The organism is Nonomuraea sp. bgisy101, assembly GCF_057708945.1.
The window spans coordinates 167,236-223,301 of sequence record NZ_JBYITD010000001.1; the positions used below are offsets into that span (position 1 = coordinate 167,236).

The 56,066-nt window shown below is 71.0% G+C and carries 52 protein-coding genes (2 of these 52 only partly in view); 22 read left to right on the plus strand and 30 right to left on the minus strand.

Annotation, left to right across the window (positions count from 1 at the left end):
- Together AC3EO4_RS00790 and AC3EO4_RS00795 are read right to left on the minus strand one after the other, a co-directional pair.
- Positions 1 to 1,450 carry the 5' portion of a sensor histidine kinase gene (locus AC3EO4_RS00790; RefSeq protein WP_431892902.1) on the minus strand. 542 nt of this gene lie to the left of the window's left edge, so the window shows 1,450 of its 1,992 coding nt (coding positions 1-1,450); it begins with the start codon at positions 1,448 to 1,450; its stop codon lies beyond the left edge, outside the window.
- A 34-nt stretch (positions 1,451 to 1,484) separates the two neighbouring features.
- Entirely contained in the window at positions 1,485 to 2,696 is a 1,212-nt protein-coding gene (locus tag AC3EO4_RS00795) for an MDR family MFS transporter (RefSeq protein WP_431892904.1), read from the minus strand.
- A gap of 59 nt (positions 2,697 to 2,755) precedes the next feature.
- Between AC3EO4_RS00795 and AC3EO4_RS00800 the strand changes: the two genes are divergently transcribed.
- The gene (locus AC3EO4_RS00800; RefSeq protein ID WP_379579765.1) at positions 2,756 to 3,724 is read left to right on the plus strand and encodes a DUF5937 family protein; all 969 of its coding nucleotides are present in this window, start codon (positions 2,756 to 2,758) and stop codon (positions 3,722 to 3,724) included.
- On the opposite strand, the gene AC3EO4_RS00805 is transcribed toward AC3EO4_RS00800, so the two are convergent.
- The 3 genes from AC3EO4_RS00805 to AC3EO4_RS00815 are packed head-to-tail and all read right to left on the minus strand — an operon-like array spanning position 3,721 to position 5,985.
- The gene (locus AC3EO4_RS00805) at positions 3,721 to 4,515 is read right to left on the minus strand and encodes an expansin EXLX1 family cellulose-binding protein (protein ID WP_379579763.1); all 795 of its coding nucleotides are present in this window, start codon (positions 4,513 to 4,515) and stop codon (positions 3,721 to 3,723) included. The two genes, AC3EO4_RS00800 and AC3EO4_RS00805, sit on opposite strands and share 4 nt — an antisense overlap.
- A gap of 31 nt (positions 4,516 to 4,546) precedes the next feature.
- Positions 4,547 to 5,431: a terpene synthase family protein gene (locus AC3EO4_RS00810; RefSeq protein ID WP_379579760.1), complete on the minus strand. Its 885-nt coding sequence runs from the start codon at positions 5,429 to 5,431 to the stop codon at positions 4,547 to 4,549.
- 8 nt (positions 5,432 to 5,439) lie between these two features.
- Positions 5,440 to 5,985: an EF-hand domain-containing protein gene (locus AC3EO4_RS00815; RefSeq protein ID WP_431892907.1), complete on the minus strand. Its 546-nt coding sequence runs from the start codon at positions 5,983 to 5,985 to the stop codon at positions 5,440 to 5,442.
- A gap of 250 nt (positions 5,986 to 6,235) precedes the next feature.
- Between AC3EO4_RS00815 and glnA (AC3EO4_RS00820) the strand changes: the two genes are divergently transcribed.
- Positions 6,236 to 7,600: a type I glutamate--ammonia ligase gene (gene glnA / locus AC3EO4_RS00820; RefSeq protein WP_379579756.1), complete on the plus strand. Its 1,365-nt coding sequence runs from the start codon at positions 6,236 to 6,238 to the stop codon at positions 7,598 to 7,600.
- Between the two features lie 444 nt (positions 7,601 to 8,044).
- On the opposite strand, the gene AC3EO4_RS00825 is transcribed toward glnA (AC3EO4_RS00820), so the two are convergent.
- The 4 genes from AC3EO4_RS00825 to AC3EO4_RS00840 all read right to left on the minus strand — a co-directional run bounded on the left by AC3EO4_RS00825 (position 8,045) and on the right by AC3EO4_RS00840 (position 10,468).
- Positions 8,045 to 8,863: a CPBP family glutamic-type intramembrane protease gene (locus AC3EO4_RS00825; RefSeq protein WP_431892909.1), complete on the minus strand. Its 819-nt coding sequence runs from the start codon at positions 8,861 to 8,863 to the stop codon at positions 8,045 to 8,047.
- Positions 8,860 to 9,222 (minus strand): serine hydrolase, encoded by a 363-nt coding sequence (locus AC3EO4_RS00830; protein ID WP_431892911.1) that lies wholly within the window; start codon positions 9,220 to 9,222, stop codon positions 8,860 to 8,862. The genes AC3EO4_RS00825 and AC3EO4_RS00830 overlap by 4 nt, the downstream gene beginning before the upstream one ends.
- 72 nt (positions 9,223 to 9,294) lie before the next feature.
- Positions 9,295 to 9,438 carry a helix-turn-helix domain-containing protein gene (locus AC3EO4_RS00835; protein WP_379579750.1) on the minus strand — a complete coding sequence of 48 codons (144 nt, stop codon included), beginning with the start codon at positions 9,436 to 9,438 and terminating at the stop codon, positions 9,295 to 9,297.
- Between the two features lie 91 nt (positions 9,439 to 9,529).
- Positions 9,530 to 10,468: a CPBP family intramembrane glutamic endopeptidase gene (locus tag AC3EO4_RS00840; RefSeq protein WP_431892913.1), complete on the minus strand. Its 939-nt coding sequence runs from the start codon at positions 10,466 to 10,468 to the stop codon at positions 9,530 to 9,532.
- Between the two features lie 70 nt (positions 10,469 to 10,538).
- Here AC3EO4_RS00840 and AC3EO4_RS00845 point away from each other — a divergent pair, with 70 nt between their 5' ends.
- On the plus strand, positions 10,539 to 11,171 hold the full coding sequence (locus tag AC3EO4_RS00845; protein WP_379579747.1) for a LysE family translocator: 633 nt from the start codon (positions 10,539 to 10,541) through the stop codon (positions 11,169 to 11,171).
- A 31-nt stretch (positions 11,172 to 11,202) separates the two neighbouring features.
- On the opposite strand, the gene AC3EO4_RS00850 is transcribed toward AC3EO4_RS00845, so the two are convergent.
- A complete protein-coding gene (locus AC3EO4_RS00850; protein ID WP_431892916.1) occupies positions 11,203 to 12,441 on the minus strand; it encodes a serine hydrolase domain-containing protein in 1,239 nt (412 codons plus the stop codon).
- Between the two features lie 216 nt (positions 12,442 to 12,657).
- Between AC3EO4_RS00850 and AC3EO4_RS00855 the strand changes: the two genes are divergently transcribed.
- A complete protein-coding gene (locus AC3EO4_RS00855; RefSeq protein ID WP_379579743.1) occupies positions 12,658 to 13,374 on the plus strand; it encodes a hypothetical protein in 717 nt (238 codons plus the stop codon).
- A 47-nt stretch (positions 13,375 to 13,421) separates the two neighbouring features.
- Here the strand turns inward: AC3EO4_RS00855 and AC3EO4_RS00860 are convergent, their stop codons facing one another.
- Complete coding sequence (locus AC3EO4_RS00860) at positions 13,422 to 14,270, minus strand: alpha/beta fold hydrolase (protein ID WP_431892918.1); 849 nt, start codon at positions 14,268 to 14,270, stop codon at positions 13,422 to 13,424.
- Positions 14,271 to 14,280: 10 nt separating this feature from the next.
- Complete coding sequence (locus AC3EO4_RS00865; protein WP_431892920.1) at positions 14,281 to 17,682, minus strand: serine/threonine-protein kinase; 3,402 nt, start codon at positions 17,680 to 17,682, stop codon at positions 14,281 to 14,283.
- Between the two features lie 120 nt (positions 17,683 to 17,802).
- Between AC3EO4_RS00865 and AC3EO4_RS00870 the strand changes: the two genes are divergently transcribed.
- Both AC3EO4_RS00870 and AC3EO4_RS00875 read left to right on the plus strand, forming a co-directional pair.
- Positions 17,803 to 18,024: a hypothetical protein gene (locus AC3EO4_RS00870; protein ID WP_379579737.1), complete on the plus strand. Its 222-nt coding sequence runs from the start codon at positions 17,803 to 17,805 to the stop codon at positions 18,022 to 18,024.
- 23 nt (positions 18,025 to 18,047) lie between these two features.
- Complete coding sequence (locus AC3EO4_RS00875; protein WP_379579735.1) at positions 18,048 to 18,719, plus strand: type 1 glutamine amidotransferase; 672 nt, start codon at positions 18,048 to 18,050, stop codon at positions 18,717 to 18,719.
- Here AC3EO4_RS00875 and AC3EO4_RS00880 read toward each other — a convergent pair.
- The gene (locus AC3EO4_RS00880) at positions 18,691 to 19,338 is read right to left on the minus strand and encodes an HXXEE domain-containing protein (protein ID WP_431892923.1); all 648 of its coding nucleotides are present in this window, start codon (positions 19,336 to 19,338) and stop codon (positions 18,691 to 18,693) included. The genes AC3EO4_RS00875 and AC3EO4_RS00880 overlap by 29 nt on opposite strands.
- A 74-nt stretch (positions 19,339 to 19,412) precedes the next feature.
- On the opposite strand from AC3EO4_RS00880, the gene AC3EO4_RS00885 reads away from it, so the two are divergent.
- The 3 genes from AC3EO4_RS00885 to AC3EO4_RS00895 all read left to right on the plus strand — a co-directional run bounded on the left by AC3EO4_RS00885 (position 19,413) and on the right by AC3EO4_RS00895 (position 24,512).
- Entirely contained in the window at positions 19,413 to 22,856 is a 3,444-nt protein-coding gene (locus tag AC3EO4_RS00885) for a bifunctional [glutamine synthetase] adenylyltransferase/[glutamine synthetase]-adenylyl-L-tyrosine phosphorylase (RefSeq protein WP_431892925.1), read from the plus strand.
- A 61-nt stretch (positions 22,857 to 22,917) separates the two neighbouring features.
- On the plus strand, positions 22,918 to 23,964 hold the full coding sequence (locus tag AC3EO4_RS00890) for a hypothetical protein (protein WP_379579729.1): 1,047 nt from the start codon (positions 22,918 to 22,920) through the stop codon (positions 23,962 to 23,964).
- Between the two features lie 47 nt (positions 23,965 to 24,011).
- The gene (locus AC3EO4_RS00895) at positions 24,012 to 24,512 is read left to right on the plus strand and encodes a hypothetical protein (RefSeq protein WP_431892928.1); all 501 of its coding nucleotides are present in this window, start codon (positions 24,012 to 24,014) and stop codon (positions 24,510 to 24,512) included.
- Between the two features lie 365 nt (positions 24,513 to 24,877).
- Here the strand turns inward: AC3EO4_RS00895 and glnA (AC3EO4_RS00900) are convergent, their stop codons facing one another.
- Entirely contained in the window at positions 24,878 to 26,302 is a 1,425-nt protein-coding gene (gene glnA, locus AC3EO4_RS00900; RefSeq protein WP_379579725.1) for a type I glutamate--ammonia ligase, read from the minus strand.
- A gap of 95 nt (positions 26,303 to 26,397) precedes the next feature.
- Positions 26,398 to 27,321: a hypothetical protein gene (locus AC3EO4_RS00905; protein WP_431892932.1), complete on the minus strand. Its 924-nt coding sequence runs from the start codon at positions 27,319 to 27,321 to the stop codon at positions 26,398 to 26,400.
- A gap of 72 nt (positions 27,322 to 27,393) precedes the next feature.
- Here AC3EO4_RS00905 and AC3EO4_RS00910 point away from each other — a divergent pair, with 72 nt between their 5' ends.
- From AC3EO4_RS00910 to AC3EO4_RS00925, 4 genes are all read left to right on the plus strand, one after another.
- Positions 27,394 to 27,861 (plus strand): RDD family protein, encoded by a 468-nt coding sequence (locus AC3EO4_RS00910; protein WP_379579721.1) that lies wholly within the window; start codon positions 27,394 to 27,396, stop codon positions 27,859 to 27,861.
- A gap of 129 nt (positions 27,862 to 27,990) precedes the next feature.
- Positions 27,991 to 32,238: a GH92 family glycosyl hydrolase gene (locus AC3EO4_RS00915; protein WP_431892934.1), complete on the plus strand. Its 4,248-nt coding sequence runs from the start codon at positions 27,991 to 27,993 to the stop codon at positions 32,236 to 32,238.
- Positions 32,239 to 32,273: 35 nt separating this feature from the next.
- Positions 32,274 to 32,822, plus strand: a complete 549-nt coding sequence (locus AC3EO4_RS00920; protein ID WP_431892936.1) for a TetR family transcriptional regulator — start codon at positions 32,274 to 32,276, stop codon at positions 32,820 to 32,822.
- Between the two features lie 2 nt (positions 32,823 to 32,824).
- Entirely contained in the window at positions 32,825 to 32,956 is a 132-nt protein-coding gene (locus tag AC3EO4_RS00925) for a hypothetical protein (protein WP_431892939.1), read from the plus strand.
- Here AC3EO4_RS00925 and AC3EO4_RS00930 read toward each other — a convergent pair.
- The 3 genes from AC3EO4_RS00930 to AC3EO4_RS00940 form a co-directional block, all read right to left on the minus strand.
- Positions 32,917 to 33,678, minus strand: a complete 762-nt coding sequence (locus AC3EO4_RS00930; protein ID WP_431892942.1) for a class I SAM-dependent methyltransferase — start codon at positions 33,676 to 33,678, stop codon at positions 32,917 to 32,919. The genes AC3EO4_RS00925 and AC3EO4_RS00930 overlap by 40 nt on opposite strands.
- Complete coding sequence (locus AC3EO4_RS00935) at positions 33,678 to 34,358, minus strand: DUF4191 domain-containing protein (protein WP_379579710.1); 681 nt, start codon at positions 34,356 to 34,358, stop codon at positions 33,678 to 33,680. The genes AC3EO4_RS00930 and AC3EO4_RS00935 overlap by 1 nt, the downstream gene beginning before the upstream one ends.
- A 333-nt stretch (positions 34,359 to 34,691) precedes the next feature.
- Positions 34,692 to 37,058, minus strand: coding sequence for a beta-glucosidase (locus AC3EO4_RS00940; RefSeq protein WP_431892945.1), 2,367 nt, complete (start codon positions 37,056 to 37,058; stop codon positions 34,692 to 34,694).
- A 248-nt stretch (positions 37,059 to 37,306) separates the two neighbouring features.
- Between AC3EO4_RS00940 and AC3EO4_RS00945 the strand changes: the two genes are divergently transcribed.
- Complete coding sequence (locus AC3EO4_RS00945; protein ID WP_431892947.1) at positions 37,307 to 37,867, plus strand: RNA polymerase sigma factor; 561 nt, start codon at positions 37,307 to 37,309, stop codon at positions 37,865 to 37,867.
- Positions 37,860 to 38,120, plus strand: coding sequence for a hypothetical protein (locus AC3EO4_RS00950; protein ID WP_379579703.1), 261 nt, complete (start codon positions 37,860 to 37,862; stop codon positions 38,118 to 38,120). Before AC3EO4_RS00945 ends, AC3EO4_RS00950 begins: the two co-directional genes overlap by 8 nt.
- Positions 38,121 to 38,224: 104 nt before the next feature.
- Here AC3EO4_RS00950 and lipA read toward each other — a convergent pair whose 3' ends face one another.
- The 8 genes from lipA to AC3EO4_RS00990 all read right to left on the minus strand — a co-directional run bounded on the left by lipA (position 38,225) and on the right by AC3EO4_RS00990 (position 47,319).
- Positions 38,225 to 39,154, minus strand: a complete 930-nt coding sequence (lipA, locus tag AC3EO4_RS00955; RefSeq protein WP_379579701.1) for a lipoyl synthase — start codon at positions 39,152 to 39,154, stop codon at positions 38,225 to 38,227.
- Positions 39,155 to 39,172: 18 nt separating this feature from the next.
- Positions 39,173 to 40,150: a M48 family metalloprotease gene (locus AC3EO4_RS00960; protein ID WP_431892952.1), complete on the minus strand. Its 978-nt coding sequence runs from the start codon at positions 40,148 to 40,150 to the stop codon at positions 39,173 to 39,175.
- Positions 40,151 to 40,182: 32 nt separating this feature from the next.
- Positions 40,183 to 40,857, minus strand: coding sequence for a lipoyl(octanoyl) transferase LipB (lipB, locus tag AC3EO4_RS00965; RefSeq protein ID WP_431892955.1), 675 nt, complete (start codon positions 40,855 to 40,857; stop codon positions 40,183 to 40,185).
- A 109-nt stretch (positions 40,858 to 40,966) separates the two neighbouring features.
- Complete coding sequence (locus AC3EO4_RS00970) at positions 40,967 to 41,704, minus strand: Type 1 glutamine amidotransferase-like domain-containing protein (RefSeq protein WP_431892957.1); 738 nt, start codon at positions 41,702 to 41,704, stop codon at positions 40,967 to 40,969.
- 37 nt (positions 41,705 to 41,741) lie between these two features.
- Complete coding sequence (locus AC3EO4_RS00975; protein WP_431892960.1) at positions 41,742 to 42,635, minus strand: TIGR01777 family oxidoreductase; 894 nt, start codon at positions 42,633 to 42,635, stop codon at positions 41,742 to 41,744.
- Positions 42,636 to 42,943: 308 nt separating this feature from the next.
- Positions 42,944 to 44,425: a 2-oxoglutarate dehydrogenase, E2 component, dihydrolipoamide succinyltransferase gene (sucB, locus tag AC3EO4_RS00980; protein ID WP_431892962.1), complete on the minus strand. Its 1,482-nt coding sequence runs from the start codon at positions 44,423 to 44,425 to the stop codon at positions 42,944 to 42,946.
- A gap of 21 nt (positions 44,426 to 44,446) precedes the next feature.
- On the minus strand, positions 44,447 to 45,811 hold the full coding sequence (gene lpdA / locus AC3EO4_RS00985) for a dihydrolipoyl dehydrogenase (protein ID WP_431892964.1): 1,365 nt from the start codon (positions 45,809 to 45,811) through the stop codon (positions 44,447 to 44,449).
- Positions 45,812 to 45,849: 38 nt separating this feature from the next.
- Positions 45,850 to 47,319 (minus strand): leucyl aminopeptidase, encoded by a 1,470-nt coding sequence (locus AC3EO4_RS00990; protein ID WP_379579687.1) that lies wholly within the window; start codon positions 47,317 to 47,319, stop codon positions 45,850 to 45,852.
- Between the two features lie 96 nt (positions 47,320 to 47,415).
- On the opposite strand from AC3EO4_RS00990, the gene AC3EO4_RS00995 reads away from it, so the two are divergent.
- The 3 genes from AC3EO4_RS00995 to AC3EO4_RS01005 are packed head-to-tail and all read left to right on the plus strand — an operon-like array spanning position 47,416 to position 49,597.
- Positions 47,416 to 47,763 carry a GntR family transcriptional regulator gene (locus tag AC3EO4_RS00995; protein ID WP_379579685.1) on the plus strand — a complete coding sequence of 116 codons (348 nt, stop codon included), beginning with the start codon at positions 47,416 to 47,418 and terminating at the stop codon, positions 47,761 to 47,763.
- Positions 47,760 to 48,737, plus strand: a complete 978-nt coding sequence (locus AC3EO4_RS01000) for a hypothetical protein (protein WP_431892968.1) — start codon at positions 47,760 to 47,762, stop codon at positions 48,735 to 48,737. Before AC3EO4_RS00995 ends, AC3EO4_RS01000 begins: the two co-directional genes overlap by 4 nt.
- The gene (locus AC3EO4_RS01005; RefSeq protein WP_379579681.1) at positions 48,737 to 49,597 is read left to right on the plus strand and encodes a CPBP family intramembrane glutamic endopeptidase; all 861 of its coding nucleotides are present in this window, start codon (positions 48,737 to 48,739) and stop codon (positions 49,595 to 49,597) included. The genes AC3EO4_RS01000 and AC3EO4_RS01005 overlap by 1 nt, the downstream gene beginning before the upstream one ends.
- On the opposite strand, the gene AC3EO4_RS01010 is transcribed toward AC3EO4_RS01005, so the two are convergent.
- Positions 49,590 to 50,342, minus strand: a complete 753-nt coding sequence (locus AC3EO4_RS01010) for an adenosylcobinamide-GDP ribazoletransferase (RefSeq protein WP_431892970.1) — start codon at positions 50,340 to 50,342, stop codon at positions 49,590 to 49,592. The genes AC3EO4_RS01005 and AC3EO4_RS01010 overlap by 8 nt on opposite strands.
- A gap of 186 nt (positions 50,343 to 50,528) precedes the next feature.
- On the opposite strand from AC3EO4_RS01010, the gene AC3EO4_RS01015 reads away from it, so the two are divergent.
- On the plus strand, positions 50,529 to 51,335 hold the full coding sequence (locus AC3EO4_RS01015) for an ABC transporter ATP-binding protein (protein ID WP_431892973.1): 807 nt from the start codon (positions 50,529 to 50,531) through the stop codon (positions 51,333 to 51,335).
- Positions 51,336 to 51,604: 269 nt separating this feature from the next.
- Here the strand turns inward: AC3EO4_RS01015 and AC3EO4_RS01020 are convergent, their stop codons facing one another.
- Together AC3EO4_RS01020 and AC3EO4_RS01025 are read right to left on the minus strand one after the other, a co-directional pair.
- Entirely contained in the window at positions 51,605 to 53,014 is a 1,410-nt protein-coding gene (locus tag AC3EO4_RS01020; protein ID WP_431892975.1) for a bifunctional adenosylcobinamide kinase/adenosylcobinamide-phosphate guanylyltransferase, read from the minus strand.
- Positions 53,015 to 53,017: 3 nt separating this feature from the next.
- Positions 53,018 to 53,650 (minus strand): SCO2322 family protein, encoded by a 633-nt coding sequence (locus AC3EO4_RS01025; protein WP_431892978.1) that lies wholly within the window; start codon positions 53,648 to 53,650, stop codon positions 53,018 to 53,020.
- An 80-nt stretch (positions 53,651 to 53,730) separates the two neighbouring features.
- Between AC3EO4_RS01025 and AC3EO4_RS01030 the strand changes: the two genes are divergently transcribed.
- Positions 53,731 to 53,937, plus strand: coding sequence for a hypothetical protein (locus AC3EO4_RS01030; RefSeq protein ID WP_379579671.1), 207 nt, complete (start codon positions 53,731 to 53,733; stop codon positions 53,935 to 53,937).
- Positions 53,938 to 53,987: 50 nt separating this feature from the next.
- Here AC3EO4_RS01030 and AC3EO4_RS01035 read toward each other — a convergent pair whose 3' ends face one another.
- Positions 53,988 to 54,986, minus strand: coding sequence for an aldo/keto reductase family protein (locus tag AC3EO4_RS01035; RefSeq protein WP_379579669.1), 999 nt, complete (start codon positions 54,984 to 54,986; stop codon positions 53,988 to 53,990).
- A gap of 37 nt (positions 54,987 to 55,023) precedes the next feature.
- Here AC3EO4_RS01035 and AC3EO4_RS01040 point away from each other — a divergent pair, with 37 nt between their 5' ends.
- A complete protein-coding gene (locus tag AC3EO4_RS01040) occupies positions 55,024 to 55,164 on the plus strand; it encodes a hypothetical protein (protein WP_379579667.1) in 141 nt (46 codons plus the stop codon).
- Between the two features lie 68 nt (positions 55,165 to 55,232).
- Positions 55,233 to 56,066 carry the 5' portion of an SMI1/KNR4 family protein gene (locus AC3EO4_RS01045; RefSeq protein ID WP_431892982.1) on the plus strand. Its footprint extends 210 nt past the window's final position, so the window shows 834 of its 1,044 coding nt (coding positions 1-834); its start codon is at positions 55,233 to 55,235; the stop codon falls past the right edge of the window.

Sequence of the window (56,066 nt, forward strand, 5' to 3'; positions counted from 1 at the left end):
CCGCGTCCATCCCTGCGCGCACCTCGGCCAGCAGCAGCTCGGCCCGGTCGGGCGCGGCGCGCATGCTGAGCATCGCGGCGTTGACGGCCATAGCCATGCCGCCGAGCGACTGCCCGAGCCCGTCGTGCAGGTCGCGGCGGAGCCTGCGCCGCTCCTCCTCCCGCGCACCGAGGATGCGCTCGCGCGAGGCCTGCAGCGCGGCCGTGAGGTGGACGGCGTGCGCGGCCTCCGCGACGTACGGCGTGAGCGTCGCGATCACCCGCTCGTCGTGCGCGGCGGGGAAGCCGCGCCGCTCCGGTGGCCCGATGAGCAGGGTGCCGACCGTCGCGCCGTGCCAGACCAGCGCCATCTCGCGGCCGACCGAACCCGGCAGCCCGGAGGAGACGACCGTGTCGCCTGCCGTCACCGACACGCCCGTCACCGCGAGGCCCTCGCGCAGCACGTCCAGCGCGGCCTGCAGCCCGTGTCCTGGATCCGCCTCGCGCAGCCGGCGCCTCAGCCTGGCCGCCAGCGTGGCGGGGTCGCCCGTGCTGCCGTACAGCAACCGGTCCACGCCGCGCTGCACCCACCGCCTGGCCGGGAAGAAGAACAGCCCGGCCAGCAGCGCCGTGAGCAGGCCCGCGAACCTGTCGACCGCCGACAGGAAGACGCTGGACGCCGCCGTCACGGCGACGTAGACCCCCCCGACCGCGATGGCGAGCCCGATGCCGACCAGTGCCCTGCTGATCAGGGTCTCGATGCCGAACAGCCGGTGGCGCAGCACCGACACCGCGATCGCGGCCGGGATCAACGGGATCGTGAACGAGGCCAGCCACCAGACGGGGTCGCCTACCACCCACGGCACGATCAGCCCAGGGAGCGTGACCAGCAGCCACCGCAGCTGCCGCCGCTCGACCGGCCCCGACCGGGCGAAGCGCACGGCGAGCGAGACGAGAGCCGCCGTCATCGCGGCCGAACCCGCCGCCTGCGCCCACTCGCGGATCGCCTGGTCGCCCATGAGCCTGCCCGTCCAGTCGGCCGCGACGGAGGCCGGCGCGAGCACGACGACCCAGGCCCACCGCCGCGAGGGCAGCGTGCCTGTCGGGTACAGCAAGGGCAGAAGGACCCCGAGGGCGAGCGTGCAGGCGTTCCATGACGCGCCGACGACGGGCCAGGCGCCCGGATGGTCGCCGAGCAGCCGAGCGGTGTTGGCCGACAGGATGTTGACCGCCGCGGCCAGCCCTCCCGCGCACAGCAGCCACCCGATGACCAGCCGCGGCCTGCTGAACACGAGGATCGCGCCGAACACGGGGAACGCGGTCCCCGCGACGTCCTCTGGCGCGAAGGGCAGCGGCGTGTACGGCGAAGGCGGCAGCCTGGCCGTCACCCAGATGTCGGCCAGCTCCAGCACGACCGCGACGGTGGCCGTACCGATGGCGAGGGACACCAGTCCGCGCGAGGTCGAGGGCACGCGGGGACACTATCCACGCCGTGCCAACGTCGGATCAACGCTCGTTCAACGCCGCCCTACGCTTGATGGCGGGGGAGAGCGCCGCGCCGGCGGCCGCGGTGACCAGGCCGATGACGCCGACCGTGAACCACAGCGCGGACGCGCTGATCTTCAGCAGCGGGGTCATCAGCGGAGCGGCCATGCCCGCCGCCGCCCACGCGAGGCCGAACAGGCCCGCGTACCTGCCGCGCAGGTGCGCGGGGGCCAGCGACGCCACGATCGCGCCCGCGATGCCGGCGGTGACGATCTCGCCGAGCGTCCACACCACGATGGTTACCACGAGGGCCGTTGTGGAGGTGACGAAGGCGGTCATCGCGAAGCCGACACCCATGACGGCGATGCCGAGCGCGAAGGTCCTGGCGGGGTCCCAGCGGCCGAGCCAGTCGGACACGAGCGGCTGCAGCACCACGATGAGCACGCCGTTGGCGGCCATCGCCAGGCCGAACTCGGCGGTGCTCAGCCCGACGAGCTTCATGGCGACGGGCAAGGTGGTGAAGGTCTGGCTGTAGACGAGGGCGTCGCCGAGCACGACGGCGGTGAAGGCGAGCATCAGCCGGTCGCGCAGCACCTCCCGCATCTCACCTCCGCGCGCGCCGTCCCCCGGCTCCGGCCTGGTCTCGGGGATGGCCCGCCACACCAGCACCGCGAAGATCACGCTGCTGACGGCGTCGAACCAGAACAGCCACATGAACCCCGACTGGGCCAGCCAGCCGCCTGCCGTCATGCCGACCGCGTAGCCGAGGTTGATGGCCCAGAACAGCAGGCCGTACGCCCTGGGCCGCTCGGCCGGCGCGATCAGGTCGGCCACCAGGGCGCTGGAGGCGGGCCGGTAGGCGTCGATCACCAGGCCGAGCACGAACATCGAGACCAGGATCGCCGGCAGCGTGGTGCTGTAGCCGAGCGCCAGCATCGCCACCGCCGTGGCCAGCATGCCGCCCGCCAACGTCGCCCTGCGCCCGATCCGGTCGGCGAGCGATCCCGCGATCAGCTGCGAGACCAGCTGGCCCGCGCCGAAGATCGCCATCACCATGCCCGCGGCGGCCAAGGACAGCCCGCGGGACTGGGTCAGGTACACGCCGGTGAACGGCATCACCATGGTGCCCAGCCTGTTGACCAGGGTGCCGCTCCACAGCGCCCAGAACGGGCGTGGAAGCCCGCCGATCTTCGACTTCAGGAATGACGGCTTTTCAACGGTTGCGGTAGTCACGCGGACAGATTGTCCGGGTTTGCCCCGCGTCGCGAACCATTTAGGGCAGACTAAAAGGTATGTCCGTCGTGTGGACCCTCAAGCCCGAGGACGTGGCCCGCATCAGGTTCGCCTTCTCTCCCGTCTGGGAGCTGGTGGCCAGCCTGCGGACGCTGCGCGACCCCGCTCGCCAGTCCGTCCACCTGCCGTGGATCAAGGCGGTGCGCCCGCGCCTCGCCGCGCTCGACATGGGCGAGCTGCTCGCGCTGGTGCCGCCCAGCGGATACATCGCCGACTTCATCACCCCTCCGCCCGACACGCCGCTGCCCGAGTTCGCCACCGAGATCAGGCGGATCAGGATGACGCCGCCCGAGCGCGCGGCCGAGGAGGCGGGCATCGTGACCGGCTCCGACCCCGCGATCATCGAACGGTTCAGGTCCGACCCCGCCGCGGGGATCGCCCGCGTGGCCGACGCGCTGGAGGCCTACTGGGACACGTGCTTCGCCGAGTACTGGCCGCGCGTGTACGGCCTGCTCGAAAGGGACGTCATGCGCCGCTCCCGCGAGCTGGCCTCGGGCGGGGCGCGCCAGCTGTTCGCCGGGCTCGACCCGTCCATCGTGTGGACGGGCGAGCGGCTGCTCATCGACCGGCCGTGGTGCACGGACGGAGGGTTGCACGGCGACGGGCTCGTGCTGTTGCCTTCGGCCTTCTACTGGCCGAGCGTGGCCGTGATGACCGACCCCTACCAGTCGATGCTCATCTATCCCGTGCAGGGGGTGGGCACGCTGTGGGAGCAGGGGCCGCCGCCCGCGCCAGGGGCGCTGGCCGCCCTCATCGGCCGCAGCAGGGCGCAGATCCTCACCGCGCTGGCCGAACCCGCCACCACATCGGCGCTGGCCAGGCGGATGTCGCTGAGCGCAGGCGCGGTCAGCCAGCACCTCGGCGTGCTGTCGGCGGGCGGGCTCACGGTGGGCAACCGGCTGGGCAAGGAGGTCGTCTACCGCCGCACGCCCACGGGAGACGTCCTGGCCGCCGGCGCCGCCTGCTAGCAACGTCCTCTGACATGCTCGGCGGCCGGCGGGGCGGGGGAGCCGCTCGGTGCAGGCGCTACGCCCGCGGGCGCCGCGCCGTACAGCCTGGCGGTGGTCCGCTGGATCTCCTCAGGGGCGAGATCGACGCCCCTGACGGTCGCGTGCTGCCCGTGCACGTCGGTCACCTGCAGGTCGAACGGGCCCGCGCCCGCGCCGCCCTCGGCCACCCAGTAGCTGTCGGAGCCGCGTTCCAGGGCGCGCCACCGGTCCTTCTCCCTGACCTCGACCTTGCGCAGCGGATTGCCGTGGTCGAGCACCTGGAGCGCCAGCCAGGCGGTCGTCGATCCCTTCCGCACCCTGACAGCCAGCCCGTGGCCGAGCTCGGGGTCGCGCACGGAGTGGTAGGCCACCCGGGCCACGCCGGAGCGAGGGTCGGCGATCCTGGAGAAGGCCGCCATGCTCAGGTCCAGCTCGCCCGGCCTGCAGGTGGCGCAGCTGTCGACGACCTGCACGCGGACCGTGCCGCGCGGCCCCTTCACGTCGAGGTAGCCGCCGCACGCCTCGGATCCCGCGTACTCCTCGGCCGACACCGAGGCGTACATCTCGCCACCCGTGATCGAGCAGTTGCCGGCCGAGCCCTGGTAGTGCAGCGCCGTGCCCGTCCTGGCCGGCTCCACGTCGGCGGCCGCGCAGCCGTCCGCGCGCAGCAGGTCCATCGCCCACAGCGCGACGGCGAGGACGACGAGCACGATCGCGCCCGCCGTTCCTCGCCGCCGCCATGTCCGCTGTCTCGCGTGTCTGCCCACCATGATGAATACATAGGGGAAGCGCGTGGTGACGTTACGTGTAGCGCTCGCTCTCCGTGGCCCAGTCCAGGTGCGCCCTCGGCGCGGTCAGGTAGGCGCACGCCACCTTGCTGACGTCCCTGGCGATCTTGGGAGGCAGCGTGTCGAGCGGCAGCCGCCTGGCCGCCGCGCGCATGTCGGCGCAGCGGGCCGCGATCCTGTCGAGCACCCACTCGGCCGCCTCGGGCTCGCTCACTCCCAGCTCGTGGGTCACGACCACCACGAAGTTGTGCGCGTCGCCCCGCTCCTTCGACAGAGAGACCAGGTCGTTGCACCAGGCCGCCACGTCGGCGCAGGCCTCGACCAGTGCCAGCCACGGTTCGTCGGCGGCCAGCTCCGGCGGGACCTCCACCCCCAGGCACGGCTCCACCAGGTCGTAGAGGAAGGGACCCGCCGTGCCCCTGCGCAGCACCGGGTACTCCTCGATGGTCGGCACCTTGCCGCCGGCCCTGTTGTCCGCCTCCACCCCGCACGCGTCTGCCTGCCGCTGCAGGTTCGTCGCGAACCGCAGCCGCCAGTCGTCGCTCATGGTCGCGCTCGTGGCCCGCCACAGGTCGGTGAACGCCGCCTCCAGCGGATGCGCGCCGTTCCCTTCGAAGAGCCTCGGGTACGGCTGGCCGGCCTCGTCCACCAGGTCGTCCAGGTGGAACAGCCACGTCAGCCACTGTGCGAACAGCGCCGCCGCCCTCGCGTCGAACTCGGCGAAGGCGCGCGCGGCCAGGCGGTGACAGGCCGAGCTGCGGTCGACGCACAAGCCCGTGCGCCTGGTCCAGTCGATGACCGCCGCCTCGATCGCGTACACCGAGCGGTGCATCCTGCACGGCGCGGCCAGCGCGGGAACCCGGGAGACGAGCGGCGTGAGCAGGCTCGCGGGCGTCATGGTCAGCACTACAGCGGTCCGAACAGCCAGTTGCCCACCGCGTGGGGGTCGTCGCCGGTGTAGTACTGCCTGACGGCCTCGACCAGCTCCTTCACGCCCAGCACGCCGTCACGGTCGCGGTCGAGGCGGTCGAAGGCCTCGTCCACGTCGTCGTAGGCGGTGCCGAACGCGGTCAGCAGCACGCGGAACTCCGGCACCGCGATCCTGCCGTCGCCGTCCCCGTCGCACAGCTCGGCCGCCGCCGTCGCCGCGGGCTCGAAGACCGGGTCGTACAGGTCGCCGTCGATGAAGGCGGAGGTCATCCCCGCGTGGAACTCGGGATTGGAGATCCACGCGTCGTTGTCCCTGCCGAGTTCGGCCGACAGCGTGGACCAGATGCCGTCGAAGCTCCGCACGAGACGATCGCCGACGACCGAGGTGGGGGACTCTCCGAATCCCACCAGCAGCCGCGCGCCGAGCCCCAGCAGGTCGTCGCGCTCGATCTGGCCCCTGTTGTTGACGTCGATGTGCGTGAAAGCTCGATCGAGCTTGTGTTTGCGCAGCTCCGCGCCCATACGTGCCTCCCCCGAGACGGCAGTGCGTGATCACCCTAGGAGGGCGGGGCGGCATTTGTCAGCGAGGCACGCGCTTGGTTCGCTCCCAGGCGTTCTGCCTGACCCTTGGCCGTTTCTTGGGCGACGGCGCCGCCGGCCCGCGGAGCGGCCGCCCTGGTGACGCCGCCGCGCGACGTTCCGTAACGTACTCGAAACACGAAACAGGCAGACTGTAGGGGACCAGACATGTCTTTTCAGTCAAGGGGACGCCTTGGACCGTCAGCAGGAGTTCGTTCTCCGCACACTCGAGGAGCGCGACATCCGGTTCATCCGGCTCTGGTTCACTGACGTGCTCGGTTTCCTCAAGTCCGTCGCCATCGCGCCGGCCGAACTGGAAGGCGCCTTCGCCGAGGGCATCGGGTTCGACGGCTCGGCGATCGAGGGCTTCGCGCGCGTCTACGAGAGTGACATGCTCGCCAAGCCCGACCCCGGCACCTTCCAGATCCTGCCGTGGCGCAGCGAGGTGCCGGGCGCGGCCCGCATCTTCTGCGACATCCTCATGCCGGACGGCTCGCCCTCCCACGCCGACCCCCGGTGGGTGCTCAAGCGCGCCCTCGCCAAGTGCGCGGACATGGGCTTCACCTTCTACACCCATCCGGAGATCGAGTTCTTCCTGCTGAAGAACCGGCCCGAGGCGGACGGCCCCAGGCCCGAACCGATCGACTCGGGCGGCTACTTCGACCACACCCCGCACAGCGCCGGGCACGACTTCCGCCGCCAGGCGATCATGATGCTGGAGTCGATGGGCATCTCGGTGGAGTTCAGCCACCACGAGGGCGCCCCCGGCCAGCAGGAGATCGACCTGCGTTACGCCGACGCCCTCACCACCGCCGACAACATCATGACCTTCCGCCTGGTCATGAAGGAGGTCGCGCTGGAGCAGGGCATCTGGGCCTCGTTCATGCCCAAGCCGTTCACCGAGCACCCCGGTTCCGGCATGCACACCCACATGTCGCTGTTCGAGGGCGACCGCAACGCCTTCTACGAGGCCGGTGCCGACTACCAGCTCTCCAAGATCGGCCGGTCGTTCATCGCGGGGCTGCTCAAGCACGCCGCCGAGATCACCGCGGTCACCAACCAGTGGGTCAACTCCTACAAGCGCCTCTGGGGCGGGGCCGAGGCCATCGCCGGTCAGGGCGGCGAGGCGCCCTCCTACATCTGCTGGGGCCACAACAACCGGTCGGCGCTGGTGCGCGTGCCGATGTACAAGCCGCACAAGGGCGGCTCCACCCGCATCGAATTCCGCTCGCTCGACTCGGCCTGCAACCCGTACCTCGCCTTCGCGCTCATCCTGGCGGCAGGGCTGAAGGGCATCGAGGAGGGATACGAGCTCCCCGCGCCCGCCGAGGACAACGTCTGGGCACTGACCAGCGCCGAACGGCGCGCGCTCGGCATCCAGCCGCTACCGCAGTCGCTCGACGAGGCCATCTCGGTGATGGAGCGGAGCGAGCTGGTCGCCGAGACGCTGGGCGAGCACGTCTTCGACTACTTCCTGCGCAACAAGCGCTCCGAGTGGCGCGACTTCCGCCGCCAGGTCACCGAGTTCGAGCTGGGCCGCTACCTGCCCGTCCTCTGACCAGCCAAGATGCCCTGCTGCTGAGAGCCCCGTGGTGATCGGGAGTCGCTCAGTGGCAGGGCATCTTGCGGTTCTGATCATGATCAGGGCACATCCAGGGCACTCACGCCCCCGTGCTGTACGAGCTGCCGCCCGCACCTGCCGATGGCATCAAGCGGCGGGGCAGGCCCCGGACCAAAGGGGACAGGCTGGGGCAGGTCGCCGAACTGGCCGCCATCCGCTCGCCGCCGACGTCGTCGCCGAGCACCGCCGACGCGCTCCCTGGTATCGCACCAAGAGCCGGCCCAGCTTCGACGACATGCTCGCCCTGCTCCGCCGCCAGGTCATCGCCTCACGATTTTCCGCGACCCGGCACGCGCAGCCCGACCTCGCGAAAATCGAGGACGAGGCTCTGGCTTGTGCTTACGCAACGGGATAACGGCCAAACTCGAGCAAGGAATCAACCTAACCTTCAATAGACCCGCGGACGAGCTGCGCCCGGCTCGGGCGCATCAGCCACACGGCAGCGGCGAGCGTGAGCACCCAGCCGATCACTTCGATGAGCAGGTGATCCGTTGCGTTGGGGACGGATTGCAGCAGGTACACCCGGACGCTGTTGATCGCTCCGTGCGTCAGAACCGCGGGCCAGACACTCCCCGACTGCCGGCGAAGTGCGAGCAACAGCGGCGCCCATGGCAGCATGCCCGCGTAGTAGACAACGATGTCCCAGGGTGGTCGATCACCGATGACGGCGAGGACCGGTAGGTGCCAGACGATCCAGACCAGACCGCTGACAAGGGCCAGCGGCCAGAATCCCCATGACGCGGCGCGCGTCGCCAGCCAGCCGCGCCAGCCGAACTCTTCGCCGATGGCGAAGACCGACTGCATGAGGAAGACCGGAACGATCCACATGGTCGCCGTGAAGATCTGGTCAAGCGGGTTGAGCTGCCAGATCCCCAATGCCAGTGCGATGGCGGTTTGGATCGCGGCGATCGCGGCGATGAGGCCGATGCCGATGCCGGCCCACTTGGGTGTGCCGCGCCACCTGGTGGCGAACGTCTCTCGGAACGTTCCGGGTCGTCGGGCGAGCCACATGATGATCGCTGCGAGCAGCGGGGTCAGTTGCAGGATCGGAGTGATCAGGTTGTAGAAGTCCGTCGGGACGAGCCGGAAGACCATCGGAACGGACAGCGCGAAACACAGCAGGACGGCGATCGCGAAAAACCACGTGACATCGCTGATAGTTGATCTGGCAGAACTGGAGCGCGTGGGGGACGCAGTCATGATGACCTCGTTTCGTGCGGGCGCGAGGATCTAGCTCGATGAGCGGACGGTGATCTTGGTGTACGCGGATCGGCCATCTTGAACTCGGGGAGAACCTTGACGACCGGGTCGTCCATGGAGAATCGGTCCGTCAGCAGCATGATCGCCGTCGCCGTCATCGACTTGCTCAAGGACGCGATACGGAACGGCGTCCGGGGCGTCACCGCGTTGTCGTCCCCATCCCGGTCGTGGACGATCGTCTCGACGGACGACCCGTCGATCACGGCAGCTGCGACGCCCGGCGTGCCGTAGACGGAGCGGTAGTCGTCGATCAGCTCCTGGTCACCGGCATAGGCCGGGGCTGTCCAGCCGACGAGCATGACGACGCTGAGAAGTATGAGACGTAGGAAACGCACAATCTCGAACCTAGGCCGGGCGGAATCGGTCCGGCCTCACCCGAAGGGGTGAACCCGGTACCGCCCGTCAGGATGGAATTCGTGGCGAGCGACGAGCCCGTTCTCGTAGGCGTAGATCACCACGTGCACGCGGTCACGCAGGTCCCGCTTCTGCAGGCTGGCCCGGACGTGCGACCTCACCGTGTTCTCGCCCAGCACCAGTTCCGCTTAGATCTCGCTGTTGGACCTGCCGCGGGCGAGCAAGCCGCCACCCTCTCCACGAGCATCGTGCTCATCTCCGCACTGCTGGGCGGGTGGCCGCCATGCCGGCTGTGGACCGGCCGGGCGAGCTTCTGGCGAGCAGCAGGGCGATGGCGCCGAACACCAGCCAGCCGACGACGCCGAACACTCCGCCGAGGACCGGGTCGGCGGGATGGCGGGCGTCGGAGGCCACGAGGTAGAGCGCGGGCATCGTGCCGTTGATCGCGGCGTGCCCGATCACGGCGGGCCAGACGCTGGCCGTACGGAGGCGGAGCAGGCCCAGCACGGACCCGGTGGCCACGCAGGCGGCGGTGAACAGCGGCACGCCCCACCAGCCGAGGCCCGGGTAGTGGTAGCCGGCCAGGGTGAGCGGGGCGTGCCACACGCCCCAGATCACGCCGGACAGCAGCAGCGCCTTGGTCCGGCCGAGCGGCATCAGGCGGGGCAGGAGCCAGCCGCGCCATCCCCATTCCTCGCCGAACGCGCCGATGGCGTACAGGACGGGGTAGACGACGATCGCGATGGCCAGCCCGGTGGCGGCGAAGGCGTGCGTGGCCCCGGGGAAGACCTGGCGGTAGCCCGACAGGCCCGCCAGGTCGACGGGGAAGAGGCCGGCCGCCGCGCTGATCGCGATCGTGACCGCCACGGCCACGGGGACGGCGAGCCAGGTGAGCGCGGTGACGCCGAGCGCGCGCCCCGGCCTGCCACCGAACGTCAGGCCGGTGTCGCGGGCCCACGCCCTGGCGTTGTCCCTGCGCAGCAGCCAGACGGCGAGGACCCCGAGGGCGGGCGAGAGTTGCATGCCCGCCAGCGTGGTCTGGAGGGCGGAGCCAGGGGCGTTCGGGAGCGCGCTCCAGAGGGGGATCGCGGCCAGCCAGGCGCCGCCGAAGGCGATCGCGAGGAACACGAGGAAGTCGGCGGGGCGAGCCGGGATGACCTGGCGTGTCGGCGGGCTTTCGAGGTTCGTCATGTCCTCGATCGTCGGAGGGGGAAGGGGGCGCGGCCAGTGAAGAATTCACGACCTGTGGCACTATCGCGTCATGCCCATCGACCATCAGTTGCTCGTGGTGTTCACCCTGACCACGATCGTCGCCATGATCACCCCAGGGCCTGACATGCTGTTCGTGCTGGGTTGCGGGATGCGGGGCGGGCCGCGCGCCGGCCTGCTCGCCACGGCGGGCGTCGCGACCAGCGAGGCGGTCCACGTCGCCGTGGCGGCCGCAGGTCTGGCCGCGCTGTTCGCCGCCGTGCCGGTCGCCTTCACCGTCGTGCGGATCGTGGGCGCCGCCTACCTGATCTACCTCGGCGTGCAGGCCATCAGGCAGAGCAGGAAGAACCAGGACGAGTCACCGCTCATCGGCGTGGGCATGTCGGGGCGCAGGGCCTTCCTCAACGGCCTGGTGACCAACCTGCTGAACCCGAAGATGGTCACCTTCACGATCGCCTTCCTGCCGCAGTTCATCAACCCGCAGCTGGGTCAGGTGTGGCTGCAGTTCGCGATCCTCGGTGCCATCATGATCGCGCTGGAGTTCCTCGTCGACGGCACGGTCGGCGTGATGGCCGGGCGGATCGGCGCGTGGCTGCGCCGCAGGCAGGCCGTACGGCGGCGCCTCGACCTCGCCACCGGAGGCGTCTTCATCGGGCTGGGTGTGAAACTGGCCGCCGAGCGTTGAGCCCAGGGCGTGAGCCCGGCGGCCAGGCGGGTCAGAGGTACTTCGGGTAGAGGTCGGTGGTAGGCCACGAGGTGACCGCGTCGTGCGCCTGCCACATCAGCCGGTCGATCACGTCGAAGTCGGGGGAGCCCTCCTCCTCCCGCCTGTTGAACTGCACGCACCACGTCACCCCTGCCGAGGTGCGCACGAGCAGCGTGAACGTGCCCGGCATCGAACCCGTGTGCCAGGTGTTGAGGCCGCTGCCCGCGGTCCTGACGTACCAGCCGCAGCCGTACCACCAGCCGTCGCCGCTCACGCCGATCTCCGGCTTGGCGAACGCGCGGGAGATGGAGGTGGCGTTCAGGACGGTGCCCGCCTTGTCGAAGGCGCCGGCCCACCGGACGGTGTCGACGGCCGAGGCCAGCCAGCCCCCGTTGGCGTCCTGGTTGGGCATGTTGAACCCGCCGTACGGGTACGGCACGACCTCACCCGAGGTGTCGACCACGCTCTTGTTGGTGTACTTGGAGTTGTACTCGACCTCGCTGGGCGACATGTCCGCGCGCAGGCTCTCGCCGAGCCCCATCCTGTCGATGCCGAGCGGCGCCAGCAGCTTCGACTTCACGTAGGACTCGTAGCTCTGCCCCGAGACCTTCTCGATGACCCGGCCCAGCAGCATGTAGCCGTAGTTGCTGTAGGACATCTTGCTGCCCGGTTCGAAGTCGAGCGGCTTGGCCGTGACGTATTTCACGATGTCGGCGTGGCTGACCGGCAGCGGCGCGTCGAGCGAGGCGGAGATCGTGGCGTCGAGCCACAGCGGGTCCTTGCTGACGTTCCTGTCCCAGCCGCCCGTGTGCTGCATGAGCCGCCACAGGGTGACCTTCTCGAGGCGGGGGTCGGCGGTGGCCGAAAGGCCGAGGAGCGTGGTGATGGGGGAGGTCAGGCTGAGCTTGCCGTCCTGGGCCAGGCGCAGGATCGCCGCCGAGGTGATGCTCTTGCTCAGGCTCGCGATGCGGAACAGCGAGGTCGGCTGCACGCGGGCGAGCGTGGTGGTGGTGTTCGGGCGGTAGACGCCGTAGCCGCGGGCGACCAGCAGCTTGCCGTTCCTGGCGACGGCGAGCTGGCCGCAGCTGATGTTCCGCTCGGTCATGTACTTCTGCACGGTCTTGTCGAAGCTGGCCAGCTGAGTCGGGACGACCCCGCTGGCCAGCAGGGCCGCCTCGGCTCTCGCGGGCTGCAGCCCCAACGCTACGGTGGCGGCGCCCGCCTTGAGCAGGTTCCGACGGCTCAGCACAGTCACTTCTGACCCCCAAGTCACATCCGTGTCAAGGGGCAGCATCTTACGGACAAGTCAGTGCTTTTGCCGATTCCATGGGAAGCTTGACGGACATTGGCGCGTTACACGTGCTTAGCGACCCCGACATCACCCCCTGGTTCTCTTGGTTATGGGACATTCGGGTAAAATCGGTCCGTTCTAAATCGCGTTTCCAGACATATTGGAGGGTGTGGCATGACGACGGCTGCCCTGCAGACCGTGTTGACCGTCCCCGAGCGCTTCCGCGGCCCGGCGGAGATCGCCAACGGCGGCTGGATCTCCGGCACCGTGGCCGAGGCGCTCAACGGTCTCGAATCGGCCGTGGAGGTCACCCTTCATGCACCCACCCCGCTCGAGACCGAGCTCCGGCTGGAGCACGTGGCCAACTCCGCGTCCCTCTCCCAGGACGGCAAGCTGCTCGTCGAGGCCATCCCGGTCGCCGAGCACCTCACCGGGCCCGGCTTCGTGCCGTTCAACGAGGCCGCCCGCGCCGAGGCCGGATTCCCCGGCTGGAAGGGCCACGCCTTCCCCGAGTGCTTCGCCTGCGGCCTGCGCGAGCCGGGCGACGGCCTGCGGGTCTTCCCCGGTCCTGTCGACGGCGCCGACGTCGTCGCGGCGGGGTGGCGCGTGCCGTTCACGGTGACCGACGAGGACGGCGCCGTGCCCGTCGCCGTCGTCGGCGCGGTGCTCGACTGCGTGACCGGCTGGGCCCACTTCGCGCCCGGCGAGTCCGCCCTGCTCGGCCGGCTGACCCTGCAGGTCGACCGCCGCGTCTACCCGGGCGGCACGTACTCGGTCGTGGCCAAGGCCACCGGCCGCGAGGGCCGCAAGCTCTTCGGCGAGAGCGCCATCTACGAGGTGGACGGGACGCTGGTGGCCGCGGCCAGGGCGACCTGGATCGCTCCACGCTAGGAACGCATGACGTCAGGGGTGGCCCGGCCGGGCCACCCCTGACGCGTCTACCGGGTCAGACGGTCGGCGACCAGCGACGCGCACCGGTCGTCGAACAGGATCGTGTAGTGGTTGCAGTCGGGCACCAGCTCGTCGCGCAGCCCCGGCACCCGCGCCGTCCATGTCGCGGCCAGTTCGTCGGGCAGCATCCCCACGTCCTGGTTGAGCAGGCCGCGCGGCGCCCGCAGCACGGTCGTCGGCGCCTCGATGGCGGCCAGCGACGCCCCGACGTTCTCGCCGTTGACCCACAACCACCTGCCGTCCTCGCGCACCGCCTCGCCCACCGCCCGCGAGCGAAGCGCGCCCGAGGGCCCCATGAGGTCGTACCTGACGTACTCCTCCACCTCGGCCGTCCACTGCCCCACGAAGGCGGGGTGCGCCCTGAAGAAGGCGACGTACTCCTCGGGCGTCGCGAAAGTCCGGCTCAGCCTGGCGATCGCGGGTCCCAGCGTGGCCTCGATCTCCGCGTCCACGTCGGCGTCCGGCGCGGGCGAAGGGAACGGCAGCCCGCCGTCCACCAGCACCACCCTGTCGAAGGGGCGCCGAGCCGCCGCCAGGACCGCCACGTAGGCGCCCATCGAGTGACCGGTGAGCACCGCGTCGGGTCCCGCCCCGACGTGCTCGGCCACGCGCAACACGTCGTCGGCGTGCCTGGGCAGGCCGTAGGGGCCGGGCAGGTCACGGCTGTGACCGCGGCCCCGCAGGTCCATCGCCACGAGCGACCACTCCGGGGGCAGCCTGCGCGCCACCGCCGCCCACGCCATGAGTGAGGCGGTGATCCCGTGGACGGCGACGATCAGCCTGGGACCCGTCCCGAAGGTGGCGATCCGCAGGCCTTCGACCTCTTCTTCCCTCATGCGCGCGATCTTAGGGGCAGACCTTCCTGTACGGCAGGGCGGGCACGTACGTCCGCCACTGCGCCTCGGTGAGCGTTCCTCCCGCGCGGGCGCAGACGGCGGCCAGCACCTTGGCGGGAGCCACCGGTTGTTCGCGCACCACCGCCTTGCCGTCCATGGTGAGCAGCGACGAACCGTCGGTGGTGAAGGCCACTGACTTGATCCACCCGCCGCCGGCGAACTCGGCCCCGCCCGCGTCGGGGTAGGTTCCGAGGCTCACCCCCTTGACCGGGTCGAACAGCAGCACCCTGCCCTTGCCGCCGACCGCGACGACGTCCTCGGTGGGGGAGTAGGCGGTGGCGTAGTCGGCGGAGTTGCCCTGGGCGCCCCTGGTGACGGGGTTGAGCCGGCGCCTGGTGGCCGCGTCCCAGAGCGTCAGCCGCCCGCGCGAGTCGAGCACGGCCAACTGCCTGCCCGAGCGGGTGAAGAACACCCGCATGCCTTCCCCTCCGAACGGAGCCCCCAGGGGCTTGCCCGTCGCCGCGTCGAGCAGCGACTGGCGTGGGCCGCTCAGGGCGAGCGTGCGGCCGTCGGGCGAGAGCGCGGCGTCGTTGGTCTCGGCCTGGTCGCCGCTCCACAGCCGTCGTCCGCGCTGCCAGTCCCAGACCTGGGCGGCGTGGCGGAGGTCGGGCCTGCCGTCGTCGGGACTGCGCAACACGATGGCCAGCCGCGCTCCGTCACGGCTGAAGACGGCCCGCACCGGCTCCATGTCGCCCGCGGCCAGCCGTAGCTCGGCGAGAGTGGCCCGCGAGCCCACGTCCACGATCGCGACCTTGCGGCGGAGGAAGAGGGCCAGCCGCTTGCCGTCACCGCTGAAAGCGAGGCCTTCGACGGAGGGCAGCGAGCCGAGGTCCTTGCCTCCGCGTGCCTGGCGCAGCTTCATGGCCCCGCTGTCGTCGGCGGTCACCAGATGGTGGCCGCCCGGGGAGAGCGTCGCCAAGTCCGAGTACGTGCTGTCCCCGTCCCGCCAGGCCAGGTCGGACAGATCCATGGAGAAGACCCTGTCGTCGACGAGATAGCGATAAGTACGGCCGTCGAAGAAGCCCTGCGGGAGGTCGAACTCGTCCGAGTCGCCCCGCACGGGCATGGTGGCGAGCAGCCCCGAGTCGCCCATGCGCCAGATCTGGATCTGCTTGGCGGCGGCGGAGGCGGCGAACCGGCCGTCCGCGCTGATCGCCACCGAGCCCTGGTTCCAGACCCCGTTCTCGCCCGCGCCGTCCCGCACGCCGAGCTCGACCTCGGCCTTGGTCCTGGAGTTGGTCAGGCGCAACACCCTGGTGTCGTCGGTCGTCCTCCACTCGCCCTTGGCGTCGAGCACGAAGTGGGGGACGGCCCGAGTCGTGGCTCCGGTCTCGAGGTCCCATCGCACGTCGGGTCGCTCGCTGACGGACAGGCCGGGACCGCGCTCGTCGGTGTAGAAGAGGTCGGCTCTGCCGTTGACCAGGTCGAGAGCTCGATCGAAGGTCCGCTCCCTGATGAGGCCGCCGTCGCGCAGGTCCCATGCCCTCATGCCCTTGTCGGTGACGACCGCCAGCGTCCGGCCCGAAGGCGACAGCGCGGCGTCCGCGATTCGCTGCGATCCGAGCCCGAGGTCGGGGATGCCTCCTGTGCGCTTTCCCGTCCGGACGTCCCACAGCCGAGCCGCGTTCTCGCTGACGCTCAGCAACGTCCTGCCGTCGGGCAACAGCTTTCTGATCGTGTCGCCGCTCGTGGCGGGATCCCTGAACATCGCCGACTCGCGCTGCGCCAGAGAGGCCACCAGTCCCGCCCTGGTCTGCGGGGTGTGGTCCAGGCTCCACGCCGCCGCGCTGAGCCGCATCGCCAGCCTCGGATCCGTGCCCCGCGTCGAGGCGGCCAGCGCCGTCAGCCTCGTGGCCTCGGAGCGCTCCAGCTGCCTGCCGATCTCCGCGGCCCGGTTGTCGGCGACCATGCTCTGCTGGACGGCCAGGCCCCCGGCCACCAGCGAGATCACCAGCAGGCCGCCCAGGCTGAGCGAGACGAGCCTGTTCCTCCTCGCCCTGCGCCTGGTCACCCCCGCCGCCGCCTCGAGGAAGTCGCGCTCGGCGGGGGAGAGCGTGATGTTCCTGCGCGCCGTGGCCGCCCACTGCAGCGCGTTCTCCAGGCTGGAGCCGTGGAACAGGTCGCCGTCCTTGCGGCCGCTGACGTCCCACTGCCGGGCCGCGAGCAGGATCTGCCGATGTACGGCCAGGCCGTCCCTGTTGGTGTCGATCCACCTGCGGTACCTCGGCCACGCCTGGGGCAGCGCGGGACGGGCCAGCCAGATCTCCTCGCCGTCCCTGCCCAGCAGGTAACCGAACACCTTGAGGATCTTGGTGATCGCCGCGACCTCGGGCAGGGGCCTGCCCTCGATCAGTTCGGCCGCCGCGGCGTGCCGTACCGAGAGCTCGCCGCGCTCGTCGACGGTCACCAGGCGCAGGAACACCTCGGGCGCCAGCTCCTTCTCCATGGCGCCGAGCAGCGCGTAGGCCTCCTCTGCCAGCGTGCCGAGCGCAGGATCGTCGGCGGTGACGCTCATCAGCGCCGCCTCACGCCCGCCCCTGGCGAGAAGCCCGGCGGTGCCGAGCCGCGCGTCTCCGCTCACCAGCGCGAGCAGGAGCCTGCGCGAGTCAGGCCGCTGCGCGGGCTCCTTGCTGAGCGCGGCGTCGACCAGCGGGCGCAGTTGCTCGGGCAGGACGGTGAGGTCGGGGTTGGCCGACAGCACCCTGTGCATGATCCCGCCCAGGCTGTCGGCCTCGAAGGGGTCGGCGCCCGTCGCGGCGTACAGCGTGATCGCGCCCCACGCGAACACGTCGGCGGCGGCGCTCGCCCGCTGTCCCGTGAACACCTCGGGCGCCATGTAGCTCGGCGTCCCCTTGACCAGGCCGGTCTCGGTGAGCGACATCTCCTCCGTCCTGGCGATGCCGAAGTCGATCACACGCGGCCCGTCGGGGCCGAGCAGCACGTTGTCGGGCTTGAGATCCCTGTGGACCACCCCCGCCTCGTGGATCGCGGTCAGCGCGGTCGCCACCGCGGTGGCCAGCCTGACCAGGTCGCCGCCGCCGAACCTGCGGCCGTCCGCGACGGCCCTGCGCAGGCTCGGCCCCTCCACGTACTCGCTGACGATGTACGGCCGCGGGCCCCTCAGTTCGGCGGCGATCACCTTGGCCGTGCAGAACGAGGCGACCCGCTGGGCGGCCGCGGCCTCCCTGCCGAGCTGGGCGACCTGGTCGCCGTGCAGCACCTTGACGGCGACCCTGCGGCCGTCCTCCGTGTACGCCTCGTAGACCACGCCCTGGCCGCCCGCGCCGAGCCTGGCGGCGAGCCAGTAGTCGCCGAGCCGTTGCGGGTCCCCGTCGATCAGTGCCGTCGCCATCCGCCTTCTCCGTCATCGTGATCTCTGTGGCTTTTGATGCATAAGGCCGCAATAAGGTTCGATCTGGCGTTCTTGGGGTGGTCGGGCGACACTGAAGTTCCCCCACGAAGGGTGTCAGCGATGAGCAAGCGCTCACGCCGGCGTCGCGCGCTGACCAGCGGCGCGCCCGCCTGGATGCCGGGGTTCGGCCCCGGAGAGCCGCACTGGTCCGATGACCTTCCCGACGAGCCGCCGGGAGGCGAGGGTGGTGTCAGGGAGCCGAGGCGGCCCAAGCCGACACTTCCCGGCCTGTCCGAGTACCTGGACGAACCCGAAACGCCCATTTCCGTGAGGGTCGGATAGACAAAGGCCGGATAATTGCGCATATGCGCATCACCGTGATCGAGCACGAGGCCGGAGCCGGCCTGGGGTTTTTCGAGGACTGGCTCGGCGTCGACGTCAACGTCGTCCGGCCTTATCTGGGTGAGGACGTGCCCTCGCGCGCCGAGGACGGGCTGATCGTGCTCGGCGGCGAGGCCTCGGCGTGGGACGACGAGGGCTACCCCTGGCTGCCCGCCACTCGCGAGCTGCTGCGGGTCAGCGTGGCGGACGGCACGCCAACGCTGGGCATCTGTCTGGGAGCCCAGCTCATGACCATCGCGTGCGGCGGCACGGTGGAACGCGGCGGCGACGGGCTCGAGGTGGGCGCGCGCGAGGTGGCGGCGCTGCCGGAGGCGGCGGGGGACGCGCTGCTCGGCGGCCTGGACACGGCCGTGGCCGTGCAGTACCACCAGGACGCCATGACCGCCCTGCCCGACGGAGCGGTACGCCTGGCCACCGGCGAGCAGTACCCCAACCAGGCCTACCGTCTCGGCGAGCGGGCGTGGGCGATCCAGTTCCACCCCGAGGCCACCCCCGAGATCTTCGCGGGCTGGAATCCGCCTGAAGACCTGGTCGTCGAGGTGAAGAGGGCGGAGGAGGACCTGGTCGCCGCGTGGCGGCCGCTCGCCGCGGCGTTCGGCGAGGTGGTCAGAACCAGCGGTCGTGCCGCCTCGTGAGCAGGCGGCCCAGCACGCCGTCCCCGGGAGTCGTGAGCCGGCGTGCCGCCGCACGGGCACGGGGGCGCGGCGAAGCGGGCTGGGGAGGGGACGTGCCTTCGGCAACGGACGTGCGGTCGTGCGGCGTCGAAGGGTCCCGTGGGGCGATCTGATCCCGCCGTGTCGTGAGGATGTGGGCGGCGGCGTGGACGCCGCCGAGGGCCAGCGGCAGGAGCAGCCAGCTCGATGAGGACAGCCGCTTGTCCTCCAGCCGCCGCCACGCCCACACCGAGTAGGGGATGACCACGAGCGGCGCGGTGACCACGCCCGGTGTGTAGCCGCGCACCACGGCGGCCTGCGCCAGGTGCACGACCCCGTGCGCCCCGAACGCGGCCAGCGCCGCCCGGTAGAAGCCGCTGCGCGGGCCGCTGGCCGCGGCGGCCGCCACCACCCCGCCCATGAGCCCGATGGCGACGTTGACGTGCCGTTGGTCGACGTCCATCGCATCCCAGACCCGATCGGGCACCCAGGGAAAGCGTTGGGCCAGCCGCGGCCGCGCCCTGCGGGCCCACCCGGCCATCGTGGCCAGTTCCTCGGCGTCGTGCAGCGCCCATGCGGCGAGCAAACCCCAAGCTGCCATGACGTCTCCTCTCTCATAGCAACGCAACGTTGCGTTGCAGTTTTCACTATACGCATACCTGACAAGATGAGAAGGTGCCGAGGATCGAGTCCATCGCCGCCCGCCTGGCCAAGCTCGGCTTCGCCGACCCGGCTCGCGCCGAACGCCTGGTCGCGGAGATCGACGCGGCCTGGCTGCTCGACGCCTTCGCGGCCGTCGCCGATCCCGACCTGGCCCTGCTGTCGCTGACCAGACTGGTCGAGCGGGACCCGTCGGTCCTGGACCTGCTGCGCTCCGACGAGGGGCTGCGCGCACGCCTGCTCGGCGTGCTCGGGGTGAGCGCGGCGCTGGGCGAGCATGTGATCACCCATCCCGGCCACTGGCGGTCGCTGGCGGGAGAAGCCGCCCTCGCCAGACCGGGCGAGGGCGAACTGCGCGCCACGCTCCTTCGCGCCGTCGCCGCCGACCCGTTCGCTCAGGCGCCCCGCGCCGGCGACCCGGGATCACCCGCGAGCGAACCCCTCCCCAGCCTCCCGCCCCCCGCCACACCCACCACCCCCGGGCGCGAAGCCGAGCCTCAGGCTGCCGCGCCCGCGTCCGCGACGTCCCAGTCAGACGCAGGACCTCTGGCCGCCGCGTCTGCGTCCATCACCCCCGGGTCCGACGGCGAGCCTCAGGCCGTCGCACCCGCGTCCGCCACCCCTGGGTCCGACGCCGAGCCCCAGGCCGCCGCGCCCGCTCCCGCAGGTCCTCGGGCCGACGCGCGTCCTCCCGACGCACCCCGGTCCGCCGCGACCCCGCCTGCCGAACTGCGGTTCGCCGCACCCTCACCGGCCGCGCGACACTCGGTCCAGCCCGCGCCCGGGGACACGGCCACCGGGCCCGGGCCCGGCGGGGGAGACCGGGCTCCGGCCGAGCCGGCCCCCGGCGCGGACTCGGCTGGGCTCCACTCCGGCGGAGGCGAGGCGGCCCCGGCCGAAGCCACCCTGAGCAGGGGAGAGGCGGCCCCGGCCGGGGATGCGGCGGGCCTGGCCCTCGCGGCGGACGACGACCCCGAGGGGTTGAAGTCCGCCTACCGGCGGCGGCTCATACTCCTGGCCGCCCGCGACATCACAGGCGCGGCCTCCTTCGCCGAGGTCACCGCCGAACTGTCCGACCTGGCGGGAGCCGCGTTGGAGGCGGCCCTGGCCGTCGCGCGGGCGGAGGTGCCCGCCGACGACGTACGGCTGGCCGTCATCGGCATGGGCAAGTGCGGCGCCCGCGAACTCAACTACATCAGCGACGTCGACGTCATCTTCGTGGCCGAGCCCGTCGAAGGCGCCGACGAGACCAAGGCCCTGCGGACCGCCACGCGCCTGGCCCAGGCGATGATGCGCGCCTGCGCCGACCTGTGGGAGGTCGACGCGGGCCTGCGCCCGGAGGGCCGTTCGGGCCCGTTGGTGCGCACGCTGGCCAGCCACGTGGCCTACTACCAGCGCTGGGCCAAGACCTGGGAGTTCCAGGCGCTGCTCAAGGCCAGGCCGGTCGCCGGTGACGCCGCGCTCGGCGCGGACTACGTCTCGGCGGTCGACGAGATGGTCTGGCAAGCCGCCGCGAGGGAGAACTTCGTGGAGGACGTCCAGGCGATGCGCCGCCGCGTCGAGGCGAACGCGCGCGAGGACGGGGAGCGGCAGCTCAAACTCGGTCCTGGCGGCCTGCGCGACATCGAGTTCGCGGTGCAGCTGCTGCAACTCGTGCACGGGCGGCTCGACCCGATGCTGCGCCGCAGGGCCACGCTGCCCGCGTTGGCCGCCCTCTCGCGCGGTGGATACGTCGGCAGGGACGACGCCAGGGGCCTGGCCGAGGCGTACACCTTCCTGCGCCAGGTGGAGCACCTGCTGCAGCTGCACCGGCTGCGCCGTACGCATGTCGTGCCGTCGGGCACCGACGACCTGCGCAGGCTCGGCAGGGCGCTCAAGCTGGGCCCCGACCCCGCGGCGGAGTTCACCAGGCAGTGGAAGAAGCATGCGATGGAGGCGCGGCGGCTGCACGAGAAGCTGTTCTACCGGCCGCTGCTGCAGGCCGTGGCCAGGCTTCCCGACGCCGAGGCGCGCCTGTCGACCGCCGCCGCGACCGCCCGGCTCCAGGCGCTCGGCTACCGTGACCCCTCGGGCGCGCTGCGCCACATCGCCGCGCTCACCACGGGCGTGTCCAGGCGCGCGGCCATCCAGCGGACGCTGCTGCCGGTGATGCTGGACTGGTTCGCCGACACGCCCGATCCCGATGCGGGGCTGCTCGGCTTCCGCCAGGTCAGCGACCAGCTCGGCACCACGCCGTGGTACCTGAGGCTGTTGCGCGACGAGACGGCGGTGGCGGCCCGCATGGCGCGGGTCCTGGGCACCAGCCGTTACGCCACCGACCTGCTCACCCGCGCCCCCGAGGCCGTCGCCATGCTCGGCTCCGACTCCGAGCTGGAGCCGAGGCCGGTGGCGGCGCTGCACGCGGAGGCGGCCGCGGCGGTCTCCCGGCAGGCCGGTGCCGAGGCCGCCGTCGCCTCCGTGCGGGGGCTGCGCCGCAGGGAGCTGTTCCGTACGGCGGTCGCCGACCTGTCGGGCCTGTCGGACATCGAGCAGGTGGGCGTGGCGCTGTCGGAGCTGAACGACGTGACGATCCAGGCCGCGCTCGACACCGCGCTCGCCAAGGTGGGGCTGGAGAGCAGGGGCGAGCCGCCAGGGGCGTTCGCCGTCATCGCCATGGGCAGGCTGGGCGGCATGGAGTGCTCCTACGCCAGCGACGCCGACGTGATGTTCGTCTGCGAACGCCCGGAGGCAGGCTTCGCCGTGGCCAACGAGCTGCGGCGGCTGCTGGCGCTGCCCGCCCCCGATCCGCCGCTGCTGATCGACCCCGACCTGCGCCCCGAGGGCAGGCAGGGCCCGCTGGTGCGCACCCTGGCGTCCTACCGCGCCTACTACGCCCGCTGGTCCTCGCCGTGGGAGTCGCAGGCGCTGCTGCGCGCCCGCTTCTGCGCCGGCGACGCCGGGCTCGGCGAGGCGTTCGTCGAGGTGATCGACGATCTGCGCTACCCGCGTGACGGCCTGTCGCAGGAGGCGGTGCGGGAGATCCGCAGGCTGAAGGCGCGCATGGAGGCCGAACGGCTGCCGCGGGGGGCCGACCCCGCCCTGCACACCAAGCTCGGCAGGGGTGGGCTGGCGGACGTGGAGTGGGTGGCCCAGCTGCTGCAGCTCCAGCACGCCGCCGCGGAGCCCGGGCTGCGGACGACCAGGACGCTCGAGGCGCTGCGCGCCGCCGTCTCCGCGGGGCTGCTCGACCAGGCCGACGCCGAGGTGCTGGCCGAGGGCTGGCGGTTCGCCTCCCGCATCCGCGACGCGATCATGCTGGTGAAGGGCAGGGCGGGCGACATGGTGCCGGCCGACACGCACGAGCGGCGCCTGATCGCCAGGACGCTCGGCTACCCGCCCGACGGTTCGCAGGACTTCGTCAACGACTACCGCAGGGTGACCCGGCGCGCCCGCCAGGTGGTGGAGCGCGTCTTCTACTGACGCCCACCTAAATCGGCGAACGCATTGCGTGCGGCGGGCCTGGCGTGTATCACGGCGTGGGGTGATCGCTTTGCTGTCTCTTTACGTCGATCTCGCACTCGGCCTCGTGATGTGCTTCCTGCTGCTGTCGCTGCTGGTCAGCGGCCTGAACGAGGGATTCGTCAGGCTGCTGTCGATCCGCAGCAAGTTCCTGTGGGCCTATCTCAGGGACACCATGGACGGCGCCGACTCCTCCGGCAGGGCGTGGCTGCCCAACAAGGTGGCCGACGTCTTCGCGAAGCTGCCGTTCACGCACGACCCGCGGCCCGAGCACAGCCAGCTGCCGGCGCCGTCCGAGGTCGCGCCGATGCCCACGGCGGAGAGCGCCTCGAAGGAGGCGATGACCGCGCTGTTCTACCAGCGGGTCCGCGAGATCGACCATCCCAAGACCGGCAGGACCAGCATCGCCAACATCCCCCCTGAGCGCTTCGCCGTGGCGATGATGGAGATGGCCTCGGCGGAGAAGGACGGCGTCGAGGGGCTGCTGGTCAAGCTCAAGGGCATCGGCAGTCCGCTCCACGGTCACCTGCAGGGTCTGTGGGAGGGCGCCCAGCGTGACATGGACCGCTTCAGGCAGGGCGTCGAGACCTGGTTCGACTCCGAGATGCAGCGCCTGACCATGCTGTACAAGCGCTACGTCAAGTGGGTCGTCGGCGTGCTCGGGCTCCTGATCGTGCTGCTGTTCAGCATGGACGGCCTGGAATACGCCAAGACACTGCTGCGTGACAACGCCTACCGCTCGGCCGTGTCGGCGATCGCGGGCAGCGGTTCGGAGCAGATCGAGCCGCTGAAGCAGGAGTGCGACACGCCCGGCAATCCCTACCGGTGCGTCACGGAGACTCTCAGCTCACCCGCCCTGGTCAAGGTCTTCGACCACGCGATCGTCAGCGTCGTCATCCCCGAGGACGGCGATCCGTCGGTCTCCTGGAACGGCGGCGCGTGGTGGGCCCGGCTGACCACGCTCAGCCACTGGCCCGGCTTCCTGGCCACGTATGTGGCGCTGCTGTTCGGCGCGCCCTTCTGGTGGGACGTCCTGCGCCGCATCACCGGCCTGCGCTCCGCGAAGTAAGATCACCCCACTCCCCCCACGTTTCTCAGGGAGGAGTCCTCATGTGGATGATCGCCGGAATCGTCATGATGTCGAGCGTCCTGGCGCCGGTGCCCGATGTGAAGGGCCAGGCGCTGGTTCCCGCGCTCGGGTCGCTCAGGGACGCGGGATACGAGCGCGTCAGGACCACTGACGTCAGCGGGCGCGGACGCGTGGTGGTCCTGCGCCGCGACTGGAAGGTGTGCGCCCAGAAGCCGGCGGCCGGAGCCGTGCTGAGGCAGGAACGGGTGGAGCTGGCGGTGGTGAAGGTGAGCGAGAGCTGTCCCGTCGGCGCGCCCACGCCGGCCAGGCCCGGGTTCATGCCGGACCTGAAAGGCAAGAGCGTCCGGGTGGCCCGCCAGACGCTGCCCCGGAGCACCACGCTCAGGATCAAGGACGCCACCGGCCAGAACCGCATCGTCTTCTGGGACATCGCGTGGCGCGTGTGCACCCAGACGCCGGCAGCCGACAGGCCCCTGGAAGGGCCCGTGTCGCTCGGCGTGGTCAAGTACGGCGAGTCCTGCCGCTGACCAGCCCCGCGCCCGCCTCACACACGGCGAGGCGGGCGCGCTCCTCCCCGGGCCCCAGAACCCGATGGCGGTCCGCAGGGGCCTGGCCCTGCTGCGCATCGCCGACGTCGTCCGACCGCGCCGCGTGCCGTCGCCAGGGCGGTCACTCGGGCACGGGGCGACGGCGCGTCGTGACGGTGGCGCGTGCGGTCCGGGTTCCGGACACCTGGAACCTGCCAAGCGGAAAGCCCGCGGCAAGGCACGGGACCTCGCCACGGGCTCTCGACTCGACGTGCGGCGCCACGGTGCTCGTCGCTCGGAAGGGACAGGCGCGGAACCGGACGGGAGCCGCGCGGCGGCCACGCAGGGCGCCGCGCGGCGACCGGCTAGACGTCGTAGTACATCTCGAACTCGTGCGGGTGCGGGCGCAGCCTGATCGGGTCGACCTCGTTCTCACGCTTGTAGGCGACCCACGTCTCGATCAGGTCGGGCGTGAACACGCCGCCCTCGAGCAGGTAGTCGTGGTCGGCCTCGAGCGCGTCGAGCACCTCCGACAGCGAGCCCGGCACCTGCGGGACCTGACGCGCCTCCTCGGGGGGAAGCTCGTACAGGTCCTTGTCGACCGGCTCCGGCGGCTCGATCTTGTTGCGGATGCCGTCGATGCCCGCCATCAGCATCGCCGCGAACGCGAAGTACGGGTTGCACGAAGGGTCGGGCACCCGGAACTCGATGCGCTTGGCCTTCGGGTTGGACCCGGTGATCGGGATGCGCACGCACGCCGAGCGGTTGCGCTGGGAGTAGACCAGGTTGACGGGCGCCTCGTAGCCGGGCACGAGCCGGTGGTAGGAGTTGACCGTCGGGTTGGTGAAGGCCAGCAGCGACGGCGCGTGCTTGAGCAGGCCGCCGATGTAGTAGCGGGCGGTGTCGGACAGGCCCGCGTAGCCGACCTCGTCGTAGAAGAGCGGCGAGCCGTCCTTCCACAGCGACTGGTGGCAGTGCATGCCGGAGCCGTTGTCACCGAAGATCGGCTTGGGCATGAAGGTGACCGTGTGGCCGTACTCCAGCGCCGTGCTCTTGATGACGTACTTGTAGAGCATGAGATTGTCGGCCGTCTTCAGGAGCGTGCCGAACTTGAAGTCGATCTCGGCCTGACCCGCGGTGCCGACCTCGTGGTGCTGCATCTCGACGTCGATGCCGCACTCGATGAGGTTGCGGACCATCTCCGAACGCAGGTCGGTGAAGTGGTCCATCGGCGGGACGGGGAAGTAGCCGCCCTTGTAGCGGGGCTTGTATCCGAGGTTGCCGCCCTCGGCCGCCTTGCCGGTGTTCCAGGCGCCCTCGATGGAGTCGACGTAGTAGTAGCTCGAGTGCTGGTTGGTCTCGAAGCGCACGTCGTCGAAGATGTAGAACTCGGCCTCGGGCCCGAAGTACACCGTGTCGGCGATGCCGGTGCCCTTGAGGTACTCCTCGGCCTTGCGGGCGACGTTGCGAGGGTCGCGGCTGTAGGCCTCACCGGTCAGCGGGTCGTGCACAAAGAAGTTGATGTTGAGCGTCTTGTGCTGACGGAAGGGGTCGAGCACCGCGCTGGAGGGGTCGGGCAGCAGGAGCATGTCCGACTCGTGGATGGCCTGGAAACCGCGGATAGACGAGCCGTCGAACATGAGGCCGTCGGAGAAAACGCTGGCGCCGAAATTCTCTACGGGAAAGGTGAAATGGTGCGTCGTCCCCGGCAGGTCGGTGAACCTGACATCGACGAACTGCACCCCTTCGTCCCCAATGAACTTCAGAACGTCGTCGGCGGAGTTAAACACTCTCGAACCTCCCGGGGCATGGGCTATCAGGCCGACCTTAGGGGTCGGCCGTTTCCGGGTCGTGTCCCGATTGTTTCGCATGTGTTAAGGGGGGCTCACGTCTCCTCCGAGATGGTGCAGTTCTCGCTCGTGCCCGCGTCCAGGCGGTAGGGATCGCCCGCCTGTTCGGTGGCCTTGGCCGCCACCTCGTCGTGCGGCGAGTCGGGATAGATCGGGTGGGTGAAGCCGTCGTCGATGTCGCACCTGGCCGGGGTGACGCTCCCGGTGTTCCAGTCGTAGACCCAGGCGACCAGCTCGCCCCCCTGTTTGGAGACGTGCACCTCTCCGAGATGGTGGGCCACCACGCGGTGCCTGGTCCGCGGCTGGCCCGGACGCTGGATGGCGTAGACGAAGAGGTAGTTGACCGTGACCTTCATCCCGTCCGGGTGACGGGCGAGCGTGGTTTCGCCGTTCACCTTGACGACGTCGGTGGCCAGCTCGGCGGTCTTGGGCGCGAAGCTGTGCACCCACGCCCTGGTGTTGAAGTCGTCCTTCGCTGTGAATCCCGACTTCCGGTCGAGATTCTTCCTGAACCAGGCGCGTTCCTCCGGCACGAGAAGATCGATGAAGGCTTTGGGCCTGCCGCCGAGAACGGTCGTCCTGTCGAGGTGCGAAGCGATCATGAGCTGCTTGACCCGCTTGAGGGCGGCGGCCACGTCCTTCTTCGACAGGCCGTACATGGCCTTGGCGGGCGGCATGACCAGGCCCGCCGCGCCGTTGGCGTAGTTCTCGGCCCTGGAGTCCTCGAAGGGGCCCAGCTCCTCGGGTCTCGCGTCCACCGCCTCAGTCTCCTCGGGCACGGGGCCGATCCCGGGTAACGCGCTCTCGACGGTCGCCATCAGCTCGCGCACCTGGTCTTTCGCCGAGACCAGGCCGGCGGCGCCCGCGATCACCACGACGGTGATGCCGGCCACGGCGAGCTTGCGGCGGCGTGGGCGCCGCCTGGGTTCCACCTGAGTGAAGAAGTCGTCCGGAGACATGCAGTGATCGCGCCTTTCGAGGAGGGTCGACGCATGATACGGACCGGCGGCCCCGCCGGATACCGTTGGGGTATGAGCAGCAAGGAGCAGCGGCCCCGCTGGACCCAGACCTGGTTGGGCGGGGTGAGGTCGGCCGGTGTGGATCTCGGCTACCCCGGTGAGCGCCTCGGCCTGCCCGAGGAGGGCAGCGGCTCGGTCGCCAGGTTCGGACGCAGGATCGGCGCGCTGGTCATCGACTGGCTGATCTGCACGTGGGCGATCGCGCAGGCGCTGCTCAGGATCAACCCCGCCGAGTCCCCGTGGGTGCCGGTGGCGATCTTCGCGGTGCAGTACCTGCTGCTCGTCGGGTTCCTCGGGCAGACCTTCGGGCACCGCCTGTTGGGCATCCGGGTCGCCGCGATGGACGGCGGCCGGCCGAGGTGGTTCCCTGTGCTGGTCCGCACGATCCTGCTGTGCCTCGCCGTCCCGGCGGTGATCTTCGACAGGGACCAGCGCGGCGTTCACGACCGCGTCTCCAACACCGTCGTCGTCCGCATGTAGGCGCTCACCGCCCGCCTTCGTCAAGCTCACGGCGCCTTCATCAAAAGGTGATCCGGCCGGGCGTTGACAACGTTGTCTACACGAAGGATCTTCGGTGACAACGTTGTCAGCTTCCTCGGAGGTCCCGGCATGCGGAGAGCACATCTGGCCGCGTTGGCGAGCGCGCTGTTCCTGGCGTTACCAGGGGTGGCGCTGGCCGATCCGCCACCCTCACCACTCCCCTCGGACGCGCCGTCCGCCACCCCGACCCCGCCCCCTCCACCTCCCGACGTCACCCCGTCCCCCGACGTCACCCCGTCCCCTTCGGCCCGCAGGGCGAAGGTGGACCTCGCCCCCGCAGGCGCGCTCTTCCACACCTCCTTCGAGCCCGGCCAGGCCCAGCCGACCTGGGTCAACACGGTCGACGAAGGCAAGGGAGCCGAAGGCGTCACCGGCTCCACCACTGGCGGCATCCCGGGCAACGTCACCGACGAGGTCGTCGAGGTGGCGGCCAGCGGGGAGTTCGCCGAGGCGGGAGAGGTGAAGGAGAACCTCTTCGACGGCGACGTCAACACCAAGTGGCTGGTGTTCGCCGGCACCGGCTGGGTGTCGGCCAAGCTGTCCAAGCCCATCAGGGTCGCCCGGTACGCGCTGGCCTCCGCCAACGACGCCCCTGAGCGCGACCCGCGCGACTGGGCGCTCGAAGGCTCACCCGACGGCCAGACGTGGACCGCGGTCGACACCCGCTCGGGCCAGGTGTTCGACGGCAGGCTGAAGACCCGCGAGTTCGACGTCGCCACGCCGGGCGCTTACCTGTACTACCGGCTGAACGTCACGCGCAACGGCTCCGGCGGCATCGTCCAGCTCGCCGAGCTGCAGCTGTCGGACGGCGACACCTCGCCCAAGCCGCCCTCCGACATGCGCAGCCTCGTCAGCGGCGGCCCGAGCGGAGGTTTCACCGCCAAGCCGCGCGCCGGCTACACCGGCATGAAGGCGCTGCGCTACTCGGGCAGCACCACGACCGAGCGGGGCGGACGCTCCACCAACAAGCTCTTCGAGGTGGACGTCCCCGTCGGCGCCGACACCGAGCTGACCTACAAGATCTTCCCTGAGTTCACCGGGGCGGACCTGCGCTACCCCAGCACCTACGCCGGTGTCGACCTGGCCTTCTCCGACGGCACCTACCTCAGCGACCTGGAGGCGAGCGACCACCACGGCGTCAGGGCGCGGGCACGCGCCCAGGGGGAGTCGAAGACCCTCTACGCCGACCAGTGGAACAACAAGCGCGTACGGCTCGGCGAGATCGCCAAGGGCAAGCGCGTCAAGCGCGTCCTTCTCGCCTTCGACGCGCCCGCGGGGCCGCTGCCGTTCAAGGGCTTCGTCGACGACATCACGCTGGCCGACACCGCGGCGCAGGCCCCGCAGAGCGTCGCCGACCACGTGGTCACGACCAGGGGCACCCACTCGACCGGCGGCTTCTCTCGCGGCAACAACTTCCCCGCGACGGCCGTCCCGCACGGCTTCAACTTCTGGACCCCGATGACGGGGTCGGGCTCCAACACCTGGCTGTACGAGTACCACCGCAACGGCAACCCGGACAACATCCCGACCATCCAGGCCTTCGCCGCCAGCCACGAGCCGAGCCCGTGGATGGGCGACAGGCAGTCCTTCCAGGTCATGCCGTCGCTGCTGGCCACGCCCAACCCCGACAGAGTGGCCAGGGCGACCCAGTTCACCCATGACAGGGAGACGGCCAGGCCGTACTACTACTCCGTCGACCTGCTCAACGGCATCCGCACCGAGATCGCCCCCGCCGACCACTCGGCGGTGTTCCGCTTCACCTTCCCCGACGAGCGGGGCAGTCTGATCTTCGACAACTACAACAACAACGGCGGCCTCACGATCGACGGGGGAGTCGTCACCGGGTTCACCGACACCCGCAGCGGCCTGTCGGCCGGCGCGACCAGGATGTTCGTCTACGCCGTCTTCGACCGGACACCGACCGGCGGGGGCAAGCTGACCGGGGCGGGGCGCGACAACGTCACCGGTTATCTCGCCTTCGGCGCCAAGCAGGTGACGATGCGCATCGCCACCTCCTTCATCGGCGTCGCCCAGGCCAAACGCAACCTCGAGTTGGAGGCGGGCACCTTCGAGGAGGTCAGGGCCAGGGCGAAGAAGGCCTGGGAGGACAAGCTCGGCGTCGTCGAGGTCGAGGGCGCCACGGACGACCAGCTCACCACCCTCTACTCCAACCTCTACCGCCTGTTCCTGTACCCGAACTCGGGTTTCGAGGACACTCCGGAGGGCGCCCGCTACGCCAGCCCGGTGGCGCCGCGCAGCGGACCGGACACACCCACCCAGACCGGAGCGAAGATCGTTCCGGGCAAGATCTACGTCAACAACGGCTTCTGGGACACCTACCGGACCACCTGGCCCGCCTACTCGCTGCTCACTCCCGACAAGGCGGGCGAGCTGATCGACGGGTTCGTCCAGCAGTACCGCGACGGCGGCTGGATCGCCAGATGGTCCTCGCCCGGCTACGCCGACCTGATGGTCGGCACCAGCTCCGACGTCGCCTTCGCCGACGCCTACGTCAAGGGTGTGCGCGGCTTCGACGCCCAGGGGGCCTACGAAGCCGCGCTGAAGAACGCCACCGTCGTGCCGCCCAACGGCGCGGTCGGCCGCAAGGGCATGCAGACCTCGGTCTTCCGCGGCTACACCGCCAGGGACGAGGTGGGCGAGGCGATGTCGTGGGCCGTCGACGGCTACATCAACGACTTCGGCATCGCGAACATGGCCCAGGCGCTGGGCAGGACGGAGGAGGCGGAGTACTTCCGCGCCAGGGCGCTCAACTACGTCAACATGTTCGACCCCTCGGTGGGCTTCTTCCAGGGCCGCGACTCGTCCGGCAAGTGGCGCTGGACCCCCTCGGCGTACGACCCGCGCGTGTGGGGCTACGACTACACCGAGACCAGCGGCTGGAACATGGCCTTCCACGCGCCACAGGACGGCGTGGGCCTGGCCGCCCTGTACGGCGGGCGCGCGGGCCTGGCCAAGAAGCTCGACGACTTCTTCGCCACCCCCGAGACGGCGACGTTCCCCGGTTCCTACGGCGGCATCATCCACGAGATGCGCGAGGCCAGGGACGTGCGGATGGGCCAGTACGGCCACAGCAACCAGCCCTCCCACCACATCATCTACATGTACGACTACGCGGGCCAGCCGTGGAAGGCGCAGGCCAAGGCCAGGGAGGCGCTCTCGCGGCTCTACCTCGGCAGCGAGATCGGCCAGGGCTACCCGGGCGACGAGGACAACGGCGAGATGTCGGCCTGGTACCTCTTCAGCGCCCTCGGCTTCTACCCCCTCCAGATGGGCAGCCCGCACTACGCGGTCGGCTCCCCGCTGTTCACCAAGGCGACCGTGCACCTGCCAGGCGGGAAGGACCTGGTCGTCAACGCGCCGAAGAACAGCGCGCGCAACGTCTACGTCCAGGGGCTCAAGGTGAACGGCACGGCGTGGACCTCCACCTCGCTGCCGCACGACGTCCTGGCCAAGGGCGCGGTGCTCGACTTCGACATGGGGCCCGAGCCCTCCACGTGGGGTGCGCCGCTGCAGTCGATCACCCCTGAGGGGCGGTCGCCGCGCCCGATGCGCGACATCCGGGTCACCGGCGGTCCCGCCGCGCTGTCCGACGACACCTCGGCCACCGAGGCGGTGTTCAGCGGGCCCGTCACGCTGGCGGCGGCGGGCAGGGAGCCCGTCACCTTCTACACGCTCACGTCGGGAGCCTCGGCGGCCCCGGCTGCGTGGAAGCTCGAGGGCTCGTACGACGGCGTGAGCTGGGCCGTCATCGACGAGCGCAGGCAGGAGAGCTTCGCCTGGCAGAAGCAGACGCGGCCCTTCAAGATCGCCAAGCCGGGACGGTTCGGGCACTACCGTTTCACGACGTCGGGGAACGTCGCCGAGCTGGAGCTGCTGGCCGTACCCGACCAGGCCTGTTCCAGGACCGTCAGCGGCACCCACAGGGGGCCGCTGACGGTGGACGAGGGCGTCACCTGTCTGACCGAGGGGGCCACCGTGACGGGCCCCGTCACGGTACGGCAGGGCGCCACGCTGCTGGCGAAGGACGCCAGGGTCGAGGGCCCCGTCACCGCGCACAAGGCCGCCGCGCTCGTCCTCACCGGCGTGTCGGTGGGCGGGCCCGTGAGCGTGTCGGGCGTACGCGGCGAGGTGAGCCTGGAGGCGGCCGGGATCGGCGGCCCTGTCACGCTGACCGGCGGCACGGGGCCGCTGGTCAGCGCCAGCACCGTCGGCGGCCCGCTCACCTGCTCGGGCAACGATCCGGCGATGCGCGACAACGGACTGGCGAACACGGTACGAGGTCCGCAAAACTGCTGAACCCGGTTCGTAACTAAACCGGGTATGGCTTGAGTGTGGCCGGACTTCGAGAGCGCAAGAAGGAACAGACGCGGTGCCGCATCTCGCAGGCGGCACTGCGTCTGTTCGCCGAGAGAGGGTTCGACGACGTCACCGTCAACGAGATCGCCGAGGCGGCGGAGGTGGCGAAGGTGACGTTGTTCTCGTACTTCCCGACAAAGGAGTCGCTCGTCCTCTCCGGGGTGAAGGAGGATCTCGCGGGCATCGTGGCGGGACGGGAGCCCGGCGTCTCCGTCGTCGACGCGCTGCGCGCCCACTACGGCAAACCCGTCGAGCCGGTCGGCGAGGAGCTGACGACCGTGGTGCGCATCATCACCGAGAGCGCGACGCTGACGGCGGGCGTGCAGCGCATCTACGCGGGGCAGCGCGCCGAGCTGGCCGACGTGCTGATGCGGGAGACCGACGAGACCACCGCCCACCTCATGGCGGCACAGATCGCGGCGACGGTCACCACCCTCCAGGAGCTCTCGTTCAGACGGGGGCTCACCGCGGAAGACACGCGGATCGCCTTCGATCTGCTCGACAACGGAATGAGGGGACGCTGACCATGCGCGCGAAGGGCATCAACTACGACACCGGCTTCCTGCCCGACCTGTCGCGGAAGGACTTCCAGGCGGAGACGGGTCTTCCACGCCATGGCTACGCGCTACACGTGAAGATGGCCGTGCCGGGCAGGTGACGGCCCCTGAGCGGGCTCCACCCGCCCCAGACCCTGTCGTGACCGTCCGGCCACTCCGGCTCCATGAGCGAGGTCAGGGTGAGCCCGCTCGCCGCGATCAGGCCGACCCAGTCGCCCATGGTCCTGTGGTGCTCGACGTAGGTGGGCGTCCCGTCGTCGTCGGCCTCGACGTACGGCGTGCGGTCGAAGTAGGAGCGGTCGGAGGTGAGCCCGCGCTCGCCGGGGTCGTCGGGAAAGGCCCACCTGATCGGATGGCTCACCGAGAACACGAACCGGCCGCCCCGCCTGAGCACCCGCTTCACCTCGGTGAGGACGCTCAGCGGGGCGGCCACGAACGGCATCGCCCCGAACGCCGAGCACACCACGTCGAACGCGCCGTCCCTGAAGGGCAGGCTCTCGGCGTCGGCCTGGAGCACGGGCACCCGCAGGCCGGTCTCCAGGTCGATCCGCTGGGAGTGGCGCAACTGCCGGTGCGAGATGTCGAACGCCACCACGCGTGCCCCCCGCGTGGACAGCCAGCGCGAGCACTGGGCGGCGCCGCAGCCGATCTCCAGCACGTCCTTGCCCTCGACCGCGCCGAGCAGCCGCGCCTCGGCCTCGTCGACGCCCTCGGGGCACCAGATGAAGCCGGCGTCGCGCAGGAACTCGCCGTGCTCCACCTGGTACTCGTCCGCGTTGCCGTCCCACCAGAAGCGGTTGGCCCGCGACGAAGCCGACAGCACTAGCGCATCTTCGGGCCGCGCGGCATCCGCGTGCCCTTGGGCATCGGGCCCTTGGGCATCGGCAGGTTCTTCGGCAGCGAGCGCAGCCGGTCCTTCACCTGGTTGACCGCGGGCTTCTTGAGGTTGCGCGGCAGCTTCATCAGGTGCCGCTGCAGCTTGCCGAGCGGGATCTGCCCCTCGCCGTCACCGCACTGGATGTCGTAGACGGGCACGTCCATGACCACGCGCTGCAGGCGCTTCTTCTCGCCGACGAGCATCTTCTGCACGCGGTTGCCCGGGCCCTCGGAGACCAGGACGATGCCGGGGAAGCCCACGACCAGGTGCACGAGGTCCTGGTCGCGGTTGGCGGCGATCGCCGGGGTCACCTCCCAGTTGCCCCGCATGCCCTGCAGCACCGCCGCGGCCGCGCCTGTCTGGCCGTCGAGCATGCGGTACTGCGCCCGCTGCGCGAGCTGGCCGAACACGACCAGGCCCACGGTGAACGCGAGCATGATGCCGATGACGATCGAGTACCAGAAGTAGTCCGTGACCAGACCGATCACAATGACCACCGCCAGCGTGGCGACCGCCGAAAGGAAGACGATCGGCATCCCCTTGGGATTGGCCTGCTGGATGATCTTCGCGATCATGCGGAGCTGCTTGATGCGCCCCGGCTTCTCTGGGTCTACGGGCTTCGCCATGTTGTGAAGGATACAAACACCCCCCGCCGGAGATGAAAACGTGACCCGACGTTTCGTCGCGTTTCCGGCGGAGACCCCCTTCTGGGAGATCGGTTTCACCTCGGAGAAGCGTCCGGTCCGCCCCTCGAACAGCGCGTTTCCGGTGAACCGCGGCTCGCGCCTCCACCTGCTGCAGGCCGCCCGCGACGACCTCCGCGAAGGGCCGCACTCCCGTGTGACCCTCCGCGTCCACCTGGAGGGACGGCTTGGCGAATGTCCTCGGCGCGGCCCCTCCGGTCGTGAGACCTCGGGCCGGCCGAACGGGCCGTCGCCGGCCCGAGGACTGCGGCCGTGTCAGATCTTGACGGTCGCGCTCGCCCTGAGGTCGGCGACGCTGCGGCCCGCCTCGACCGTGTACTCGCCGGGCACGGTGCTCCAGCCCTCCTCCGTCCACACCTGGAAGGCCCGCTGGGGCAGGAAGAGCGTGGTCAGCACCGTCTCGCCCGGCGCCGCCTCCACCACGTCGAACCCGGCGAGCCACCTGGCGGGCCGGTCGTCGGGCGTCACCGCCGAGAGGTACACCTGGACGACCTCGCGGCCGCGGCGTGGCCCCGTGTTGGTGACCGCCACCGTCACCGTCGAGCCCTCGGCCGCGATCGAGTCGTAGGACCAGGTGGTGTAGCCGAGGCCGTGGCCGAACCAGAACGCGGGAGCGCGTCCCCTCTTCTCCCAGGCGCGGTAGCCGATGAAGACGCCTTCGTCGTAGGGGACCTCGCCCTCGACCGGTGTGACGTTGACGACGGGGCTGTCCTCGAGCCGTACGGGCCAGGTGGTGGGCAGGCGGCCGCCGGGCTCGGCGTCGCCGTACAGGACGTCGGCGAGCGCGTGCCCCGCCTCCTGGCCGGGGAACCAGGTCAGCAGCACCGCGGCCACGTCGGACACCCACGGCATCTCGACGGGCGAGCCGGCGTTCACCACGACGATCGTGCGCGGGTTGGCGGCGGCGACGGCGGCGATGAGCTCGTCCTGGCGGCCGGGCAGGCGCAGGTCCTTGCGGTCGAAGCCCTCGCTCTCCACCTCCAGCGTCGTGGAGGCCACCACGACGGCCACCTCGCACGAGCGCGCCAGCTCGACCGCCTCGGCGATGAGCGCGTCCTCGCCGGGGGAGGGGTTGGCGTGGCCGAGGGTGTAGGCGACGAACGCCATGCCGCTGAAGGCCCCGGCGGGGTGCGTCACCTCCAGCTCGTACGGCCGGCCCGCGACCAGCTCGACGACGACGCGCTTCTCCGGCGGCGAGAGGAAGGCCGCCGCCGGGTCGTCGCCCTCCAGCTCGATCGTCTCGTCGAACACCGTCGCGCCGTCCACGCGCACGGTGAAGGGCCCCACTCCTGCCACCGACAGCTCGTGCGGACCCGTGAGGTCAGGGGTGTAGGCGGCGCGCAGCCGCACCGCGCTCAGCAGGCCGCCGTCCACGTCGGACGGCAGCTGTCCGACCCACCTGGCCTCCGTCGTGGCCAGCGGGTGCTCGGCCAGCACGTCGCCTCCGGCGTCGAGGAACTGCGCCGTCGTCGGTACGGCCAGCGGCGCCAGGCGCACGCGGGGGTCGGTGCCGAGCGCGTACCTGACCTCGCCACGGGCCTCGAGCCCCTGCAAGGGGGAGACGGTGCGGTCGGGGAAGACCTGGGCGCTGCCGCCGCCCATGATCCGCGCCTCGTCGGCGGCCGAGCCGATGAGCGCCAGCGTCGGCGTTCCGGCGAGGGGGAGCAGGTCGCCGTCGTTCCTCAGCAGCGTGAACGAGCGCGCCGCGACCTCGCGGGCGAGCGCCACCCCGTCGATCGGCGCGGCCTGCGCGGAGGTCGTCCCGCCGGCAGGGCGGAGCGCGCCGACGCGGGAGGCCAGGCGCAGGACGCGGCGTACCTTGTCGTCGACGGCGGACTCGGGCACCCTGCCCTCGCGCACCGCCTCCTCGAGCTTGTCGCCCCACGGTCCGAAGGGCCCCGGCATGGCCACGTCGGTGCCGCCGAGCGCCGCCGCCTCGGTGGAGCGCACGGCGGTCCAGTCGGACACGACGAGGCCGTCGAAGCCCCATTCGCCCTTGAGCACGCCGTTCACCAGTGCGGAGTGCTCGGTCATCGTGGTCCCGTTGACCGAGTTGTAGGCCGTCATCATGCCCCACGCCCCCGCCTCGGCCACCCGCTCGAAGGGCGCCAGGTATGCCTCCCTGAGCACCCTGTCGGTGACCTTGACGTCGACGGTGAAGCGGTCGGTCTCGAAGTCGTTGGCCACGAAGTGCTTCGGCGTGGTCGCCACGCCGCCCTCCTGGACGCCCTCGACGTAGGCGGCTCCCAGCTCGCCCGTGAGGTGGGGATCCTCGGAGAAGCACTCGAAGTGCCGGCCGCCGAGAGGGGAGCGGTGCAGGTTGATGGTGGGCGCCAGCAGCACGTGCACACCCTTGCGCCTGGCCTCCTGGGCGAGCAGGCGGCCCACCTGGCGTACCAGGTCGACGTCCCACGTCGCGGCCAGCGCGGTCGGGCTCGGCAGCGCGATGGAGGGGTCGGCGGAGCTCCACTGCTCGCCGCGCACGCCGATGGGCCCGTCGCTCATGACGAGCCGGTCGAGGCCGATCTCGGGAATGGCGGGCAGCGACCACATGTCCGCGCCGGTGAGCAGGCGGATCTTGGTGGGCAGGTCCAGCTGGTTGATCAGTTCGTCGATGTCCACGCCGTCAGTGTTAACCAGAAAACCTACCGATAGATAGGTTTGTGACTATTACGTTACCTTGAGGGTCGAGGCTCTTTCCTGTGGCTCACGGTGAATCCTTTGGCGGCGTCCGCGCCTCTCATACGCGTGCCGGTAACAATGGCGGCACGGGATCCGGAGGTTTGTCATGATCATTGGCGCCGTCGTCGCCATCGCGGCCGTCCTCGTCTGCACGTGCGTAGTTGTGCTTCGCCGGCGGGGTCGATCGCGTGGCTGAGCCGACCTGGCCCGCCGAGCGGCTGGTCCTCGCCGCGCAGGACGGCGACGTCGAGTCGATCGTCGCCGTGGTGTCCGGCTCGCACCCGCACGTGCGGCGGTTCGCCCACGCCCTGTGCGCCACGCCCGAGGACGCCGAGGACGCCGCGCAGGAAGCGCTGATCATCCTGTTCCGCAAGATCGGCATGCTACGGGCCTCGGGTGCCCTGGCCTCGTGGATGTTCCGCATCGTCCGCAACGAGTGCCTGCGGCGGTCGCGGCTGATGCTGCGGCCTCACCCGCCGGTCAAGGACGCCCCCACGCCCTCGGCCGAGGACGAGGTGTTGCAGCGCCTGGAAGCCGGCAGGGTGGCGACGGCCATCGCCGCCCTGCCCGCCGGGCAGCGGCGCGTGCTGATCATGCGGGACGTCCAGGGCTACAGCGGGCGGATGGTCGCCGACGCGCTCGGCCTCAGCACCGCCGCGATGAAGTCGCGGCTGCACCGCGCCCGCCTGGCGGTTCACCACTCACTGCAGGGCACCACCGACCCCGCCTTCGGAGACGACGATGACTGACAGAGGATTCGCGAGCGCTTCGCTGCCCCGGCACCTGGTACGCGGGGCGGTGGGGTTCGGCGCGCTGATCGGTTCGGTGGCGCTCATCCCGGTGCTCGGCCCGGTCGTACTGCTGCTCGCGCCGGTCGGACTGCTCGCCCTGCGCGGCTGTCCGACCTGCTGGGCGATCGGCCTGGCACAGACCATCTCGATGGGCCGGTTGAAGCGTTCGTGCGTGGACGGCCGGTGCGAGCTGACCGTCTCGAACCGCTGAACACCGAAGATCCCGCGCCGCAGGGCGTGCCGCGGGAGTGAAAAGAGATGGGGTGCGCAGAAGAGGAAAGGCCGCACATTGTGCGGCCTTTCCTCTTGTGCGGATCAGACGTTCTGACGGGCCTCCATGGCCTGCTGGTAGAGCCGCCCCGCGCGGTACGACGAGCGCACCAGCGGCCCCGACATGACGCCGGCGAAGCCGATCGCCTCGGCCTCTGCCTGGAGCTCCACGAACTCCTCAGGCTTCACCCAGCGGTCGACGGGGTGGTGACGCGGCGTCGGGCGCAGGTACTGGGTGATCGTCACCAGGTCGCAGCCGGCCTCGTGGAGGTCGCGCATCGCCTGGGTCACCTCCGACCGCTCCTCGCCCATGCCCAGGATCAGGTTGGACTTGGTGACGAGCCCCGCCTCGCGCGCCCTGGTGATCACCTCGAGCGAGCGCTCGTAACGGAAGGCGGGACGGATCCGCTTGAAGATCCGCGGCACCGTCTCGATGTTGTGGGCGAACACCTCGGGCTTGCTGGAGAAGACCTCCTCCAGCTGCTCCTGGTTGCCGTTGAAGTCGGGAACCAGCAGCTCGACGCCGCAGCCGGGCAGCAGCGAGTGGATCTGCCTGGCGGTCTCGGCGTAGAGCCAGGCGCCACCGTCGGGCAGGTCGTCACGGGCGACACCGGTCACCGTGGCGTACTTCAGGCCCATCTGCTGGACGGACTCGGCGACCCTGCGCGGCTCGTCCCTGTCGTACTCCTTGGGCTTGCCCGTGTCGATCTGGCAGAAGTCGCACCGGCGGGTGCACTGGTCGCCGCCGATGAGGAACGTCGCCTCCCGGTCCTCCCAGCACTCGTAGATGTTGGGACAGCCCGCCTCTTCACAGACCGTGTGCAGGCCCTCCCGGCGCACCAGCGATTTCAGCTCGGTGTACTCGGGACCGGTCTTGAGCTTGGTCTTGATCCACGGGGGCTTGCGCTCAATAGGGGTTTCGGCGTTTCGCACCTCGAGGCGGAGGAGCTTACGGCCTTCAGGAGCAACGGTCACCGTTAAAGCTTACGTCGCTCAACTTATGAGACCGAACCCGCGTGCCGCTCTTGCGTAGTGCCTGCTCAGCTCGGAGTCGATGACCGCCGACTCGGCCGCTTCCAGCAGCCGCGAACCGGGCGCGGAGGTGAGCACCCCGTCGTCGGCCAGCCTGGACCTCGTCAGCGCCGCCTGCCTGATCTCCTCCACGCTCTCCCCGCGCAGCACCGCCGCCTGCATCGGCGCCAGATAGCTGCGGCCGGCGACCAGCTCCTCCAGCTCGGCCAGGTCGTCCTCGCTCACCGCCCGCAGCATGAGAGTCCGCCGCCTGGCCGCCGCGCGGGGGTCGCCCGAGGGGGCCAGCCGCCTCAGCACGTGCTCCAGCACCAGCACCGGCCAGCCGAGGACCCTGCCGACGATCCGGCCGAGCACGCCCGCCGCGTTGTAGGAGCTGCTCGGGCTCCACGCGCCCAGCGACATCGCCATCGTGAGATCCGCCTCCCTGCGCGCGCTCAACGGCTCGGAGCCGAGCAGCGTGTGACGCCACTCGCCGAGCGTCGACAGCGCCCCTGCGACGATCAGCCCGTCGAGGGTCTCCGCGCTCGCGTAGGCGCTCGCCAGCAGCGTCACCCGCTGCCTCGGCGACAGCGTCAGCCACAGCGGCAGGCCCACGACCAGCGCGGGGGTCCTGCGCACGCCGAGCCGCACGTAGCCGGCGGCCGTGGCCAGATCCATCACCGCCACCTTGGCCGGCCTGGGCACGCCCACCTCGTCGGCGACGCGCGCGGACACGCCGTACAGCATGGGCGCGGCGGCAGGCTCGAGCACCTCGGCGTCGGCGGGCAGGCGGCCCAGCCGCGGGCGCAGCAGCACCCCGATCGCCACCAGCAGGATGCCGAGCAGCCAGGACAGAAGCGGCGCCGAGCTGTTGACGACGGTCGACACGCCGAGCACGAAGAAACCGAGGGTCAGCGCATGGACAGTGAGGGATAGGACGAGAGCGGCGCTCCTTCGCATGCCGCCGATACTAGGAGCGGCTCATCCCGATTTCACCGCAGTTTCGCCACCGCTTGGAGAAGGTCCTCCTCGTGCATGTCCTGCGGCTCCGCCTCCAGCGCCTCGGCCAGGCGCTTCTCCGCGTACGGCATGACCTCGTCGACCACGATGCGCCGTCCCGACTCCTGCGACAGCGAGGTGACCCCCGCGTCGCTGATGCCGCACGGCACGATCCTGTTGAACCAGCTCGGGTCGTTGGCGCAGTTGAGCGCGAAGCCGTGCATCGTGACGCCGCCGACGATCCTGATGCCGACCGCGCCCAGGGCGCGTTCGGGGCCGCCCTCGTCGCGCACCCAGACGCCGCTGCGCCCCTCGACCCTGTGCACGCTGACGCCGAAGTCGGCACAGATCTGGATCATCGCCTCTTCGAGCGCGTGCACGTAGGCGCCTACGTCGCCCACCCGCATGATCGGGTATCCGACGAGCTGACCGGGCCCGTGCCAGGTGATGCGGCCGCCCCTGTCGACGTCGACGACGGGGGTGCCGTCGGCGGGCCGCTCGTGCGCCGCCGTGCGCCTTCCCGCCGTGTAGACCGGCGCGTGCTCCAGCAACAGCGCGGTGTCGCCGAGAGTGCCTGCGACCCTGTGGGCGTGGACGCGTCTTTGGAGTGCCCACGCCTGCTCGTACGGCACGTCCACACCAAGACGGACAATCGTCAGCTTCGCCACAGATAAAGGTTACTCACAAGAAACGACCACGGGACCGCAATGACCTCCCATGGCCGTGCCCGGCCACGTCATCGCGGACCCGTGGGACGCGCCTCCCGCCTTCAGCGGATCACGCGGTGAGCAGCCTCGGCTCGATCCTGAACTCCTTCACGCCGCCCGCGCCGTCGTGCTCCACCCGGTAGGCGTAGCCCGCGGGGTCGACGGTGACCGCCTGGATGAACTCGGTGCCCACGTAGTGCAGGCCCACGCCCTCGTCGGCGGCGTAGCCGTCGGGCAGCTCGCCCGAGGCCACCGACTCGTGCAGCAGCTGCCTGCGCTGCGGGTCGGAGTTGTAGTGGACGCCGCACGAGTAGGGCAGCAGCGCCAGGCCGTCGGCCCACACCCGCAACCGCGGGCCGAAGGAGTCGGTGTTGCCGCCGACATGCCAGCACAGCGCGCCCGCGCTCTGCCCGGCCAGCACCACACCCGACCGCCACGCCTCCTCGAAGGCCTCGTCAAGGCCGTGCAGGCGCCACAACGCCGCCAGGTTGGCCACGCTCCCGCCACTGACATAGATCATGTCCTGGTCGAGCATCCACGCCTTCGGGTCCTCGACATTGGGCATCGGGAAGACCGTCAGATGGCTCACCTCGACGTCCCAACCGGCGAAGGCGCCGTACATCTTCAGCAGCCAGTCGGCGTCGTCACCCGTCGCGGTGGCGAGCAGGCCGAGCTTGGGCCTGTCCTGCCCTGTGAGATCGAGTGCGTAACGCAACAGCGGGCTGGCCTGCAGGAAGCCGTAGCGCTCGGTCGCCTTGAAGGATCCGCCGCCGATGGCGAGGATATGGGACTGCCCTGACCTGGTCATTGTGCTACCCCCCACGGTGAGTCGGACGAATGGCTCACTAGAGTACGGCCGCCAGCGCCTCGTCGAGGGTCGGATGCAGGAACCGGAACTCGCTGTCAAGCAGTTTCGACGGGACGGCACGCTGTCCGATCAGCAACCCTTCGTCGGCGAAACCGCCCAGCCCCGTCCGCAACGCGAACCCCGGCACGGCGATCGGCATCGTCGGCTTCTTCAGCGCCCGGCCCAGCGCCCTGGTGAACTCCTTGTTGGTCACGGGCTCGGGCGCGGCGACGTTCACCGGTCCCTCGATGTCCCGGTTCCGCAGGATGTGGAGCGCGGCGCGGACCCAGTCGTCGAGCGAGATCCACGCCCACCACTGCCCGCCCGAGCCCAGCGGCGCGCCGAGCCCCAGCCGGAAGACCGGCAGCATCCGCTCCAGTGCCCCGCCATGGGCCGACAGCGTGATCGCGGTCCTGAGCTGGGCGGTCCTGATACCCGCCTGCTCGGCCCTTCTCGCCTCGGCCTCCCAGCGCTCGCACAGCTCCGCGAGGAAACCCTCACCGCGCGGGCCGCTCTCGTCGGTCACCCTGTCGCCCGTGTCGCCGTAGAAGCCCGCTCCAGAGGCGGACAGCAGCACCTCGGGCGGCCTGCTCAGCCCCTTCAGCGCCGTGACCAGCGTCCTGGTCCCTGCCACCCTGCTGTCGACGATCTCCCGCCGGTAGGCGTCGCTCCATCGGTGCTCGCCGAGCCCCGCGCCCGCCAGATGCACCACCGCCTGGGCGCCTTCCAGCACCTCCCGGTCGACGAGGCCCTTCTCGGGCTCCCAGAGCGACTCGTCGCCGCTCGCGGGCGGGCGCCGTACCAGCCGGACGACCTGCTCTCCTTCTTCGGTGAGCGCGCCGACCAGCGCCCTGCCGAGCAGACCCGAGGAGCCCGTCACGATGATCGCCATCATCCCACCCTACGCGGAAGGGGCGCCGCGACCTCGATCCCGCGCCCGTGGAGGGGCGACGTCGCGACGGCAGTCGAAGGACCGGGCGAACGAACCGGCCGCGAACGAACCGAACCGCGAACAGACCGGCGCGAACCGGTGGACCGATGCGAACCGGCCGCGAACGGATCGATCACGAACGGACCGGCGCGAGCGGGCCGCGAAAGGATCGGTCACGAACGGACCGGTCGCGACCCGCCTTGAACGCGGGCGGGCGCCCGCGGAGAGTCTCCGCGGGCGCCCGCATCACGAGCCTGAACGGCAGGGCGTTACGCGAGGCCCAGCTGCGCCTCGAAGCGGCCCTCCTCGAGACGACGCTTGATCGTCGTGAGGAAGCGCGCCGCGTCGGCCCCGTCGACCAGACGGTGGTCGTAGGTCAGCGCCAGGTACACCATCGACCTGACCGCGATGACCTCGCCCTCCGGCGTGTCGAGCACGACGGGCCGCTTGACGACCGCGCCGGTGCCGAGCATGCCGACCTGCGGCTGGTTCAGGATCGGCGTGTCGAACAGCGCGCCGCGGCTGCCGGTGTTGGTCAGCGTGAACGTGCCGCCGGTGAGCTCGTCGGGCGTCACCTTGTTGTCGCGGGTGCGCTCGGCCACGTCGGTGATCTTCCTGGCCAGGCCGGCCAGGTTGAGGTCACCGGCGCTGTGCACGACCGCCGCGAGCAGACCCCGCTCGGTGTCGACCGCGACGCCGAGGTTCTCGACGTCGAAGTAGGTCACCTCGTTGGTCTCGTTGTTGATCGTGGCGTTGAGCTTCGGGTGCTGCTTGAGCGCCTCGACCGCGGCCATCGCGAAGAACGGCGTGAAGGTCAGCTTGACGCCCTCGCGGCGGAAGAAGTCGTCCTTGGCCTTCGCGCGCAGCTTGGCGATCTTGGTCACGTCGACCTCGACGACCGAGGTGAGCTGGGCCGCGGTCTGCAGCGACTCGACCATGCGCTTGGCGATGGTCTGACGCAGGCGCGACATCTTCTCGGTACGGCCACGCAGCGTGGTGTCGACCTGGACCGCCTCGGGCGCGGCGGCCACCGGAGCCTGGGCCGCGGCGGCCGGAGCGGCCTGGGCGGCGGGGGCAGCGGCGGCGGGCGCGGCCTGGACGGGCGCGGGGGCCTGGGCGGCCGGGGCAGGAGCGGCCTGGTCGCGCCGGGTCTTGGCGGCCTCGAGCACGTCCTGCTTGCGGATACGGCCACCGACGCCGGTGCCGGTCAGCGAGTCGAGGTCCACCCCGTGCTCGTTGGCGAGCTTGCGCACCAGCGGCGTGACGTAGGGGCTGTCGCCCGAGGACGGCAGCGGGCTCGGCGCGGCGGCGGGCGTCGTCGCGATCGGCGAAGGCGCGGGGGCCTGGGCGGGCGCGGGAGCCGGAGCTGCGGCGGGAGCAGGGGCCGGGGCCGGGGCGGCGGCCGGAGCCGGCGCGGGCTGCGGGATCGAGGAGGCAGGGGCGGGCTCGGGCTCAGGCTCGGGCTCAGGAGCGGCCGCGGCCTCCGGAGCGGGAGCGGCGGCGCCGGCCGTACCGTTCTCGTCAATGATCGCAAGCTCGGCGCCGACCTCGACGGTCTCGTCCTCGGCGACGACAATCTTGGTCAGGACACCCGCCGACGGCGACGGGATCTCGGTGTCGACCTTGTCGGTCGACACTTCGAGGAGCGGCTCGTCGGCCTCGACGCGCTCGCCCTCCTTCTTCAGCCAACGGGTTACCGTGCCCTCGGTCACGCTCTCGCCGAGCTGGGGCATCTGTACGGAGACCGGCATGGGTATGTCTTCCTCGAGTTCTTAGTTGTGGACGTGCAGGGGCTTGCCGGCCAGCGCCAGCATGGCCTCGCCCATGGCTTCGGACTGGGTCGGGTGAGCGTGGATCAGCTGGGCGACCTCCGCGGGGAGCGCCTCCCAGTTGTAGATCAGCTGGCCCTCGGTGACGAGCTCGCCGATGCGGCGGCCGACCATGTGGACGCCCACGACAGGGCCGTCCTTCTGGGCCAGCACCTTGACGGCCCCCGCGGTGCCGAGAATCTGGCTCTTGGGGTTGCCGGCCAGGTCGTAGACCTGCTCGACGATCTCGATGCCCCGCTCCGCCGCCTGCTTGGAGGTGATGCCCACCGAGGCGACCTCGGGGTCGGAGTAGGTGATGCGCGGCACGCCGTCGTAGTCGATCGGCGGCGGGTTGAGGCCCGCGATGTGCTCGGCCACCATGATGCCCTCGGCGAAGCCTGCGTGGGCCAGCTGCGGGGTGGGGATCAGGTCGCCGATCGCGTAGACGCCGGGCACGCTGGTCTGGCAGTGCTCGTCGACGACCACGGTGCCGCGCTCGATCGCGACGCCCTGCTCCTCGAAGCCCATGCCCGCGCTCACCGCGCCGCGGCCCACGGCCACCAGCAGCAGCTCCGCGTCGAGGGTCTTGCCGTTGGCCAGCGTGACGACCACGCCGGTGTCGGTGGTCTTGACGCTGTCGAAGAAGACACCCAGCTCGTACTTGATGCCCCTGCGGCGGAAGGCGCGCTCCAGCAGCTTGGAGCTCGACTCCTCCTCGGCGGGAAGCAGGTGGGGCAGGGCCTCGACGATGGTGACCTCGGCTCCGAAGGAGCGGTAGACGCTGGCCAGCTCCACGCCGATGACGCCGCCGCCGAGCACGATGACCGAGGTGGGCACGCGGTCCATCTTCAGCGTGTGCTCGCTGGTGATGATCCGCTCGCCGTCGATCTCCAGGCCGGGCAGCGACTTCGGCGCGCTGCCCGTGGCCAGGACGATGCTGGCGCCCTCGTAGACCTCGGCGCCCACCTGGACGCGGTTGGGACCGACGAGCCTGCCCTCACCCTCGACGATCGTGACGCCCGCAGACTTGAGCAGGCCCTGCACGCCCTTCCACGCCCGGGTGACGATCTTGTCCTTGAAGGCGTGGACGCCGGGGACGTCGATGCCGTCGAAGCGGGCCTTGACGCCGTACGCCTCGCTCTCACGGGTCTCGTCGGCGATCTCGGCCGAGTGCAGCAGGGCCTTGGTGGGGATGCAGCCGCGGTGGAGGCAGGTGCCGCCGATCTTGTCCTTCTCGATCAGCGCGACCGTCTTGCCCAGCTCTGCCGCCCGCAGTGCGCAGGCGTAGCCGCCGCTACCGCCACCTAGGACGACGATGTCGTAGGCCACAGGAAAGCTCCTTGTCGGATGGTGATGCCGTCATCTTTTCACTTGTTAAGGCCCGTTGCGGCCCTCTCGGCCAGTCCGATGAGGGTGCGGGTGATGGCGCCCGTACCGCCCTTCGGCGTGTAGCCGTGCGGCTCGCCCTTGTTGAAGGCGGGCCCCGCCATGTCGATGTGCGCCCAGCGCCTGCCCTCCGGCACGAACTCCTTCAGGAAGATGCCCGCGGCGAGCATGCTGCCCCAGCGCTCGGGCTGGAGGTTGGCGATGTCGGCGATCGGCGAGTCGAGGCCCTTGCGCAGTTCCTCGGGCAGCGGCATGCCCCACGCGCCCTCGCCCGCCTCGTCGGCGACGGAGACCACGAGTTCGCGGACGTCGTCCTCGTTGGACATGACGCCCGCCGTACGCCAGCCGAGGGCGACGATCTGGGCGCCGGTCAGGGTGGCGACGTCGACGATGAGGTCGGGGTCGTCCTCGACCGCGCGGGCGATGCCGTCCATGAGGACCAGGCGGCCTTCGGCGTCGGTGTCGAGCACCTCGACGGTCTTGCCGCTGTAGCTGGTCAGCACGTCGGAGGGGCGGGTCGCGGTGCCGCTGGGCAGGTTCTCGGCCAGGCAGAGGTAGCCGACGACGTTCACCTTGAGGCCGAGGCGGGCGATGCCGACGAGGGCGCCGAACACCGCGCCCGCGCCGCCCATGTCGGACTTCATCCAGTCCATGGCGGCCGACGGCTTCAGCGACAGGCCGCCGGAGTCGAACGTGATGCCCTTGCCGACGTAGGCCAGCGTCTGGCTCGCCTCGGGGTGGGTGTAGGACAGCCGGACCAGGCGCGGCGGGTTGGCCGAGCCCTGGCCGACGCCGATGATGCCGCCGTAGCCGCCGTCCTTGAGCTGCTTCTCGTCGAGCACCTCGACGCTGAGGCCGGCCTTGGCGCCCTCCTGCTCGGCGATCTCGGCGAACTTCGCCGGCCACAGGTCCATGGGCGGGGTGTTGACCAGGTCGCGCACCAGGGTGACGGCGTCCGCCACGACCGCGACGCGCTCGGCCGAGCCCTCGGCGGCGGTCAGCACGACCAGCTCGCCGACAGGGACCTTCTGCTCACCGTTGGTGCGGTACCTGGCGTAGTCGTAGGCGCCCAGGAGGCCGCCGAGCGCGACCGCCTCGGCCTCCTGTGCGGAGGCGGAGGGCAGCGTGAGGGCGGCGCGTGCCGTACCGGCGAGAGAGCGGACGGCCGTGCCCGCGGCGCGGCGCAGCCCCTCGAGGTCGGCGGACTCGCCGAGTCCGACGGCGACCAGCAGCGGCGCGGTGATGGCGCCGAACGTGGGGACCTTGGCCACCTCACCCGGCTTTCCCGCGAAGCCGACGGCGTTCAGAGACGCGGCCAGCTTGCCGTCGAAGGCGGCGTCGAGGCCCTTCGCGGTGGGGCGCGGGCCCTCGGAACCTGACAGGAAACCGACGACCAGGGCGTCGGTGTCGAACGAGACGGGATCTGCTGAGTTCAGCCGCACAGTGGTCACGTAGACCGATGCTATCCACGGTTGGCAGCTTATTCATAAACAGGGGTTCATCCTACCAATACGGTGCCGAAAAATGATGCTATTGTCATTAGCACCATGTTGCTCACGCTCGATCTCAACGATCCCCGGCCCCTGCACGAACAGGTGGCAGGGGCGATCAGGCGCGCCATAGGCGAGGGCTCCTACCAGGCAGGCGATCGCCTCCCGCCGGCCAAGGACCTCGCAGACGCGCTCGGCATCAACGCCAACACCGTGCTGCGCGCGCTGCGCGACCTCCGCGACGAAGGCCTGCTGGAGTTCAGGCGGGGCCGGGGGGTGAGCGTGGCCGGGGTCCCGACCGGCCGCGCGCTCATCGTTCAGCGGGCGCGCGAGCTGCTCGAGGAGGCGAAGAGGTACGGCTACAGCCGCGACGACCTCATCGACGTACTGAAGGAGCTGCCATGACCAGCAGGAACCGCGCGCTGCTCGCCGCGGGGGCGTGGGGACTGACCGTCTCCGCCGTCCTCGTGGCGGTCCCCCTCTCCCTGCGCGACAGGTTGCCGGACCCGCTCGCCACTCACTGGAGCGGTGCCGTGCCCGACGGCAGCATGTCCTTCACACAGAACCTGCTGTTCAGCGTCGCCACGGCGGTCGTCGTCCTGGCGGTCATGGTGGGGATCGCGCTCCACGGCACGGCCTTCGACCGGCGGCTGAGCCGCGCCTACTGGTGGGGAACCCTGTTCGGCTGGGGCCTGTTCGTCGTCGGCGCGGAGCTGTCGATCATGTCCGCCAACCTCGACGTGCCGGTGTGGACCCAGGCCAAGAGCCTCGGATGGGACGTCGTGGCCGTCCTGGCCGTGGCGGCCGCGGGTGGCATCCTCGCGGGCTTCCTCTTCAGGGGCGAGCCCGACCAGGCCACGCCCGAGGGCGAGGCGCCGCCGAGGCTACGGCTGCGCCCGGGCCAGCGCTCGGTGTGGGTCAGCCGCGTGTCCAACCTGTGGCTGGTCGCGGTCACCGCGGGCTCGGCGCTGCTGACGGTGGCCTTCGGCGCCCTCACGCTCGCGGGGCTGATGCCGGGCGCGGGCGGGCCGCTGTTCGGCGTGGCCGCCCTCGTGCTCGTGTGCGGCCTGCTGACCTCCTCCGTCACCGTGCGGATCACCGAGGACGGCGTCGCCATCGGCTTCGGGCCGCTCGGCTGGCCGGTCCGCAGGATCAGGCTGTCCAAGATCGAGCGCGCCTGGTCGGAGCAGCGCTTCCCGAGCCAGGTGGGGGGCTGGGGCATCCGCGGCGTCCCCGGAGCCGCGGCGATCATGCTGCGCGGCGGCGACTGCCTCGTCCTGCGCTACCGCTCCGGCGGCCAGCTCCTCGTCAGCATCGACGACGCCGCGCGCGGCGCGGCCCTGCTCAACGCCCTCATCGACGAAAGGGTCGGCGCGTGATGGCGCTCTTCCTCCTGGTCACCTTCGGCACAGCGTGGCTGGCCGCGTCACCTCTGTGGCTCGGCGAAGGACTGGCCGATCCGCTGTTCGGCCCGCTGATCGGGCTCATGATGTTCACACCCGGTGTCGGCGTGCTCGCCGTATGGCTGGCCAGGCGCACACCGTTCCGCGCATGGGCCAGGCAGACCGGCCTCACGTTCGGTGAGCACCCGCGCCGCACCGTCGGACTGCTGCTGGTCACGTGGGCGGCCGTCCCCCTGGTCGTGTACGGCACGCTCGCCCTGACCGCGGCGCTCGGCCTGGTCTCCCTCGACCTCGACCGCCTCAGCATCTTCACCTCGATGCTCGGGTCCTCGGCCGACCCGCACACCGCACTGGTCGTTCAGCTTCTGGCCTCGACCCTGCTGTTGCCGATACTCAACATCATCCCGATGCTGGGGGAGGAGTGGGGCTGGCGCGGATGGCTGCTGCCCCAACTGGTCGCATCGCGCGGGGTCTTCGGCGGGCTGGTGCTCTCCGGCGTGATCTGGGGGCTCTGGCACGCGCCCGCGACCGCCCTCGGCTACAACTACCCTTCCATCGGCCCGTGGGCCGCCGTGCTCTTCGTAGGGTTCTGCGTGCTGGCCGGGATGCTGTTCGGCTGGCTGCGCCTGCGCACGGGCAGCCTGTGGCCCGCCGTGATCGGCCACGCGGCGCTCAACCCGGCCGCCTCCCTCGCCCTCCTGCTCGGCGACGCGGCCGACCCGCCCAACACCGTCCTCGCCGGCATCACCGGTCTCGTCGGATGGGCGGTGCTGGCCGTCATCACGGCCGTGGTGTTCAAGCTGTCCCCGGTACGGCAGGCGCAGCCGGTCAGCTGAACACCGCGCACACGACGAGCACGGTGGTGGCGGCCGTCTCGACGAGCGCGCCCAGCACGTCTCCCGTGACGCCGCCGAGCCTCCGTACGGCGTGCGCCAGCAACCCGGTCGCCACCCCCAACCCGGCGAGCACGGCCAGTGGGAGGACGAACCCCCCTCCCGCAGGCCCGGCCCCTGCAGCTCCCGCGAGGACGGCCGCCGACAGCACGACCAGGGTGGCGACGAGCGCCGCGCCCCGCCGTACGGTGCCCGCCACCATGGCGCCGAGCCCGCCGGGCCGCGCGGACGGCACACCCGGCGTACAGGCCCACGTCAGGGCCAGCCGCCCGGTCACGCAGGCCGCGACCAGTGCCACGGGGCCGGCCTCTGCCAGCGCCGCGCACTGCACGATCAGCGTGAAGACCAGGGTGACAACCCCGAACGGCCCGATATCCGACCTTTTCATCACATCCAGGGCTTGAGCGGCGGGCCTGCCGCTCCCCAGCCCGTCCGCCAGGTCCGCGAGCCCGTCCAGGTGCAGGCCCCTGGTCAGCAACGCGAGCAGACCCAGCGCCAGCGCCGCCCCGAGCAACTCCGAGCCGGGCAGGGCCAGCGGCAGGCAGCTGACGGCCCCGAGCACCAGCCCGGTCAGCGGCGCGAGGACCATCGCCCGCCCCGCCACCTCACGGTCGACCCGATCCACCCTGACGGGGAAGACGCTCAACGTCCCCACCGCGAACCGCACCCCGTCCGCCCACCCGGTCATGGCCGTCGATCCTACGTTCACCACCCCCCGTCCCCTCGGCCCCAACCCACCCCTCGCCCTGCCTCGCCCCGGCCGCCTGCCCCCACCCTCCACCGCCATCGGGGGAAGAGCACGACTGCGGCGGTGGTGACCGCTCGAAGCGGACCCGGGGAGAAGGCACGCCCGGCTGGTCGTTAGGGTGTCCGGATGCACGCCGTGGAACTCGAAGGTGTCGGTGTCAGGGTGGTCGGCAAGACACTGCTGGCCGGGATCGACTGGCAGGTCGCCTACGGTCAGCACTGGGTGATCCTCGGTCCCAACGGGGCGGGCAAGACCACCCTGCTGTCGCTGGCCGCCGCCGTACGGCATCCCAGCGAGGGCGCCGTCACCATCCTCGGCCGCCGGATGGGCCGGGTGGACCTCCGCGAGCTGCGCAGGGACATCGGCCTGGTCGCGGCGAGCCAGCGCCTGGTGGACGAGGCGCTGCTGGAGGAGGAGGCCGCGACCGCGCACACCGTGGTCCTCACCGGGCACACGGGCACGAGCGCGCCGCTCTGGGACCGGTACGGCGAGGCCGAGCACGACAGGGCCCACGCGCTGCTGGCCGAGATGGGTTGCAAGGATCTGGCCGACCGGCTGTTCGTGGTGTGCTCGCAGGGGGAGCGGGCCAGGATCAGGGTGGCGAGGGCGCTCATGGCGGACCCGGCGATCCTGCTGCTGGACGAGCCGTTCGCCGGGCTGGACTTCCCCGCCCGAGAGGACCTCATCACCTCGATCGAGGACCTCGCGGGGCGCGACGGGCTGACGACGGTGACCGTCACACACCACCTGGAGGAGGTCCCGGCCACGACCACGCACGCGCTGCTCATGCGGGACACCCGCATCCTGGCGGCGGGCCCGGTCGAGGAGACCCTGACCGCGTCTGCGCTGTCGGAGTGCTTCGGCCGCGAGCTCCGCGTGGACCGGCTCGACGGCCGCTGGTCGGCCCGCGCAGTCCGCACCCCCCGCCTCTAGCACCCCGGTCCTCCACGTCCGCCCGGGACTCCCAGCGCTCGGGTGCGCCGCTCCACGTCCGCCCGGAACCCCGCGCCCGGCTCAGCCTCTACGTCCGGCCGGAACCTCCGGCGCTCGGGTTCGCCGCTCCACGTCGGCCCGGAACTCCCAGCGCTCGGCTTAGCCTCTCTGCGTCCGCCCGGAACCCCGCGCCCGGCTCAGCCTCTCTACGTCCGGCCGGAACCTCCGGCGCTCGGGTCGCCGAACCCGCCTGGTGGGCGGAACGGGCGTCAGGTGAGGGGGAGCAGGCGTCCGGCCACGACGAGCGTGACGTCCTCCGACTCGGCGGCCAGACGCTGGTTCAGGCGGCCGAGCGCGTCCCGGAAGGCCCGCCCGCTGGAAGTGGCGGGGACGACGCCGAGCCCCACCTCGTCCGACACCGCGACGATCCGCCGGCGGGTCGAGCGCCAGGCCTCCACCAGCTCGTCGCAGCGCCGTACCACCTCGTCGCGACGCGAAGGCTCCTCCCACGCGCCGGCCTCATCGAACATCGCCGCCAGCCACGTCCCGAGCCCGTCGACCAGCAGCGGCGTCGTGGCGCGGTCGATCGCCTCGGCCAGTTCGGTGGTCTCCTCGCTCGACCAGTGGGCGGGCCGTCTGGCGCGGTGGGCGGCCACCCGCGCCGCCCACTCGGGGTCGCCGTGGCCCGAGGGTCCCGTGGCGAGGTAGGTGACGTGGGGCTCGGCCGCCAGCCGCAGCTCGGCCTCGTCGGACTTGCCCGAGCGCGAGCCGCCCAGCAGCAGCGTCCGTCGTGGCGGGGCCGGGGTGGGTGGGGGAGCGTGGGCGGTGTCCACGACGGTCCCGTCCGGTACGGCCCGCGCCCCCCACAGCGCGAGCCGCCTGGCGAGTTCGGACTCCGACCTGACGCGATGGTCGAGCCCGACGGCGACGACGTGGGTGGCGGCGGTGACGATCCCGCGCCTTCGCAGGTCGCCGAGGACGGAGGGGTCGTCGAGCAGGTCCACCAGCACGAGGTCGCACGCCGGGGAGGTGTCGTTCACGGGCGTCGGGAGAGCGGTGCCCGTCGAAGGAGCCGCCGCGGGTCCTGGCGGCCCAGGGTCGAGCGGCGTGGCCCGCCGCTGCTCCTCCGGGTCGAGTGTCGTCTGGCGAGGGTCTCCTGGAGTGGCGGGCGCGGTGGGAAGAGGGGGGCCCGGGGTGGCGGGCGCGGCGGGTCGAGGGGATCCCGGGTCGAGTGGTGTGGTCTGGTGAGGGTCTCCTGAGGTGGCGCGCGCGGTGAGTGGAGAGGGCGCCGGGGTGGCGGGCGCGGCGGGTCGAGGGGGGCCCGGGTCGAGCGGTGCCGTGGGGGGAGGGGGTCCCTGCGAGGGGGCCGTCGGGTGAGGGGATCCCGGTGGGGGCGGCGCGGTGGTGCCGTCGCGCTCGTCGGAGGCGGTGCCGTACCTCTCGGCAGAGGCGGGGGCACGGGACAGGTCGAGGAGCCGGGAGCCGTCAGGTGCGACGACGAGTGCTCCCTCGGCCTCGTAGCCGGGGGGAGGCGCGTCGTCCCCCAGCGTCAGCACGCCGTCGATCTCCACCCGCAGGGGCGCGCGCCAACCCGGCGGCAGTCCCGCGCACGAGACGCACGAACACCCGGGCGAGGGCCAGCCGTCGCGCCCCGCCGTACCGATGAACCTGACAAGCACGCCTCACAGCGTGGCACGCCCACGGGAGCGGCGGGCCACCAGCACCCCGCCGCCCACGATCGCGACGGCGGCCACGCCGCCCGCGATCCACAGCACCGGCGGCCCTCCATCCTGGGCGGGTGAGGGGGCAGGGGCGGCGCCGCCCTTCGCCCTGGCGGGGTAGTCGTTGACCGCGAGGACCGTTCCAGAGGACTCGGCGCGCACCCTGGCGGCCAGGACGAGCGCCTGCATCCCCGTGGCGCCTTCCGCCCCTGCCACGCACGTGGTGACGGGAGCGGGTGGGCGCTCGCCCGGGTAGGCGTCGGTGCCGGTGTCGCCGAAGTCGATCACGAGGGCCACGCGCTGGTGGCCGGAGGCGGCGGGCTCCTTGCCGCAGACCTGGTCGAACGCCGGCAGTTCGCCGCCGGGGGATTCGGCGGCCGAGCCGTCGGGGGCCGCGGCGAAGCGCCAGCCGATCACCGAGCCGTCGCGTACCGCGGCGTCCGCCTGGCCCGACAGCCACGCGGTGCCGTCGCTCTGCCAGTAGCTCCACAGGCGGGCGGCGTTCGGATCAGGCGCGCCGGGGGCGGGGTCGGCGAAGGCAGGAGCGGAAACGAGCAGGGCCGCCGCGCAGGCGAGCCCTAATGCGCGCAGCATCGATCAACCTCCATGCTCCAGGGGTATGGTGCGGGTGCCGATGTGAGCTCGGGCGATCCCGCGGAAAAGGAGCGTATGGCATGACATGGCGCTGGCGTTATGAAAACGCAAATGGTGGTGAGGTGACCGACCGCCCCTTGCCGCGCGAGGTTTTCCCCAGCCAGGCCGACGCCGAGTCGTGGCTTGGTGAGAACTACCGTGACCTGCTGGAATCGGGGGTCGAGCAAGTGGCTCTGCTCGACGAAGACCGGGTTGAATATGCGGGAATGTCGTTGCGAACGGAGTGAATGAAAAAACCCCTTGGGAACCAAGGGGTTTTTCGTTTCATGCGTAATCGCTATGGCCGGGTGGCCGGGGAGATCGTCTTGGCCGGGTCGCGCTCGATGATCGGGCCGAGCACGTCGTCGATCTTCTTGAGCACCTCGGCGTCGAGCTTGACGCCTGCCGCCTTGACGTTGTCGCGCACCTGCTCGGGCCTGGAGGCCCCGACGATGGCGCTGGCGACGTTCGGGTTCTGCAGCACCCACGCGATCGAGAGCTGGGCCATGGACAGGCCGAGATCGGCGGCGATCGGCTTGAGGTCCTGGACGCGGGTCAGCACGTCGTCGTTCATGAACCTGTCGATCATCTTGGCGCCGGTCTCGTCCGTGGCGCGCGAGCCCGCGGGAACGGCCTGGCCGGGCAGGTACTTGCCGGTCAGCACGCCCTGGGCGATGGGCGACCAGACGATCTGGCTGACGCCCTCCTTCTCGCTCAGCGGCACGATCTCCGACTCGATGACCCGCCAGATGGCGTTGTACTGCGGCTGGTTCGACACGATCCGGTCGAAGCCCATCTCGTCGGCGATCTTCAGCGCCTGGGCGATCTGGTCGGCGTTCCACTCGCTGACGCCGACGTAGAGGACCTTGCCCTGCCGTACGAGGTCGTCGAAGGTCTTGAGGGTCTCCTCGAGCGGCGTCGCGTAGTCGAAGCGGTGGGCCTGGTAGAGATCGACGTAGTCGGTCTGCAGGCGGCGCAGCGAACCGTTGATCGACTCGGTGATGTGCTTGCGCGACAGTCCGCGGTCGTTGGGGCCGGGGCCCGTGGGCCAGTAGACCTTGGTGAAGATCTCCAGCGACTCGCGCCTGACGCCCTTCAGCGCCCTGCCGAGCACCTCCTCGGCGCGCGTGCCCGCGTAGACGTCCGCGGTGTCGAAGGTCGTGATCCCCTCGTCGAGGGCGGCCTTCACGCATTCGTTCGCGGCCTCCTCCTCGACCTGGGAGCCATGGGTGATCCAGTTGCCGTAGCTGATCTCGCTGACCAGGAGACCGCTGCGGCCGAGGTGACGGAATTCCATGCACACGACTGTATCGGTTCGGGATAGTGTGCCCGGCGTGGTGAAGCTTGTACGGCACGCGCTGACCGCCGCGATCCTGACGGCTGTCGTGGTACGGCTACGCCGCCGCGCCCGTACGACGTCGCCCGAGGTCGCACCGCGGGAATCGGCGGAAGGGCGGCGCGCCGGAGCCCGGTGAGCGAGCGCGGCGGCCGTCGGTGATCTCCGCCGAGCCGGTCCCCGGGTGGGTCCGGTAGGGTGCCGCGCGTGCTCAAGCTCCTGCGGATGGCGCTGATCGCCGTCGTGCTCGCCGCGATCGCGATCAGGATCGACAGAAGGACCTCGCCGTCTGCTCCCGTGCGGGAGCCGGTGCTCGGCCGTCCCACTCCGGAGGACCTCGAGCGTTACCACCGGCGCCCTGTCAGCCGCTTCCTCAACGGCCTGCTGGCGGGGTTGATTCTCGGCCTGCTGGTGGCCGGCGTCGGCACGGTCGCGGCGATCACCTCGGCGGGGGAGGCGGAGAAGGAGCGCGAGCAGTTGGCGAGCATGCGCGCCCGATCCGGTACGGCCGAGCAGGGTCACGCGCCCGAGCCGTTCATCGCCGACGTCCCCACGCCGTCGCCGTCGCCGTCGCCGTCGCCGTCGCCGTCGCCGTCGCCGTCGCCGTCGCCGGCGCCGGCGATCGCGCCCACGCCCGACCCCGCCTGCGCGCCCGAGCGGCGCGCCGTGGTCGTCAGGCCGCTCGACCCTCAGGTGAAGCGCCAGGTCGACGCGCAGTGGCGGCGCCTCGAGCGCTGGCTCAGGCGCAACGCCCCTGTCACCTACGCCTCGCTACGCGGTCCCGGCAGGGCGCGCACCATCGCCGTCGCCGAGTCGCAGACCGGCCTGCGGTTCCCGGACGACCTGCGCGCCTCCCTCCTGCGGCACAACGGCGGCATGCCCCTCGGCCCCGACAAGGGCGTGGGACTCGGCATCAGGGAGATCCGCGACGGCTGGCGGTCGATGTGCAGGGGGGACATGGTGGAGGGTGACGACCCGCGCGCGGAGTACTGGAACGGCAGGATGATCCCGTTCCTGCTCTACCCCGAGAACGACGAGAAC

Coding starts and splice junctions, on each gene's coding strand:
- AC3EO4_RS00800 (WP_379579765.1), top strand. CDS start 2,756: ATGTCCGTCGTGTGGACCCTCAAGCCCGAGGACGTGGCCCGCATCAGG.
- AC3EO4_RS00805 (WP_379579763.1), bottom strand. CDS start 4,515: ATGGTGGGCAGACACGCGAGACAGCGGACATGGCGGCGGCGAGGAACG.
- AC3EO4_RS00810 (WP_379579760.1), bottom strand. CDS start 5,431: ATGACGCCCGCGAGCCTGCTCACGCCGCTCGTCTCCCGGGTTCCCGCG.
- AC3EO4_RS00815 (WP_431892907.1), bottom strand. CDS start 5,985: ATGGGCGCGGAGCTGCGCAAACACAAGCTCGATCGAGCTTTCACGCAC.
- AC3EO4_RS00825 (WP_431892909.1), bottom strand. CDS start 8,863: ATGACTGCGTCCCCCACGCGCTCCAGTTCTGCCAGATCAACTATCAGC.
- AC3EO4_RS00830 (WP_431892911.1), bottom strand. CDS start 9,222: ATGCTCGTCGGCTGGACAGCCCCGGCCTATGCCGGTGACCAGGAGCTG.
- AC3EO4_RS00840 (WP_431892913.1), bottom strand. CDS start 10,468: ATGACGAACCTCGAAAGCCCGCCGACACGCCAGGTCATCCCGGCTCGC.
- AC3EO4_RS00845 (WP_379579747.1), top strand. CDS start 10,539: ATGCCCATCGACCATCAGTTGCTCGTGGTGTTCACCCTGACCACGATC.
- AC3EO4_RS00855 (WP_379579743.1), top strand. CDS start 12,658: ATGACGACGGCTGCCCTGCAGACCGTGTTGACCGTCCCCGAGCGCTTC.
- AC3EO4_RS00860 (WP_431892918.1), bottom strand. CDS start 14,270: ATGAGGGAAGAAGAGGTCGAAGGCCTGCGGATCGCCACCTTCGGGACG.
- AC3EO4_RS00865 (WP_431892920.1), bottom strand. CDS start 17,682: ATGGCGACGGCACTGATCGACGGGGACCCGCAACGGCTCGGCGACTAC.
- AC3EO4_RS00870 (WP_379579737.1), top strand. CDS start 17,803: ATGAGCAAGCGCTCACGCCGGCGTCGCGCGCTGACCAGCGGCGCGCCC.
- AC3EO4_RS00875 (WP_379579735.1), top strand. CDS start 18,048: ATGCGCATCACCGTGATCGAGCACGAGGCCGGAGCCGGCCTGGGGTTT.
- AC3EO4_RS00880 (WP_431892923.1), bottom strand. CDS start 19,338: ATGGCAGCTTGGGGTTTGCTCGCCGCATGGGCGCTGCACGACGCCGAG.
- AC3EO4_RS00895 (WP_431892928.1), top strand. CDS start 24,012: ATGATCGCCGGAATCGTCATGATGTCGAGCGTCCTGGCGCCGGTGCCC.
- AC3EO4_RS00905 (WP_431892932.1), bottom strand. CDS start 27,321: ATGTCTCCGGACGACTTCTTCACTCAGGTGGAACCCAGGCGGCGCCCA.
- AC3EO4_RS00910 (WP_379579721.1), top strand. CDS start 27,394: ATGAGCAGCAAGGAGCAGCGGCCCCGCTGGACCCAGACCTGGTTGGGC.
- AC3EO4_RS00915 (WP_431892934.1), top strand. CDS start 27,991: ATGCGGAGAGCACATCTGGCCGCGTTGGCGAGCGCGCTGTTCCTGGCG.
- AC3EO4_RS00925 (WP_431892939.1), top strand. CDS start 32,825: ATGCGCGCGAAGGGCATCAACTACGACACCGGCTTCCTGCCCGACCTG.
- AC3EO4_RS00935 (WP_379579710.1), bottom strand. CDS start 34,358: ATGGCGAAGCCCGTAGACCCAGAGAAGCCGGGGCGCATCAAGCAGCTC.
- AC3EO4_RS00950 (WP_379579703.1), top strand. CDS start 37,860: ATGACTGACAGAGGATTCGCGAGCGCTTCGCTGCCCCGGCACCTGGTA.
- AC3EO4_RS00960 (WP_431892952.1), bottom strand. CDS start 40,150: ATGCGAAGGAGCGCCGCTCTCGTCCTATCCCTCACTGTCCATGCGCTG.
- AC3EO4_RS00970 (WP_431892957.1), bottom strand. CDS start 41,704: ATGACCAGGTCAGGGCAGTCCCATATCCTCGCCATCGGCGGCGGATCC.
- AC3EO4_RS00975 (WP_431892960.1), bottom strand. CDS start 42,635: ATGGCGATCATCGTGACGGGCTCCTCGGGTCTGCTCGGCAGGGCGCTG.
- sucB (WP_431892962.1), bottom strand. CDS start 44,425: ATGCCGGTCTCCGTACAGATGCCCCAGCTCGGCGAGAGCGTGACCGAG.
- AC3EO4_RS00995 (WP_379579685.1), top strand. CDS start 47,416: ATGTTGCTCACGCTCGATCTCAACGATCCCCGGCCCCTGCACGAACAG.
- AC3EO4_RS01000 (WP_431892968.1), top strand. CDS start 47,760: ATGACCAGCAGGAACCGCGCGCTGCTCGCCGCGGGGGCGTGGGGACTG.
- AC3EO4_RS01005 (WP_379579681.1), top strand. CDS start 48,737: ATGGCGCTCTTCCTCCTGGTCACCTTCGGCACAGCGTGGCTGGCCGCG.
- AC3EO4_RS01010 (WP_431892970.1), bottom strand. CDS start 50,342: ATGACCGGGTGGGCGGACGGGGTGCGGTTCGCGGTGGGGACGTTGAGC.
- AC3EO4_RS01015 (WP_431892973.1), top strand. CDS start 50,529: ATGCACGCCGTGGAACTCGAAGGTGTCGGTGTCAGGGTGGTCGGCAAG.
- AC3EO4_RS01025 (WP_431892978.1), bottom strand. CDS start 53,650: ATGCTGCGCGCATTAGGGCTCGCCTGCGCGGCGGCCCTGCTCGTTTCC.
- AC3EO4_RS01030 (WP_379579671.1), top strand. CDS start 53,731: ATGACATGGCGCTGGCGTTATGAAAACGCAAATGGTGGTGAGGTGACC.
- AC3EO4_RS01035 (WP_379579669.1), bottom strand. CDS start 54,986: ATGGAATTCCGTCACCTCGGCCGCAGCGGTCTCCTGGTCAGCGAGATC.